Source organism: Bacillus sp. Marseille-Q3570 (assembly GCF_946151055.1).
GTDB lineage: Bacteria > Bacillota > Bacilli > Bacillales > Fictibacillaceae > Pseudalkalibacillus.
Window position 1 is genome coordinate 57,672 of sequence record NZ_CAMGYZ010000002.1, and the last position, 57,671, is coordinate 115,342.

Here is a 57,671-nt window from a genome sequence, read left to right on the forward strand (position 1 = left end):
AGTCAGAAGATCCTTAAGTTTGTAACGGTCTGCGAGTTTCCCATAAATGATCGTACCTATGCCGTAAATCAAGGCATATGATGATGTGACCCAACTTACCTGGGCATTCGTAAGGCCAAACTCTTCGCTTATTTGAGGAAGAACAAAATTGAACATCAATACGCTCATTGCTGAAAGGGCTAGAGTGAACATTACAACCCTCATCAATTTCTCACCAGTATGCTGCTCAACACCAAACTCCATAATCATTCTCCTTTCTTAATAAATCTAAAAGGCAAATATCACCTCCTCCATTCATTTGTCTGTCACTACTGACTGACATTTTAGATTAAAAAAGGTACTAGGGTCTCAATGCCCTAGTAAAAATGGAAACACTCTCTTCAACAAACGATTCGAAAGGGATATCAGTTAGAATGGGATCATTGTTCATCCTGCCCATCGCTGTACCATAATTCATGTACAAAAAAGCGATTGCTTTGCTTTCAAAATCCATTTCAATGACCTTTCCCTTTTTATACATTTCTTCAAAGTATCCTGTTAGGAAATCTTTTAACTGTTGAGGATGACGGTGTGTTCGTTCACGAAATCCTGGGAGTTTATCGCCTACCTTAGCACTTATTTTGATCAATTTTCGATTTTGGTACATGATTCTGTGATAGCTTCGGCAAATCAAAAGCAGGTCCGCATGAAGATCCCAAACGATTTTTTCATGAAACAGGTCTTTCATCTCTTCAGCATAATGATAATGATTGAAAGCGGACTCCAATAAGTTCTGTTTACTTTGAAAATGACGAAACAGTGTTTTTTCACTGAATCCGGCCCTGGCTGCGATTTCTTGTGTAGACACCCCGTTGTAGCCATGTTCTGCCATTAGATCGATTGCTGCCATCATAATCTTTTCAGAAGTATCCATCTTTTTAGTTCGATTCATCTCAATACCCTCACCTAATAATGTCAGTGTTCACTGACATCAATATATTACATCTTACGAATGATGTCAACAATATAACACCCTAACACGTCAGAAATTTGACCGATGGCATTGATGAAGATGCAGGAGAAATACATTTGATTGATTTCAATTCTTCCATATTTCTCAACGAGCCCCCTCCCAAAGCCACCACAACGCACAGATTCTTTAGAGCTGATCCTTTTTTGCCATCCAGAAGTTCTTATAAAAAGATCTATTCCATAAACTCCATCCTACCAATCTGGAAAATATTTATGATTATTCCTTGACAAGAATATTCCAATTAGAGTATATTTAATACATGGAAAAAATATTGAGTGCACTTGCAGAATCTAACCGCTTGAAAATCATCGAACTTTTGCGTGATGAACCTCATACTGTCGGGGAAATCGCCGATCAACTTGGGATCCGTCAGCCTCAAGCTTCCAAACACCTACGTGTACTCAGTGATGCAGGACTCGTTGAGGTGAATCCGATCGCCAACCGTAGAATTTATAAGCTTCGTCAAGAACCGTTCATGGATCTTGATGATTGGCTGGATTCTTTCCGAAACGTGTGGAATGAACGATTCGACCAATTGGATGAGTATTTGCAGGAACTGAAGGAAAAGGAACAAGGTAAGGAATGAGCATGGGAAATTTTTCACGAATGGAGGACCGCTGTTTTTTTGTACTGGAAATGATATTTTAATTAGGAGGCGTTAAAATGTCTGAAAGCAAATTGACAAGCAATCTAGTAACACGTACAGAGGGTCGTAACCTGATCATTGAAAGAGTTTTCGATGCACCAAGGGATCTCGTATTCAAGGCCTTTTCACAAAAGGAACATTTGGAAAATTGGTGGGGACCTAAAGGATGGAACACAACTGTCCATCAATTTGAATTCAAACCAGGCGGGGTATGGCACTATTGCATGCGTTGCGTAGACAAAAACCAGGGAGACTTTTACGGCATGGAATCCTGGGGGTTATCCGAATATAAAGAAATTGTCGAGTCTGAAAAAATCATCTACACCGACGCGTTCTCGGATGCAGAGGGAAATAAAGCGGATGGGATGCCCGAGACCCTCATTACAATGACTTTCCTCGATAATGACGGAAAGACGAAAGTGATTTCCAATTCTGAATTCGCTACGGAAGAAGCCCTCAAGCAAGTCAAAGATATGGGTGTTGTAGAAGGCTTCACATCCCAATACGAACGATTCGACGAATATTTGCAACAACTTCAATAGGTAGTAAAAACAACGGGCTTGAAATTTCAAGTCCGTTGTTTACTTCATCACTCAAAAGATTTTGCAGTTTCGATCAGGTCTTCCTTCGTGATCTCTGTATCTGACTGTTCCTTATAATAAGATAACGTATAGTTCATATTGTCTTCTTTCCAATTCAGGACCATATTTCCGGCCTCGGTTTCGGCAAATTGTCCTTTAAGTTCACCTATGTCAACTGTTTCGTACTCCATATCTGAATGAACATCTATATCTTTCACAATCTCAAGTCCCATGAGGTTTCGATTCCCTTCTCCGGAACTCGTAAAATCGATCATGATGACAGTGTCATCTTGTCCCTCACCGAGTTCGATAGGGGGATTCAAGTCTGCCTGACCATCATCAAATGGAAGTTTTGTAGGTACCCTGGGTTGGAAAGCCCTCTCTTCAAGCCCTTCTTTTAACTTCGTATCATCATAATCATATAAATTTCCACTCGTGCTGCACCCTGCCAGAACCAATAAAACTACGAAAACCATAGACAACCTTTTTTTCAATTTTGCCCCCTCCTTTATTAAATCCAACTTCCCAATATTTGAAAAAGTCCATAAAGAATCGCAATGGCCGGAGCAACTACGCAAACTCCGATGAACAAAGATTTCAAGATATCTACTATCAGCGGCGGTTGTTTTACTTCGGTTGCTTCTGCTTTTAGGCTTTTTAACGACTGATTGATGCTTTTCAATTCCTCGAGGATCTGCTTTTCTGTGTTGTTTTCCATATATGTCCCGCTCCTTATCATGTTATATAGAAGAAAGATTGTGGTAAATGGTCCACACAAGAAGTCCGCCTGCTGTCGCAATAAACAGCACATTGAAGAAAAGCGTCTTCTTTTTACCGCCCAGTAAATCTCTAATCAAAATATGTATACCTTGAGACATCATCAAGGCGATTAAAAACATGCTGCCAATATGATCATTGAAAGGATCTTCATCAAAATTCATTTGAATGGCACCGACGATCAACGGTACATAAATAATGGTAAACACGATATTCAATCTTTTTATCATGTAATCACCTGATTCTTGGTTGTTTGGTTTATGTCGTAAAATACGGTAAATAATACACCACCGTGATGATCCCACTCGTCACGAGATAAATAAGTGTACCGATGATGAAGGGGTTGAAGCTGAGGCTGAATGGTTTGATTTCCCCTGCATTCACACCTGTCGTCCCTTTAATGCTTGCATTCACCTGGTTGTTGGACATTTTTCCATTAAGCATCCCCATCCACACAACAATGAAAACAAGCAGGCCGCATAAAAACATCGACTCCATAAAACTCCAACCTACTAATCTAGAAAACAACCAGGATAATCCCGTATTGAACATGATCGTGGCAATGACCAGGAGAAACTTCATCAAACCACCCTTTCCTGAAAATACTTGATACAATTTATACGGGAATCGCCCCTGAAAAGTTCCATGGAATTTCCAGTTGCGCTAATATTTTCTGCTATCTGAGCTTTGCCGGTTCTTCTGCATATGACTCAATAAATCCACAACTAACATATTTTACTAATAGGTTTTGATTAAGGTAAAATAAAGCACAGATTGTTCCTTAAAGGAGATTTAGATTATGATACTTCGATTCGGGTATGTTTCGACAGCACTTCATCTGTGGGAATCATCCCCTTCAAGGACATTGACTTTTACGAATTGGAAGAAGCTAGATACGAACAAGCGCAAGGAAAAACTTTTTCATGCGACGGCTCAGAATCTCAACAATACGAAACGGGCTATGTATTATAACATCGCTCAGGGCATCCACCTTTACCGGATGTCTTCTTCCCTCGTGCCGCTTGCGACCCATCCAGAGGTGAAGTGGGATTATATGACATCGTTTCGGGAGCAGTTCCAAGAGATCGGTGAGATTGTCAAAAAACACGCAATGCGTGTAAGCTTCCACCCGAATCAGTTCACCCTGTTCACAAGCGATAAAGAACATGTGACCCAAAACGCAATCACGGATATGGACTATCATTATAAAATGCTTGAATTGATGGGATTACATGCCCAGGCAACGATGAACATCCATGTTGGTGGAGCTTATGGGAACAAGGAAAAAGCCATCAGTCGTTTTCATGATAATATTGAAAAATTGGACAGCCATATAAAAAAGCAGGTCACACTTGAAAACGATGATAAAACTTATACAGCTCAAGAAACGCTGGCCGTATGTAAGGAGCATGCATTGCCGATGGTCTTTGATTACCACCATCACTGGGCAAACCCCGGAAATGAATCGGTAGGGGAATTGCTTCCTGAAATCTACTCGACCTGGAAAAACAAGAAGCAACAGCCGAAATTCCACCTTTCCTCACCAAAATCAGATAAGGAATATCGCTCCCATGCAGATTATGTTGACCTGCAATTCGCCCTACCGTTCATCAAAGATCTCATCGCTTTCGGTGAGGATGCCGATATCATGATCGAGGCCAAATCAAAGGATAAAGCAGCATTGCGTCTAGTCGGAGAGTTAGCGGCATTGCGTGGGTTCAAACGGATCGACGGTGCTGTGATCGAGGTTTGACTCGCGTAAAATTTATCCAAGTGCTTCAAGTTAAGCAACATTCAGCCCAAGCTTGAGCAAATTTGTTCCGATCATGAACAATTTCGAGGGCACCTTGTACAAAGGTCAGCTTGTGCAATTTGGTACTTATGTCCCATCCGAAAGATCCTGGCGGCAGCTTTTGCCCCAGGATCTTTTCTACATCTACAGCGATTGCACGAACTCCGTGACGACTTCATTGAAAGTTTCAGGTTCCTCAAGGAATGGACAGTGGCAGCTATCTTCGAATACGACCAGATGGGAATTCACGAGGTGTTTATTCAAGTACTCGCCTGCTTCGACAGGAATAAGTTTCTCCGCTCTTCCGAAACAGAGCAGTGTCGGTACTTTTATGTTTTTGAACTGGTTCCGGTAGTCAACGACAGTCTGATCGAATAAGATCGCGCTTGCTACAGATTCCGGAAGCTTCGTCGTTTCCTCCAGCATCCAATCAAATTCTTTCTGTGGAAGCTCCTCCTTGAACATAAGCGGGATGAATTCGCTAAGGAAACCAACACGATTATTCTGAACTTCCCGCATCAGATGGATGAGTGTAGGGAGGTCGAAGGCACCGCTCGGGAAATCATCCCATTTGAAGTCAGAAGCCAATTCATCCACGATTACCGTACCCTTCACATTGTCTTCGCCGAATTGTTGCAGATAGTCCCAAACCACGAACGCACCCATCGACCAGCCAACCAGGACAACATCCTTCAGTTCCATTTTTTCGAGAAAAGTATGCAGATCACGAGCATAATTTGCAACGGTGTGCCCGTGCTGAACCTTCTCTGACTGCCCATGTCCACGTAAATCAAGTAATATTACCCGATGGTCTTTCCTGAAATGTTCGGTTTGTTTTTTGAAAAAGCGGCTGCTCATCCAAACCCCATGAATGAAAATGACCGGGGCTCCTTCACCCACATCCTCATAGTACAATACCACATGATCTTCAACCTCTAGATACGGCATCCTTTGACCTCCCTCATTTTTAACTTCAATCATTCCATTCTATTATTCTATGTCCGACAAATATGTCTCAAATCAGCCTTCCCTTCAACCATGGGCGCGGTTGATAAGGTCCGATCGGTATTTGGATGAGGCACGACTCGTGCTCAAGCCGGTAGATGTCATCTGCACTTGCGACATCGAACCCAAGTAATGGATGACCGCCTAAACCGAGTGCTGAACTTGCCAACAGGAGACGCTGCATCATCATGCCTGCTTCCATCTGTTGGATTCGGTAGCCCCTAAACCTGAGCCCTTTTTTATGAGGATCAGAAACTCCGACCAGATGAAAACAAAGCGGCACCTGATAGAGGTTCACATTATGCATGGTCATTGCAGACTGAAGATGCACACGCATATCTCCAGGTTGGATGAGTCTCAAGGTATGGGAAGAAGGGTCATACCGATATGCACCATGTGGCACCTCCTCCACATTGTAAAAACACCCATAAATCTTAATCCCGCTTTCGGAGATCTTTGTCGCTTCCTTTAGTAAAACGGCTAACTGCTGCTGTGTGATCTTTTCTAAAGTAAAATCCATTTCTGGAGAGTATCGGTTTAGACAAGCTTCTGAAAAATCAACATCCCTCTGTTCTGGAGTCGGCAGCCAGATCAGCAACCCTTCACCTTCTCCTTTACCTTTTTCATCTTCTCGTACCCAATTGGTTGTTTCCATCGATTCCATCATCGAGGCTTCATTCATTTTGACGAGCATAGAATAGTCCAACACTTTTTCCGAGCGGACAAAATGGTTGCTGTCCAGTTTAGGAAGAGTAGTGATCAATCCGTTCGACTTGCTGTCATTGCCCTCGTTCGACCATACAACTTCCGATTTCGCTAACGGAACGATGGCATACACACTCTCTTCCGGTTCATCCAACCCTAGCAAGTGATTGGCAACACGGTCGAGGAACTGGAAGCAGACATGGTGTGAATATCCAAATCGTTTGCTCACTTCACTCAACTGGCCGATCAATGCGCCGGCATCAAGACCCTGTAATCGGTAAGCGAAATTATTGTATTTGAAAAAGTTCTTCCAGAACATCGTCGAAATAAGCGCAGCCCCGAAACAACCCGACAATTCACAGCGCCCGCCCAGAGCGTAATTAAGATACGCATCAAAATTGCCTTCCCGCAATAAGACGAGACGGTGATGGGCAACGTCGTAATGGTAGATGCCTTCTGCCAGGTCTTCGATTTTCAGATAGAGGTACAGTTCATTCGGATACAGTCCACCGCCTGAAGGGGCAAACCGTCGCGAGCGTGCAAGATTCATTGTATCTTCCGAAAATTGGGCCAGACCGTAAACGTACCAGAGAAAAGCGCTCATGTTTTCCAGTGTCAGAGCCGAATCCAGCTCCTCGAACGAGTGCGGGATGTCCGATGACAATTGTATGATAGGGCGATCTTGATACAGCTTATAGGGAAGCGGGGCATCATCCCAGTCGATTTCCAAATCCGGCGGTTTTATCCGATCGATGTCGTAGTGGAGATTGTAAAGAAATTCATCCAGGTCCACCCTGTTTCCTCCTTTCACCTATGGGAATGGGTGCGGGTGTGGATTGAGTTCTTCCCGTGTCAAAGGGCGTTCTTCATAACCGAGCTCCATTGGGACGTTCAACACCCGGTCCAGCCCATTGATGCGGATGAGTTTATGACCGAATGTCATCGGCATCATTCCAGGGATCAGCACTTTTACGCAATGCAGACCGTTCCTCCTGATTTCGGAAGTCGTCTGATCCACAACGATGACCTCCATATCCAACCTTTTGAACGTGTCGAGGATTCCCTTCAGATCCTCCGTCAAATCAAGGTTCCGGGATGGCGGTGGAAAAGCTTCAGCAAAAGTCTGTGTCGGACGGTTTTCATCCATTAAAAATCCAAGCCGCTCTTCCGCTTCCTTCAATCCATACAACCTGCCGTGGTCATCCATCGTCCTGATCTTGTAAGGATCCTCTAGCAGTTCTCTATATTCACCTTTACCCGATTCGAAGCTTTCCTCAAGGGAAACGACCATGCCTGCCAGTTCGTAGATCGCGCTTTTCGTTGCTTTTACAGGGTCCAAGTGGGCACCAGCCGCACAAAGGAGATTCATGCCTTTATCCTTACGATTTTTGACAAAGGCCCATACAGCAGGAACCCCATGCTCCATCGTCGCGTTGTAAAGATGAAAATCATAGCCACTGATCTCGCGCATCCGTTCAATCATATGGTTAAGTTCCATATCCCGAGCAGAAAAAGGATCAATCCGCGGCAGTCTCAACTGGCCATACCAGGTCATAAGGAATGCATCGCGCTCGATGACCTCCATGATCCCATAGAAAATCGCCTCTTCCAAACTACCGCCTAATGCACAGCCATTCGATGTTTCATATACGAGCCCCTCTCCACATCCGACACTGTAGTAGGCAAGAAGTTCAGGGACAAGGACTGGCCGCTCTTGTAAGAATGAATGGCCCCACACCCAGTTCAATTCACGTGCAGGGTCGAATTTCTTATATGGAAAACCGTCTTCAGCATAGTGATCATCTTCATGGACACCGAATCGAAGTGGATGAACCGCCTTGTCAGCAAGATTCTCATACGTATCCCTGACGACTGTCCTCTTCGCTCTTGGACCCGTTCCGCAGGATCGCTCCAATGCCTCTAAAATTGCAGTCTGTTCACTAAGTACATAAGAATGCGTCCGTCCGGCAGTGCCTTCATTTCCGCTGAAGAGAGGTAGTGTAACGATAACATCGGCAAATGGGGTCACCGTGTCATACATCTTTCCGTTCATCATACCGGACCTGCTCGATAAATAATCTTTCTCCAAAAATGTCTTCAAGTCATCCATTGGCCGGCATCGGTAACTGTCCGCAGAAACTTTCGGGCTGGATTGGAGTGTGATCCTTGCATCAGATTCCGTATCATCCAGCATTCTGCTACATGATGGACAGGCAGACTCAGGTAAAATGAACCGCCAGGCGCCATCCATGGTTTTGAGATTCAAGAGATACAGATGTTCTGCTGATTGTGGAGGTATTCCTTCGAAAAACCTCTTGACTTCCGAAACGATCAGTTGGACCATTTGTGAAATGGCAGTATCAGACAACCAGGCATCCGGTTGTCGTTCTTCTTGCTGCGCGACCTGCTGTTCCTTCAACCCCCACATTTCTTTTTTATCCCGTCCCGCCATCAAGAGACGTGTATCAGCACAGTAAGAGCAACCTTGTTTGTCAGGTTGGACGAACGGACCGATCATCCCCTCACCGAAAGTAAAAAAACCTCTAAGCCACGGAATACGATGCCGGCGGTAAACATCTTCTGCTTGCAGATGATCAGCCGGCACCCACGTATCATGCAAAACGAGTACCAATTCAGTCAATTCTGGAAGGTTTTCTTCAACCATATGCCGGCGGTTGAGTTTATAGCTGCCAACCAGTTTTTCATAGACTTTGTCAGCTAGTCTTCCATATCCGACAATGAGTATCGAAGCACTCACAGTAATGGATCCTCCTTCCTCAGAACGACACCGACAACTACTGTTTGTTCTTTTTTCAATAAAGGATCCATCGCTAAATCGAACACCTCGACATATCGGCGGTTGTTTTCTAGGATCTGCAAGGCAGCCTGGAGACTTTTTACGGTATCAGTGGTCTGGACGTCAATCTCCATCGGCTCTTTCTCTTGAAACATGACATTCTGAGCCTCGATCGCCTGTGTTGAAAGCTTACCGGATTTATTCTGATGTTTTGTGACGAAGTGATGGAGGGCGTTACGAAGGGCATCTGTCATCGTAAGCCCCGGGCTCCCATATGCACGCTCCTTGTCTTTTACCCATACGACCGGTAATCCGCTGATTTCCTTTCCAAGACCGATCTGAGGTTCTCTTCCCATCGTTCTCAGCGCTTGCAGATAGAATCGGCAGTGCTTATCTTGTATCTCTTTCAACTTCACCATGGTTGCGGTCATTTTCCGTTTTTCTGTTTGTATCTGCAGTTCATCAAGCAGACATTTTTGCAGTCCTCGGCTCACTGATTCAATGCTGGATTCACCGGCACCGATGCAGGCTACGTCCTTAACATCCAGCTTTGTGATCAGTTTTTCACTATAGCGCTCCAACCCGACCAGACCTGCCTCTCGCCGTACTTCATGGTGAGTGAGACCACTGCAAATCTCTGCTGATAAAAGTTCTGCAGGTCCTTCAGAAAGCGGGTCGACGGTTTGAATCCAGCATTGTGAAAGAGGGATTTGAGAGAGATCCCCTTCCTCCCACTTATGAAAAACCCCAGAAACCTCAGAAGTCAGGTGGCTGAATGCTAGCAGCAGTTGTGTTGTATCCCTTTTTGCTTCAGAAAGTTTACGGACATCGACTTGCTTGAAGGATTGGAGAACAGACGGTTTCGGCTGAAAGAAATGCCACTTCCCTTCCATCGTAAAAAGATTCAATAGATAAAACTTTTGATGGGCTGTTGAAGTTGTCGCCTCTGTCATTTTCTTGAACAACTCGAACGCACAAACGTTTACGAGCATCGCACCAGCAGTGGATGAATACGGTTGATTCGGTTTTTCCTCTTCAAAGACGGTGGTATGCAAGCTGGTCCAGGCAGCTGTCCAATCCCCGGCTGAACCTGGTTGCACAAGCGGTCCTGCCATGCCGAACCCCTCTACACACACCGCACACATGAACAACGTGTCTACCTTTCTACAGGCCGACTCGATCGTCTGTAATTCTTCCAATTCTCCTTGTTGTGATACATATACGACACAATCGAAAGCGTTGACGATTTCGCGCCATGAGTGATTACGTTCTGCTATGGTGACCATGCTGATTGCAACATCTGGATCCGTTTTCCGCGCCTGGACGGTAAGTTCGGATAACCGTTTGCGATTCGTCGGCATTGAATCGGTGATCAACGTGTGGAATTTAGGAAGTCCCGATTCGAGCAGCGCATTAACCGCTGAAAGAAAAATGCTGCCAGCACCGACCAACAGCACCTTTGACTTCCGGAATTCTTGAAACCGATAGGCACCTGAATTCCCAAAGCTATTGAGAAACTCAATCTGTGAAGCATATTTTTTACATATGTTCTCCGGAAGATCGTGAGGATTTTCTTCACTAAGATCCCGTAAAAATCCATTCTTGTACAAGGTTTCGGAAATTTCATAAACCCTGTCCCGATATGGACCAGGCAGACCTTCAGTCAAATCTTTCAAAGTGAATTCCCCGCTGTACATCGGGATCAGTTTTTCGACCCACTGTTGGATCGCTTTACCGCCCATCCGGAAAGAACCTGCATTGTTACGGAAGTAAACACTATCTTTTCCATCGGGCAGAAAGAACGTATCCCTGTTCACTTTCAACCGCATGGAAGGGCTCAATTTCATCATGTGCTCCTCCTTAACCAAGAGCTTTTTTCTTCCTTTGATTGTATGTAAGTCATTTTGTCTTTTATGCACGTCGTCCGCTTTTTTCGAGGTAGCCTTTTAAAAAAGGCTTTGTGATACTTCCCCCAGGAGGATCGCAAATGTCGCTGCACTGGAACTAAGCCAAAAAATCAACATCGATATTTAACAAAGCCTAATAAAGAACCCCTGATCGAGACTGGGGTCCTTCGGGCACGATATTCGTCAATAAAAACTCGGGGTATCCACTTCTAATCGTCTTGTTCTGCTCCTAAACCACCTGGTGAGCAAAGACCACACCGTGGGCCGCCACATGGCGGGCCACTACAATGACCGCTGCATGGTGGTCCTCCACATTGCCCGCCGCATCTTGGACCTCCACATTGACCACCACATAGCGGTCCTATGCAAAGTGGTATCCCACATTGAGCTCCGCATCGTGGACCCCCACATTGGCCTCCGCATGGCGGTCCTCCACATTGGCCCCCACATCGTGGACCTCCGCATTGCCCGCCACATGTTGGTCCCCCACATTGACCTCCACATCGTGGTCCTCCGCATTGCCCTCCACATTGCCCACCGCACTGTGGACCTCCGCATTGCCCACTACATGGCGGACCTCCGCATTGTTGACCGCCACACTGACCTACGATAACACATAGACGGGATTGTGCTTCGTATTCCATATGCTGTTCGCTCGGTACGAAGTGATTTGCATAATAATCACCCATATCAAGACCCTGGATACCTTGACGAAACCCATTCACCGGCTTCCCCCCTCGATCCATATTCGACTTCTATAATATGACTACGCGAGGTGGACAGTTAACTTTCTCATAAAAGGAAAAAGTTATCAGCAAACACCTCCAGTCCTACCTGTATATGCTTGTCTACAGACGCAGTATAGGATAAGACCAACATGAGTTCTATCATGGATGGTCATGAAAAATGGAAATGACCCAAAACATCACTTTTATCAATGTTCGGGTCAGTCATTATGGTGTACATAGATGATCCTGAAATCTTAACGGACATCAGGGACGGTATTTAAGATAAATTAGACTTTTTCAGAATTTTAACGGACACCAGAGCCGTTATATGTGATCAAAAGCAATGATTCACATGGATTTTGACGAAATAAGAGCCCTGATGTCCGTTATTTTTATAAATGAACGATTTTTTGGAAAATAAGGTCTCCTGTGTCCGTTAACGGGCTTTCCCTAATTATTCAATAGGCATGAAAATTCTCACCTAATGGGCAGTGTTAATTATGTCTCAGCATATCACTATAGGTTTACGTTTATCCACACCGTCCGCCGCATGGACCACCACATCGACCACCGCAAGGACCGAAGCACCGTCCACATGGACCGAAGCATCGACCACACGGCCCGAAACATCGGCCACATGGACCGAAGCATGCACCACACGGACCAAAACAAGCACCACATGGCCCTATGAACACGCATAAACGGGATTCTTCTTCATGATCCATATGTTGTTCACTAGGCACAAACTCATTTACATCGAAATCCCCAATATCAAGCCCCTGGAGATCCTGTCGAAATTCCTTCACTGCATTTCCCCCTATCCTTCAGTAATCAATTTGACTGTAAAATGATTACATGATTGAAAACTAAAACTCTCTTCAACACAGTATGAAGATGGCCTGGGAGTTGTTACAGTCCGCCTTGTCTCTATTTGCGAGATTGCCGGTCCCGGTTTAAGGACAATCGAGAATCCTTCGATGTCCGTCAAAAAAATCTTAAGTTCGTCCTGGAGATGTAAGGTCGCAAGCTCTTGCTACCGGTGTTTATCCGTTTCTCGTGGTGAGTCTCATCAAGACCTTCCTTGTAAGCGGATCGGAATCACCATGAGAAAACGGGTGGTTCAAGCGAAAATGCTGAATAAACAGGTTGCAGCATAAAATAAAGTGGTGGCGATTTTCATAAAATCGCTTCATATTTTATTTGGAATGACTTCTTTGCGGAATCTCTGCACTTTTCATTAATCTGTTCACTTCTCGGAATAATCTGTTCACTTCTCAAGATAATCTGTTCACTCTCGATAAACACAGTAAACCCCCCAGGATGTATCTGCATCCTGGGGGGGTTGCTTACCTGTTTTTTAGTGTTGTACTGCGTTTGCTGCGTTGACGCGCCCGTTTTGGAAGAGGGTTCCTGTGCCTCTAACGTCATCTGCTGTTTCTTCCAGGGCTGTACGGATTTGCTCAGCACTTTTGCCTTGAGCGGCAAGCAATCCAGCGACACCTGCAACAACTGGAGATGCCATCGATGTTCCTGAGTAACTTGCATATCCGCCATTCGGAATCGTCGAGTAGATGTCAACGCCAGGTGCTGCGATATCTACCCATGTTCCGTAGTTGGAGAAGTATGCAATCGTATCATTCTGGTCTGTTGCGGCTACCGCGATCGCATTATCGTAAAATGCCGGATAGCTTGGCAATGGCGAGCTTGAGTTCCCTGCAGCTGCTACGACAACAGATCCTTGCTCCCATGCGTAGTTGACCGCATCTTCTAACGTTTGGGTACCGACTGCTCCCCCAAGACTAAGGTTGATGACTTGGGCACCTTGATCTGCTGCATAACGGATTCCCTGAGCAACATCATCAAGTGAACCGCTCCCATCTGCATCTAGTACACGGACAGGAAGGATGGATGCTTCCGGAGCCAAACCTGCAATTCCTTCGCCATTATTCGTATTGGCTGCTGCTATTCCAGCTACGTGTGTGCCATGTTCATTTTCATCAATCGCGTCATTGTCTTCATCGACGAAATCATAGCCTTCCAGGACTTTTCCGTCCAGGTCCGGGTGATTATAATCGACGCCTGTATCGACGACTGCAATTTTAACGGATGGATCACTAAGCGTGACATCCCATGCTGCTTCTGCTCCAATTTTTTGAGGTGCATATTGTAACGAATGATACGCAGGATCATTCGGCATATAATTTGCGTGAAGTGTCACGTTCGGTTCAGCATACGATACGGCATCAATCGATTCCAATGACTCGACTGCTTCCGAAACATTCCCCTCCACTTCTACGACCAAAAATTCTTCGGTCTTCTCAGTGATTTCCCCCTTTACTTCGGCTAAGACTTCATCTGTAATTGATGATGTGATCGACTCTTCAAAATGGACGATCACTTCCTGTGGTGCCGACTGCTCCGTAATCGGTTTGAAGGTCGGTTCCTTTTCACTTGAACCTGCTGCTGATACTGGTGCTGCCATCCCAATAACCAGCGATAAGGATGCAACGAATGTCCCAACACGCTTTAACATAGAATCACTCCCCATATGTATTGACCTATAAAGTTTCTAGGTGTTAGGAGGGGATTCTACAAGATTCTACAATTCCCTTTAATGTTATCTTGAAATAATGATATTATACTATGTTAAAAGTTAAACACGCTGATACGTGGTCATGAAAACCTAATTTATTCAGCAAGCAATACCCAATCATCGTCCCACAAAATAGACAGGAATTGCTTTTTCTGAATGAAAAAGGAGAATTGGTATTGTTCGGAACACGAAACATTTCTTTTGACTCTATTATTTGATAGGAGTAAGATACACTTATCATTTTACAGACAGGAAAGAGATGAGGGCTATGTCCAAACCGCTAACTTATATTCTATTACTCTTGTTGATGATGGTCTGGGGATTCAACGTCATAGCCATCAAGTTGGTTGTAGATTACTTCGATCCAATCACCATCACCGCTTTCCGTATTTTGACGGCTGGGATTGTCGTCCTGATCGTTTTGACAGCAAAAAATGAATTCCGTAAAATGACACGCCAGCAGCTTGTCTATGTCACAATCGGTGCATTGACAGGGATCACAGGTCATCACTACTTCCTCTCGATGGGATTGACGATGACGACAGCTTCGAATACAGGACTGATCATCGCACTGGTCCCGTTGATGACCTCTCTCCTGGCGATCGTGTTCCTCGGAGATCGGTTGACGCTTTTACGTTTGATCGGCATATTCCTCGGACTTATCGGGGTTTCTTTTATCGTATTGAATGGTTCGGGAGAGCTTTCGGGCATATCTCGCGGAGACTTCTATATATTCCTTTGTGTCATTGCCCAGGCTGTCAGCTTCATTTCTATTAAAAAAGCGACAGAAACAATGAATGCGAGACTGATCACATTCTGGATGCAAATCATCGGATCAGCCTTCTTGTTCCTTATCAGCCTGAAGATGGAACCACAAGGACTGGAAAGCCTTTCGACGGGAAAACCATGGATATGGTCTGTGTTCGCTGCTTCTGCCATCCTTGCGACAGGGCTCGGTCACATGTTCTACAACCGGGCGATCCACGATCTCGGGGCAGGAGAAACGGCGATTTTCATCAATCTGACACCGTTCTTCTCGTTGACCGGGTCTTATCTTTTTTTGAATGAAACGATTGTCGCCGCCCAGTTATTCGGGTTCATTTTTATCGTTTCCGGAGTTATTTTGGGAACAGGAGCATTGGAAAACAGAAGGCATTATAAAGTGCAGCGGATCCAGAAAAAAGAGAGCGACTTTTCATGAATGACGGAATTGTCACATAATTTTAAAAATTATTATGATTATTAAATAGGAATAAGTGGTACACTAGCATTGAAGGAGTTGATAACAATGCGTAAGCGTAAAACCTCATTTAAAGAATTAGTCATAGAAAATAGAAACAACTTGATCAATAATCCACAAGAGATGGAAAAGATCGAGAAAAAGCTTGAGAAGAAGCAATTGAACAAATCATCTTAATTAAAGAAAAGCTAAGGAGCCGACCCATGAAGGATCAGCTCCTTTTTTCTTCGTGTCAAAAGGGACGTTCAGGCTTGGTTCTCTTTACACTGCTCAAGAGCAGCATCCCAATTCGGAAAGTAATACAATGCGTTTTTCATTAGCTCTGGGTTGGATTTCTTGACCTGTTTCTTTCGAAGCGGCTCTCCTTCCTTTTTTGCTAAATCAGAAATTTGCTGGACAACTTCATCAACGCTCATACTTACTTCCATTTTATTCCTCCCTTATTTTGTTACCTCCCATTCTTCCCTATTCTTTTTCAAACATACTTGCATATTTCAAGTGATTCTCGGTGACACGGTCGGTTCTGTCACGATCAATGTGCGGTTGATCGTATCCATGAGTGCCATCGCCCCGATCGGTATGGCAGCTTTATACGTACCGTGACCAGTGGCTAAATTCGTCATTAGAGGTTTCCCAAGCGGGACCAGAAAATCGTTGATCAGATCTTCATATGTCTTGCCGTAGGATTCTGGACATTCGGTGCATTCACCCATGATGATTCCGGCACAATCGTTGAATTTACCGGCAAGCCTCAAATGTTCAAGATACCGGTACATTGTATTGATCGGTTCATGAGTGTCTTCAAGGACCAGGATTTTTCCTTTTGTATCAATCTCTACAGGTGTTCCTAGTGAACCGACGAATGAAGTCAGATTCCCTCCAACAATCCGTCCTGAAACGATCCCCGGCACTTTCATGGTCAGAGACATCTCAGGAGGATTCTTGATTTGCCTCACTGGTAAAAAAGTCGATGTCATTTCGTAAAATTGATTGATGTTGTAAGGCGGTGTATCCGGTGCAAAATCTTCGAGCATAAGGCTGTGGAATGTAAGTAAATCACTGACTTGATAAAGGACATTCAATAAGATCGTAATGTCACTGTAACCAGTTATTATTTTTGGGTTTTGTTTGATGACTTTGTAGTCGAGGTATGGGAGAATTCCTGATACACCAACTCCTCCTCGAGTCGGTAAAATCAATTTGACCTGCGGATTCCGGAACATGTTCATCAAATCGGCGGCACGGTCCTTTGGAGATCCCGCAATAAAGCCCTCATAAGCATAAACATGTTCGCCGACGATCACATTGAACCCCATACCTTTGAGCGTATTGATATGTGTATCGATCACTTCTTTCTCTAACGGGCTCCCCAATGTTACGACTCCGATTGTGTCCCCCTTCCGCAGCATCGGCGGTTTCATAACCATACGTTCACCTCCCAACTGATTCATGCTACCTTTTATCAGTTTATGGCGGGTAACCCGATACATGCGTTTTTATCGTTTTGTAATACATTGAGCCCTAAGACTAAAAGAGCGAATTTTTTCTCTTATATACTAATATCCCGTTTCTGGAAAAAAACAAAAGTAAGAATCATGAATACCGCATAGTACACGCTTAAGATTAACAATGAGATTGGAAGAGTAACGTCGCCTAAAATCTTATCCTGTAGCGCGTAGATCGTTAAATCAAGATGCGGAAAAATTAAATACTTTGCCCATTCGTATTTTTCTGCCAAAAAGACAATCAATCCGCCTAGTGTGGAAGATAGGAACAGGACAAAAATTCCAATGCCAACCGCCAATGCTTGACTCTTAAATAAAGTGGAGAGCATGAAGGCAATGGCAGTAATGACCAACAGACTAGGAAGGAAGTAGGCGATCTTCAGGAAGAACTGTGGGCCCACGGCTGCTTCCTTCTCTCCATCTATAGCCATCTCAAAGATTTTTGCTGTAAATTCCCCGTTACCAAATGTGATTAATCCTACAAGATATCCAGAAACAATAAGTGTAAATACAAGAATAAGTGAATAAATGATTATTGATAAATATTTAGAAAGGAGAATCGCCCACCTCTGATGTGGCCTGATTAACAGCTGTTTAATCGTTCCATCGGTAAATTCAGAAGACACACTTGCACTTGCCACAATTACAGAAAGCAGCGTCACAAGCATCGTTATACCGTATACAACATCATTCATAAAATGCCAATTACTTACTGCATCCGGGTTCACGTCTTGATCCAGATATTTCTGCTTTTGTTGAATTTGTTCATTGATATATTGTTGTTCTCCTTCTGATGTCTCATCTGCATGTTGCTGTAATTGTTCTATCTCTGCCTGTAAACTAGCTCGCCAATTCTCATCTGGTTCACCTGAAGCAATATTGTAAATAATACCCCCAGCAATAACCGCTATGACGATGATTATGAGATAAATCCAGCTCGATTTTTTTTGGAACATTTTCATGAGTTCATTACGAATTAAGGAAATCACTTCACTTCCTCCTTTACGCCTCTGTTTGTTATTTCAAAAAATCGGTCTTCAAGAGTAGCTTCTACTCTGTTAATGCCATAGACAGCTATATCACTTGAGACCAATAGCCTATTGATTGTATTAACGGACGTTTTATTTACATGAACTGAGAACTGGTGGTCTGAAAGTATTTTGATACTTGAATCTGCAAATTGTTCTTTCACTACATCTACCGCTTCTTGAGCGCTGTTTACTTCAAAAATGACTTCTTTCGTATCATCGACTTCCATCGTTTCTTTCATTGAAGAAATATGTATCAGCTTACCTTTTTCGAGTACGGCGAAACGATCACACATCAGCTGCATCTCCGACAAAAGATGGGAGGAAACCAGGACTGACATTCCTTCACGCGCAAGAGAATGTAAGTAATCTCTAAATTCCCTGATTCCTTGAGGATCCAATCCATTCGTAGGCTCATCGAGAATAAGCAGTGACGGGTTATGTAATAATGCTTGAGCCACTCCCAGCCTTTGCCTCATTCCAAGGGAATATGTCTTCACCTTTTGATGCATTACATCTTCCAATTTTACTAATCTGGCAACCTCTTTAATACGTTCGTCTGTTACTTCTTTCAGTGCCATATTTGCATAATGCTTTAAATTTTTGTATCCGCTCATATACTTGTAAAATTCCGGGTTTTCCACAATGGCACCCATTTCACTCATCGTCTCTTTATATTGTTCATCAAGGTTATTCCCATTAATAATAACGGCTCCGTCTGTCCGATTGATCAGGCTAACAATCATACGGATGATAGTCGTCTTCCCTGCCCCATTTGGACCCAAAAGCCCAAAGATTTCCCCCTTATCAATACTAAAACTTACATCATCTACGATCCTCTTCTTCCCAATGACTTTCGTTAACGATCGTACTTCTAATGCGTTTATTGTCATACTTTCCCCCTCTTTCTAAATGATCTCAAAATGTCTTTTCAAAAGCTCACCTATAATACGATAAAGAAGCTAAAATGTTCCTCTTCACTCCAAACTTTATATTAATATTTATGAATAAGGCATTTTGAAAAAGCAACGAGGAAAATGGTGTTCGTTTTCCTTCGTTGCTTTTTTCGTTGAATCAGAATCATCAGGGGTGGCGGAACGGATCTCCGTCACTTTCAATAGATTGTGGGCAATTGCCACAATCCCAAAATCGATATGGACTTTATCAAGCAGAACGACCGATTGCCCTTGATGTGACCAAAAGCGCTCTCTACCTCAACCTTACGTCGAGCACAGATGGTAAGTTTGTCTTCACATGCCTTTGACTTCATTTCTTCATAAACAGGATTCCAATGTACCTGACGATTACCTTTGGCCTTCGTACATTTCGCTTTCAATGGGCAAGCCGTGCAATCTAACTTTTTAGAGGATTGGGCGATTTTTTTTTGCGCTATTTTAGAAAAATTAAAAAGGGGCTGTCCAAAAGTCATTTTTATCTGACTTTTGGACAGCCCCACACCTATAACCTTTTTAGAGTTTTGAAGTGTGACATTTTTGGATTATCTGTTAAAATATGGTTAGATAAGTAGGTGTTTAGGGTGATATCAAATGAGAAACATAGTAATAATACTCATCCTTTTATATGTAGCTGCTAAGGTGCTAGATTATGAACCATTGGAAAAGATTTATGATGACCTATTTTTTATAACTGATCCTATCTCTATAATGATAGGTTTTTTAATTGTGGCTGCATTGTTTTTTTACAGTACAAAAAAGAAATAAAAATCTCATACTGTATCACATCAATATCGCCCACTTTTGTGGAATAATCAGTTACTTTCTGTTCTTTAAGCAAAAAGGACCCTTATGTTTTTGATAAACGTCCCTATAATGGAAAAATGAACGTAATCCAATACTTCAGGATAATTACGCGCGATAACGAAAGATCGTTTTACAATACCTGTGCCAGATTAACAGAAAAGCACTCAGCTCAATAAGAACCAATTAAGATTCGTGTGGTTGCTTACTATTTCTTTTATTTATTAAGACTTTTTTCTTCTTGGAAATCTTGACGATCTAACCTCATGAAATAAACAGGTCCTGGTTCTTCTGGGATATCTGGGACCATTTTGATAATCTGAAACCCAACTTTTTCATAGGCTCGTATAGCTATACTGTTGTTAACCTCTGGATTAATAATACACCTCTCTATACTCTCGTCGGAAAAAACAAACTGACTTAGGAAACGTGTCAGAATTCTTGTGCCAAGTCCTTTATTTCTATACTCCTCTTCTCCGATGAATAAGTCTAGACTGGCTGAATCAGTTAGATCAACGTACTTTTCAAATTCAGGATAATCACTCCAATTGAATGTTTGTATATAACCAATGGGAGTATCATTATAAAGTATCAGGTACGGATCAGTTTGCTCAACCCTATTGATATAATCAGAAAACTCCTTGGTTACCTTTTCAAAAGGTTCTTTTTTGTTGTAAGCCCAAAAACGGTTGACAATACGGTCATTTCTAATCCAGTCATACATATGTGGTAAATCTTCTAATATAAGCCTTCGAAACTTAATCATGTTTGGATCCAATTTAGATCCCCCCCTTTGAACATGTCAATGTGACGGTTAGAAATAACTTCTTATTCCATAATCTAGCCCTAATATGGAAAACGGACACCTCTTTATTCCAGAAGTGCCCCCTATTGAGGAAGAATGACTCCTTTATAAAACCTAACGGACACAGAGAACCTTATTTTTATGAAATACATGTGTTTCCAAACTCTAACGGACACAGGAGACCTTATTTGCTCCTAAATCATCAAAAACAACCTACTTTTTAACGAATAGCGTCTCTGGTGTCCGTTAGCATCCCGAAATTAGTGTTTTTGTCACAAATAAAGGCTCTCCTGTCCGTTAGGCACATCTGCAATCCTTATTCAACAATCCTACCCTTTTCTTGTATAACGATCATCAATGTTTCATCTCTATATTTTAACATATTTATCCATCATCCTTCGTTAATTACAACTGATCCTCCTACTGTATAATAAATATCTCAGGCTTGTGAATTCATTGCCTATTATTCTTGATATAGAAATAAAAAACGCACTGTAATTTTCATTGTGAAAATCCAGTGCGTTCTGTATTGATCTTTGCTTGATTGCACCTCTGAAAAAACTCGTCAACTCAGTTCCCGCTATCAATCTTTACTTAGGGCTTCCGATCTTCATCCGACCAAGCTTCTCCATTTGTTTTTCGTGTGCTTTTTCTTGTGCTTTGATCCGGTCATCTTCAACTTCAGTAGATTGGAATTTTGTATTGGATAAGGGCTTATCAATTTTCAACTTCAGATCAGGTTCATCATGCTTGATTTCGAATGTCGCTCTTGTGGCGATCGGGGCTCCGGGCTGGCTCACATAAGGCACCACACGGTAATCAGCAGTCCACTTCTCGGGGGTGATCGTGCACCGTACATATCCCCGATAATCATTGAAAAATTTGATGTGAGGATTTTCAGCTAAAAACTGAGCTGTGTCCTTCCGCTTCTCTGCTCCGTCTCCTCCAGAGGTGATCGAGGTCCCGACGAACTCAGAGCCGAGTGTTTCTGAATTCGGATCATGATAATCCTTCTTGATGTCACCTGCCCAATTTGCATGGACATCCCCTGTCAAAACAACGAAGTTCCCGATTTTGTTTTCACTGATAAAATCAAGGATACGATCACGGTTCGCAGCATATCCATCCCAGGCATCCATATTGTATTTCGGGGCATCTTTCGTACTGAAGTTCAATTGGTTGAAGAAAATCTGCTGGGCGAGGACATTCCATCGAGCTTGCGAGCGGCCTAGTCCTTCTAGAAGCCAACGTTCCTGGTCCCCACCGATCAACGTCCGGTTTGGATCCGTGGATGCTTCATTCGGCGGTTTGATTCCATCATCATTCGCTTGATCGTCGCGATATTGACGGGTATCGAGCACATTGAATTCCACGAGATCACCGTATGTAAAGCGGCGATACAGATTCATATCTGGCCCCTGAGGGATGGATGATTTCCGCAACGGCATATGCTCGTAATAAGCTTGATAAGCATTCGCACGGCGCTGGATGAATTCTTCCACAGATTGACCTTTCTCAGGAATCTCATCGGCATAGTTGTTTTCGACTTCATGGTCGTCCCATGTTACGATCCAAGGGCATGCTGCATGTGCGGCTCTCAGGTCTTTGTCGCTTTTATATTGTGCGAGTCTGTTACGGTAATCTTCAAGGGTGATGATTTCCGGTCCATGATGGGTCCGTACATTGCCAGTCTTCGAGATATATTCGTTTGGTCCGTACTCATAAATATAGTCACCGAGATGGAAGATCAGATCGAGCTTCTCTTCTGACATATGGCGGAATGCGGTGTAATAGCCGTGCTCGAACTGTTGACAGGAGGCAAAGGCGAACGTCAGCTTTGATAACTGTTGACCCGGCGCTGGCAGGGCTTTGGTCTTTCCGACTGGACTGATTTCGTTCCCTGCTTTGAAACGATAGAAGTAAGGTTTGTTCGGTTCCATATCACCGACTTCAACATGCACCGAGTGCCCTAGTTCAGGAGTTGCCAGCTCAGTACCCTGCTGGATGATTCTTCGGAAATCTCCGTCTTCAGCCAGCTCCCATTGGACAGGCACATTGTAATTCGGCATACCACCGCCATTCAATGGTTCAGGAGCAAGCCTTGTCCATAAAACGACACTGTCGGCCAACGGGTCACCAGAAGCGACGCCGAGTGTAAATGGATAGCTCGTGAACTGCGGAGCTGCTTCAACTCTGAGATTGTTCAACGGTTGTGTCAGCGTCATCCCCAACCCGACAACGGCAATTTTACTCACCTTGTTCAAAAAGTCTTTACGGTTCATCGAACGGTGCAATAACGTTTCAGGATCATGGAGCAAATGGCTGTGCTTCTCATTTCGGTTCATCAGAAAATCTCCCTTCAGCTTATGTTAATCGTACGTACAATTGTGATTATAAGCATCTTTGGTAAATTCCATATGAAATCCTGATAAACTTCTTTTAAATAAACTACGAGAAAACTTCATAGAAACCACTACGTTCGACGCGTGCGAAATGAACCATCATCTAGTAAACGAGATTTCATTGCCCTGTTTTTGTTATCGAATTAGGTATTGGTTCCTGTACACATTCGTTCTAATCGCCTGATTCTAACTCATTACGGCCACTTACAAAAACTTCATTTCTCCTTAACAGATGTGTTCGGAATCAATCGCTTTCCCTTCGAAAGTATAGATCAAAAAAGGCGATCCCCAGAGAAATACCCAATGCAATAGAAAAGATTTTATAATAATCCATGACCCCTGGGTTCAAAAAATAATTCAGAACAATACTTGAGCTGCTTAACAAGGTACAAGAAATGATGAAGGTGTATACACGTGTTCTTATTTGTATCCATTTCAATTTCCTGATTTTGCTTGTGGCTGCAATAGTAAAATAGAAAAGAGAGACAAGTAGAAAAATCACATAGCCAACTATGAATTTAACAGTTAAGGGATGTCCAAAATCCTTATACACGATCACAGTTGTTACGATCGTGCTCAATATGAAAACTGAATAGAATAAAATCGGACTGAAATAAAACGGGTGTCTTTTCATTCTTTCCACCTAATAACCTCTCAAAATAGTAGGCTCTTATTCTCCCGTTGATGGGACTTCCTTAACCACCACAAGCTCATCAATCTCCTCAGCAGAAACCTGGGACAAGGTATTTAAGAATTCGACCTGGAAGCTTCCGGGTCCTTCTTTCCCGACTCGTTCCGCTGCCATTTCTGCAGCGACACCATAGCTTGCGACAGCAGCCACCGAAGCCATTACCAGCTCTTTTTCCACCGCTGAAAAGGCACCAATGACAGAGCTTAATAGACATCCGGTCCCTGTCACACTTGTCAGTAACGCATGCCCGTTACGGACCATATATGTCTCCATCCCATCAGAGACGACATCATCCACTCCCGTAACCACAGCTACAAGCCCGAGCTGTTGTGCGGCTGATTGGGCCAGTTCAATAGAGTCACGGTTTTTCTCTCCGGCGTCTACGCCTTTGATCTCCCACTCCTCCCCGATTACGTTGGCGACTTCTGCAGCATTTCCTCTCAAGACGGAGACCCTGACCTCTTTTAAAAGTTTCCGGGCAGAATCGGTACGGTATGCTGTGGCACCAGCTCCTACCGGGTCAAGGAGGACTGGGACGCCTTGCTCATTCGCTGCCTTACCAGCAATGATCATCGATTCAACGACTGTTTCATCAAGCGTCCCGATATTGAGGACAAGTGCTCCTGCCACCTTTGCCATGTCTGCCACTTCCTCTTTCGCATACGCCATGATTGGTGACGCCCCCAACGCTAGTAAGCCATTTGCTGTAAAATTCGTGACGACCACATTCGTGATATTATGCACCAACGGCTTTTCTTTTCTAACTTTGTCCACTGTATAAGCGATGGTGTTCTTCTTCATCCTCATTCAACTCCTTCTATCCTTCATTATTAGTTCAAGTATAACAAAGTCAATGAAGTGCCTTCATAATAGCGCTAAAATAGACGAACATGATTGATAAGTCGTATAATTAGGAAAAAGAGAATACTCGTATGCTCATGAATGCTTCATGAAGTGATCAAAATGGGGAACAGTGGATTAGGTATGCTCATGAACGCTTCATGAAGTGAGCGAAATGGGAAACTACGGATTAGGTATGCTCATGAACGCTTCATGAAGTGATCAAAATGGGAAACTACGGATTAGGTATGCTCATGAACGCTTCATGAAGTGAGCAAAATGGGAAACAGTGGATTAGGTATGCTCATGAACGCTTCATGAAGTGAGCAAAATGGGAAACAGTGGATTAGGTATGCTCATGAACGCTTCATGAAGTGAGCAAAATGGGAAACAGTGGATTAGGTATGCTCATGAACGCTTCATGAAGTGAGCAAAATGGGAAACTGCGGATATGATAACTGAAATTACCTACCTTATCTACATGCTTTCAACCAACAAAGACTGATAAAACGATGGTGATCCTATGGATAAAGATACAATTCTTAAGTTCAACAGTTCGATTGCTCGTAAAAAACCGAACAATGTCCACCAGAAGAAGCCTTGCCCGTTCTGTGTGACGGAAGGTCTTTCAGATATATTAGACACCCGCGACTCGATCATTCTTGTGAAAAACAAATATCCAGTGATCGAGGATGCCTTCCAAACCGTGTTGATCGAAACGGATGATTGCGAATCTGAACTATCCGAGTATTCCAAGCCGCATCTCTATAAATTGATCCGATTTGGAGTGGAGAAATGGCTGGAGATCGAGGAACAAGGCCGTCACCGATCCGTTGCGTTCTTTAAAAATCACGGCCCATTGTCCGGGGGATCCGTCCGCCATCCCCACATGCAGATCATCGGCTTCAATAACGTCGATTATCGGGATAACCTGAGCGATGATTCTTTTGAGGGGCATGAAATCCACTCCTCCAATGGTGTCCATTTGAATCTCTCGACGCATCCGCGGATCGGTTTTACAGAATTCAATATTGCATTGGATGATATGGAAAAGATCGATCAGGCTGCTGACTATATACAGAAAACGGTCCATTATGTCGTGAATCATTTCAATGGCCGCGGCTGCTCGAGCTATAATCTCTTTTTCTATCATTGGAGCGGGAAGATCTACATCAAAGTCATACCTCGTTATGCGACAACACCGTTGTATGTCGGCTATGGATTTCGTCAGGTTTTCAGCAATCCGCATCAACTGATAGAAGATGTTCAAAACCGTTATTTTTAAGGGGGAAGGTTATGACGAATAGGACTTATTCTGTGACGAAGATCGATCTCCGCAGGTTCCTTTTATCCAAGCAAGCACTTCTGGGGATGGAGCAGCCTCCTGTTCCAGACCCGCTACATATGGTTAGAAAACTCGAGTGTGTCCAGTTGGATCCCGTTTCGGTCGTTGAGCGGAACCAGCACCTGGTGTTAGCCGCACGGATTCCTGGATATGATCCGAAGCAGCTGGACGACCTTTTGGCTGAAGGAACAGTCTTCGAGTATTTTGCGAATGCCGCCTGTGTCATCCCGATCGAGGATTTCCCGATGTTCGAGCCGACCAGAGTACGGATTCAAAGTAAGGTCGCTGAATCATTAGAACAATTAGGGCTCGTGGTCGATGCGGTGATCGAACAATTGAAATCCGAGGGTCCGCTTCCTTCTCGTGCTTTCCAGTCCGAAAAACGTGTGCATGGCTATTGGGATAACAAGACGCCGAAAACGAAAGAAACGTCTCTCGCTCTGAATCTGTTGCTGGATTCCGGTGTGATCCGAGTAGTCAGGCGCAACCGCACAGAACGCTATTTCGACATTACAGAACGAACACTCAGTACCGATGTATTGAAAAAGACGAAAGCAATGGATGAAGCGACTGCTCGTGCATTATTGATCGAAAAATACTTACGTGCCTATCGTGTGTTCGATCCACGTGACGCACGATTCGGATGGCAAAAACTGACCGCTGCAGAACGGCGGGAAGAAATTGAAAACCGCGTTGCTTCTGGTTCGGTCACTCCACTTCAAATCGATGGGGTGAAACGTCAGTATTATATGTTGACTGAAGACTTGGAGGAGCTGGAAAAATTCGTGCATGGTGATAGTTACGGAGACACCGAGAATCCAGGCGGGATTATCTTTCTACCACCGCTAGATAATTTGTTATGGAGCCGCGATCGTATAAAGGATTTATTCGACTTCGACTATAAGTGGGAAATCTATACACCTCGAGCGAAACGTAAATATGGACCGTATGCGATGCCGATTTTATGTGAGGATCGGTTGATCGGTAGGATGGATCCGCAAATCGATCGTAAAAATGAGGTCCTGATCGTTCGCTTGCTTCAGCTCGAACCCTGGGTGGAGAAAACCACAGAACTGCGGAGTTCATTGCGAGAAGCTCTGGAAAAATTCGCTAGGTTCAATGGGGCTAAGGACATCCAAGTCGAAAAAAGCGATGTAAAAATGAAGTTGTAGAGATAGTTTTTGAGTTGTAGTGATAATTTCAAATTTGTAGCGTTCTACTGTAAAGTTGTAGAGATAATCAGCAAGATAATAATCAAAAGGCACATTCAAGAAATTAAACAGTAGGAAAGGGCGGCCGTACATCCAATTAAAGCGATGTTTTCGTCCGCCCTGTGAGTTTTGCAATTAATATGTCCGTTCTTCTTCTACTTCAAGGTTTTTATCGAGAATGGACAGTTTGCTTGGTTTGTTTTCCTTTGCGATTTTTTCTGCGTATTCAATCGCTGCTGATTTCATTTCATAATGATCTGCAGGCGCAGTATCCTCGATTTTTACAAACCAGCCGTTCACATCACGGTCTGGTACTACACTATATTGTTTCATTCCAGCTCCCTCCTGATATTTTTGGTTTACTCATCCGTTCCCGCAGATCCCGTTGTTGAAACCGATTATTTGTTCAATCCAAGGGCGTTTCGGGCCATCTCCATATGACCAACCTCCCCGGTCTGTAAGGCAAACATCGCAACGGAAACCGGATAGGCAGCTTGATGCTCTATAATATGCTCAATCATCCTTGGCCACACACGACCACCCGCGTTTTCATAATGCTTCAAAAGCGTTTCTGTCCCACTTTGTTCAAAAATCATGTAATGCACAATGAAGTCCGTTGCTGGATCCGTCACCTTCACTTCAGTCCAATCCAACAGCCCCGTCACTTGTTGGGCATCATCAATCAGGATGTGTGCTGGATGGAGATCGCCATGGATCAAGGTAGAATGCTCTGGCCAATAAGAATCCTCTTCTATCCACTTTTGCCAACGTACCCACAACTCCTCGGAAACTCCGATTTCCCGTTTCGTCCGCTCCATTTTTTCCAACATTGAGTTCCTTGCTTCACTCGGACTGAGCACTTCGATTCCAGCTTCATCGGCTTGTATTTTATCAACTCTATGAAGATCTGCCATCACTTCAGCTAACGAACGCACATAAACATCCTTGATGGATTCTGGCTCCACATGCCACACATAGTTCATGATTTCGAGATCGATCACTGCTAAAGGCGTTCCTACCACTCTCGGGTATGCGATGAGATCTTTCGAATTCACCTGCCAATCAGGAACAGCCACTCGAAGTTCCTTTTTCAAAAGTCCAAGTGCTCTCCCCTCGTACTCCGCTCGCTTCAAAACATCCGGACGTCTCGGCTTTCTAAGCACCCATGACTGTCCATTTTCATCTTCCGCAAACCCGACTCGAAAGTCCATACCAGATTCATTGATTTTTAATGTCTCCGGTCTCAAGTGTAGTCCATGATTTTCGGCAAGAGTCAAGATTTCATGTTCGTTTTTCTGCATCATTAAAAAATCCCCCGTTCTGCTTAAGTTGCAACCCAGCCTATGCGTACTGGAAACGGGAGAAATCAATTTGAAGACAATAAAGAAAACTTAGGGACAATGCAAAATAGAAGCAGATTTGCCCCTCTTTGGTTAGCATCAAATAGCTATATGAGGTTTCTGTAAAAAGGCAGACCAATCCCGTTCCCCTGCTCACAGGCAGAGCTGATGAACACTATTCAATTAGTGGTTCATACCCTGGAATCTTAGTCTGCAAAATGCCACGAGAAACCCTCCGTTCTGTATAAGTTATATCGAGTATAGCATGGTTTTTATAATTATCAATAAACGAAATGGAACTTTTTAACTTTCCTTGGTTTCCCTTATGCGTTTGAATACAAGACTGGAAAGGAGAAATGAAGCACCAATCATCAAAGGGAAAACGATAAAAAAACCGATCAGATCCGTTTTGTAATTAAAAGGGACAACGCTATTCCAGATCCATCCTACGCCTTTCCAAAGCGCAATGAATATAAAAAGTGAACAGAATAATAAAGCATTTTTTCAATGAGTCTTCTCAAACCCAACCTCCGTAACAAATTTTCATCAACACTTGCCTTTTCTTGTTGAAAACGCTGAAATCAAAGCTATACAAATCCCTAGCGAAATAAAAGCGATTGCGAGTGAATTCGTGAAGATAAAAGTGTTGTTTTTTAAGTCCATCACCAATAGATAAACACCTAGTATAAAAAATATGGCTCCAGTCCATAAATTCAATTTTCCGAACAATGATAATATGTTCACATGAACCTCCTCCAACATTACCTTATCTTTGTGAGACAATGTCTTATACTATTTTGTAAAGATTCATAATGCTTATCACTGTTGATCTTAATGTAGAAAGTTTTCAAGAATGTCTTGATGTTAAAGACTAAGAACCAATACTTTTCACAATCGAGGTGTCTTTTATTGCCTTCTAATTTCATCGGTAATTCTTGTAACCATTCTTCAATTACCTTTACGTCTAATCCGTTATCCAACATTTCAAGGATAGGTGTCAGGATCCTTTCATCCTCATCGTGAACATAAACGCTCTCAGAAACGAGTATCTTATTCAATAATTGTTGTAGAATTTCCACATAGTCTTCTTCACTTATTTCAGGGTTTTTTATTAATTCATCAAAAGTATCAGCAACATGAGCAATACTATGAGCCCAACCTTTATCAGAAACGAAACCTCTCAAATCTTTTTCAAGTGTTATATATTGAATCAACTTCTGTTTTATGTAAACGGTTGTATCTCCGGTTAGAAAATTCTCTGCATTATCTTTATATAATATAAGTGCTATTAGGAGTGTCGAAAAAGATCGCGTAAATACCGTGTCTGTCCCTGTTTCACCGATTCCTTTGAACATTAAGTGGTTTACACTACAATCTAATAGCTCTTTCAAAAGTTCGGTTTCAAGTAGATTTTTCTCAATTATCAACTTGAAAAAAGTTGTGTAGATCAGCTGGTCTCTGAGTTCACCATCCGTTGATCCAATATGATTGATCATGGATCTCACTATCAATCTTTTATTCTCATCATCCCAGTTTTTTTGTCCAGATTTGATTTCCTTCAATATTTTTTTCAGTTCACTTTCATTCATTATGTTTTTATCGGCCAAAATACTCATTCGCATCCCCTTACCTCCAAAGACATCTGCACCTGAATTTTGCAATCTAGTCTAATGTACCAATTATTTCAAATTATGGGTGCTAACTCAATGATTAAATTCAAAAGGCCAGAGATTTTGGTTAAACAGGGGGGCAGACTTTCTCTACTACTGTTCCAATCGCACAGTTTTGGGACAGTTTCTCGCCATTTTCATCTGTTCCTGTCCCTTAACGCCTTGTTTTGGGACAGCTTCTCGCTATTTTCATCTGTTCCTGTCCCTTAACGCCTTGTTTTGGGACAGCTTCTCGTCATTTTCATCTGTTCCTGTCCCTTAACACCTTGTTTTGGGACAGTTTCTCGCCATTTTCATCTGCTCCTGTCCCTTAACACCTTGTTTTGGGACAGCTTCTCGCCATTTTCATCTGTTCCTGTCCCTTAACACCTTGTTTAGGGACAGCTTCTCGCCATTTTCATCTGCTCCTGTCCCTTAACGCCTTGTTTAGGGACAGCTTCTCGCCATTTTCATCTGTTCCTGTCCCTTAACACCTTGTTTAGGGACAGCGCATCACCGTTTACTCTTCCTCCTGTCCCGATAATCCCACAAGGCTAGTCCAACCAATACCTTAAGCGCACTTATAGTATTAGACAAAAATAGAGCTTACCCTATTGCGGATAAGCTCCATCATAACTTGAAGTTCATTATTTAATGATTAGACCTGGTCAGCCTAAAAGAATTGTCTTGGATTGATGGCATTCGATTTGCTTGAATTCCATTGTCCTTTGTGAATTTCAAAGTGTAAATGCTGGCCAGTCGATCGACCTGTATTCCCCATAATTCCAATCCGCTGTCCTTTTTGAACAGATGAACCAGTGCCAACATTACGCTCTCTTAAGTGAGCATAGACCGTTGTATAGGTTTGTCCATTGAGATAGTGGGCAATAAAGATTACATTTCCATAACTGCTGGAATAATAAGATTTAATAACTGTTCCAGACGCAGATGCTACGACAGGTATCGTTCCACCTCGTGCGATATCAATCCCTGCATGCATACTTCCCCATCGCGGTCCAAAACCTGATGTAAAATAGCCGGCTGATGGTTTCATGAATAATCCACCACTGACTGATGGCGTTGGAGCTGGTGTGCTGCTATTACTAGATTGGCTGGATGATTTCTTATTGTTTTTATTTGCTGCTGCGCGTTTTGCGGCCTCTTCAGCTGCCTTCTTTTCTGCGGCACGTTTTGCAGCCAGGCGTCGTGCTTCTTCTTCCTGGCGACGTTTTTCAGCTTCGAACGCTGATTGCTGCTTTTGAAGCAAGTCGGCCTCATCTTCCAAATTACCGAGTTCCTCATGCATATGCTCTTCTTCTTTTTCCAATTCACTTAACAGGGCATTCTTACGATCTACTTTCTGTTTCAAGCTTGCCTTCAAACTTTCGAGTTCTTTCATCTGCTTTTTCAAGGTTTCAAGCTTTTGTTCAACCTTCTGCTTTGTTTCTTCAAGTAACTTCTTATCTGCCTTATGTGCTTCAAGGATCTCTTTGTCTTGTTCTGCAATTTCATTCAATGCGAAAACACGATCAAGAAAGTCCCCAAAACTTCTTGAGCCTAATAATACTTCTATGTATTGTACAGAACCACCATTTTCATACATCGCGGTTACACGATCCTTGAGCATTTTATCGCGCTCTGCAATTCTTTTTTCCAATTCCTTGATTTCTTCTTTAAGCTTTTCTATTTCTTCTTTAGTATTGGAAATTTCTTTTTCCTTGGATTCGATTTTCCCCTGAGTATCCGCCATCTGTTGATCGAGCTTTTTAATTTCAGCATCAAGCAGATCTTGATTATGCTTTATCTTTTCAATCTCTTCTTTCACTTTATCCTGGGTCGATTTATTTTCCTCGCGCTTCTCTTTCACACTATTAATCTTATCTTTCAAAGACTCTGCGTGAACAACGTCTACCCCTGCATGATTGGCTCCAGCAAACAACAAACTAGCAGATGCTAAAACTGCTATCACTTTTCTTTTCAATTTTTTTACCCCCGTATGTAGTTTACCAACTCATCTATGTAAGTAAAAACTTAGATTTTTCGACATATATTGAGAATTTATGCACCATTTAACTATACTAGAAATTAAATTGTAAAAACATAGTCTATTAGTCTTAAGAATAAAAAATACCATAATCCATTTTTCCTATAAATAAAACTGTAAATACTGGCAGAATAGGAATTGAATTAGCTATTAATAAATATAACTTATTTTAACACAAATTACTAATTATCTATCTTTTCTGACAAATTAATGCATAAAAAATAGCAGAATGATCCCCTTATGGAAATCACCTGCTATTTTCCTATCGTATGAATCAACCTGTGTTACGCAATCCAGCTGCGATTCCACTGATGGTGAGCAGCACTTCTGTGAGCGTTTCTTCGTTCTCTGAATCTTTTTCTCGCAGTTCCTTGATGAGTTCGACTTGCAGGAAGTTCAGCGGGTCTACGTATGGATTACGCAGCTTGACTGATTCTTGGATCGTCGGCTGCTGGTCCAATAGTTCACGATCACCCGTGATTTGTAACAGCACCTGTTTCGTTTTCTCATATTCCTCAACGATATCGTTGAAAATCCGTTCACCAAGTACCTGGTCACCGACGAGTGCTATATATTCTTTTGCCGTATGCACATCCGCTTTTGTCAATGCCATCTGCAAGTTATCGATCGTGGACTTGAAGAAAGGCCAGTTCTCATACATTTGCTGCAATTGCTTCAAGTGGTCCTCACTTCTTGAAGCATAGTCTGTCAATCCTGTACCGGAGGCGTACCATGCTGGAATCAACTGGCGATTTTGCGTCCAGGCGAACACCCACGGGATCGCTCGTAAGTTTTCGAACTTCGTGCTGTCTTTCCGCTTCATCGGACGGGAACCGATGTTCAATTCCCCGAGCTCTTGAAGTGGTGTTGCTTCATTGAAATACGTCAGGAAGTCTTTATCTGCAAACACGAGAGATTGATATTTTTCAAGAGAGACATTCGCGATTTCTTCCATCGCTTGATCCCACTGTTCACTGTCGCGGTTGTCAACCGGTTCTGTTTCCTTCGACACATGGGCTGCCCCTTCGACTAAAGTGGAAACACCTTGTTCAAGGCTTCTGTACGCAATATCACTCAATAGGTAGCGAGAAGATAGGACTTCGCCTTGCTCTGTAATCTTCACACCATCACCTAATGTTTCAGCTGGCTGTGAAAGAATGCTTCGGTTCAACGGTCCACCACCGCGGCCAAGGGAACCTCCACGTCCATGGAAAAATTTCAAACGGACGTTGTATGCTTTAGCCATATCGTGGATTTCCTGCTGTGCTTTATAAAGCTTCCAGTTCGCTGTCAGCGTTCCACCGTCCTTACTTCCATCGGAGTACCCCAACATGATTTCTTGATGGTTTTTACGGTTGTCGAGGTGTTTCTTGTAGACATCCATTTCAAACAATGTTTTCAAGATTTCCGGGCCAGCTACAAGATCATCAACTGTTTCAAGTAACGGTGCCACATTCAGGTTGCTTTCTACAGTTCCATCAGCATGGAGTCGGTATATACCCGCTTCTTTTGCTAGTACCAATACTTCCAAAAGATCGCTTGCAGATTCTGTCATACTGATGAGATACACTTCGATCGAGTTTTTTCCAAACTCCTTATGTGCATTACGAATCAATTGAAAGACTTCCAGCATCTTCTGTGTTTCTTCGCTATAGTCGTCATTCAACAGCGTAATCGGACGAGGGTCTTTCAACACCTCTTCCAAAAGCTGTACCTTTTCAGGTTCTGAGAGATTCTTATAATCGCTGTGGAGTCCAACTTTTTGGAACAGCTCTGTTATTGCGGATTCATGCTCACCGCTGTGATTCCGGATATCCAGGGTGGCAAGGTGGAAGCCGAATAGCTTCACCTGGCGCACCAATTTACGCAGCATTTTCAGTTCGCGTTTTGATGGCTGATGGTTTTTCACACTGGCCTGGATCAATTGAAGGTCAGCAAGTAATTCATCTGCAGACTGATACCCCGTTTCAGCACTACCTACTTGACGCAGACGTTCCAGAATGACAGCGAATTTACGGCGATACAATTCTTCTTTCACCGGCCATCTCTTCTCTTTTGGTACGAGTGCTTCCCCACTTTCCACAGCTGCTTTGAGTTCTTCACTCACTTTTACCCGATTCATCGAATGACTGAATCGTTTCATCAATTCGACAAGGACTTCCTCATACTTTTTCAATACGAGATTTCTCTGTCTGTTCAACGTTTCCCACGTGATTTCCGGTGTCACGTTCGGATTGCCGTCACGGTCTCCGCCGATCCATGATCCGAATCGAAGAAAGTTCGGCACATTCCATTTTGCTTCGGGATAGCTTTCCTCCAGACGGTCCTCCAACTCCTGGTGGATATCAGGAAGAACATCGAATAGAGTCTGATCAAAATAGTAGAGTCCATTACGTACTTCATCCATGACAGTCGGCTTGCGATGTCTCAGTTCATCGGTTTGCCATAAGACGGTAACCTCATTGAACAGACTTTCCATGATCCGTTCACGTTCGTTCGCTGTCAGTTGAGGATGATCGAGCTGTTTCAAGATCGTAGCAATACGTTTCTGAATTTCGAGCACTGTACGCTTCGTCGCTTCCGTAGGGTGTGCGGTGATGATCAATTCCAATGACAGTTCATCAAGCACGTCCTGGATGACTTTCTCTTCGATGTTGTGATCTTTCAACGACAAAACAGCACTTTCGATCGAGTATGGCTGTACACCTTGATCTTCAAAAAGTTGATATTCGCGGCGACGACGAATACGATGATTTTGTTCTGCAATATTCACGAGGTGAAAATAAATGGAGAATGCGCGGATCACTTGTGCACGCATTGGGGGTTGCAGTGATTTTATTTCACTTTTCAACTTCTCATACGTCGCATTTTCACGATTGTTTCTAAGCTCTTTCGTCAGGTTCCGGATGGTCTCAACCTTGTTCAATAGTTCTTCCCCACCGTGGTGGACCAGAATTTCACCGAGCATATTGCCGAGCAGGTTCACATCACGTCGTAAAGGTGTCGTAGGGTCGTTTTTGGATTCATGTTTGAGTTCTTGAGTAGTCACACTTTCACCTTCCTATATTTTCTATTTCGAATAATCATGCTAACCTCGTTCATTTTTTAATCATGTTATCAGAATTTTTCAGATAGTCAAATTGTTTGGATCGCACATAATCCTTGTAAGCGCTTGCTTTCAGAGAGTTTTCCACAACCCTGGACCGGTCCTTTTATAGAAGCGATAAGCTTTATCCGGAGTTAAACTTGCCTTTTAAAACTTTTTTGCCAGAGTATAGAAGAAAATGCCCCAATAGGCGTAAAATCCTTTGAGGCATTTCCGTATCAGATCAATAAAAGACATCGAATCTTTCCCATACTTTTTCCAAGGCATCGAACCGTTCTTCAAACCCTTGCTGTTTCGCTTTCGCTGTATAGATGATCAGGGCGTTGATCACGCTCATCGGCGCAACGAACGAATCGATGAACGAAGGCATTTGGCTCGATCCAGTCAATGATACATCCGCATGTGGGATAAGCGGTGATAACAGATTGTCCGTCAAGGCGAAGGTCATAGCGCCTTTTTGTTTGGCGTATGAAAAGAATTCCACCGTGCTTTTCGTATATCTCGAATAGCTGATTCCGACTACCAGATCGTTCTCATCCAATTCGTATAACCGGTCTGAATCCTTTTCGATCGAATGGAGTATCTCTACATTATCGAGGATCATGTTCAAATAATAGTGCATGAATGTACCTAAGGCTTCTGCACTTCGGTTCGCCACGATATAAACTTTCCGTGCTTTCAACAAGTACTCCACAGCTTGTCGGAAGCTTTTCAGATTCAAATTTTTCATCGTCATCTGAATGTTATCCAAGTCACCCTTGAGAATGTCAGTGATTTCTTCATCCTTCTCTCCATAAACCTCCTGGGACATTTTCAAGCGTTCTGTCGTCGTCAGTTGCTGCTGGACAGAGGATTGAATATGCTGTTGGAATTCAGGATATCCTGAGAAACCAAGAAAAGTCGCGAACCGCACTACTGTAGCATCACTGACATCAGCCACTTTCGCCAATTTCCCCACATTCAAAAATGGAATCTGATTCGGATTTTTCAGGATGTATTGGGCGATCTTCAATTGGGATTTGCTCATTGATGGCATTTTTTCAGAGATGACCTTGTACACATTAATATCCATGACGAACCTCTTTCAACTAAAATTCTTTATCTTCAGCTTAACGTATTCTGCTTCAGATTACACAGGACGGTTGATGCTTTTGCAAAGCAGTCTTTATCGCGATTTCATGCGCATCGATCGTCCTTCCTATGTCTTCCTCCGTGTGCGCTACTGACATGGAGTAACGGTTGAGCGGTTTCGTGTATACCCCGTGTTCAAGCAATTCATAGTCCAATTCTTTTCGCAAAGCAGTATCAGCCTTATTCATATCGCGATAGTTCCTGATGCTGCCTTCAGAAAGGATGATGTTGAAAATACTCCCCAGTCCAACCGTCTGCATCGGGATGCCGTATTGTCCATACAACTTTTCAAGCTCAGTTCTCAGCAATTTCGTATTTGCAGAAAGGTCTTCAAGGATACCTTCCTGCTCCAACACATCGATTGTCGCAAGACCTGATGCCAGTACAGTGGGGTGCCCGTTATAGGTGCCGCTATGGAACAGCGCATCTTGTTTGTCCGCATTTTCCGCCCCAGCCGTCAGGATGTCCCTCCCGCCATCCGGCGCACTGATTTCCATGAACTCTTTCTTACCGCCGATTGCGCCGACAGGGAATCCACCTCCCAGAACTTTACCGAGCGCCGTGAGATCAGGCTTTATCCCGTAGATTTCCTGCGCACCGCCAAGTGCCAATCTGAATCCCGTTTTCACTTCATCAAAAATAAGCAGGATGCCGAGTTCTTCGGTCAGCTTCCGAAGACCTTCTATGAAGTCCTGGTCAGCCGGAATGAAACCACCCTGCACGGGTTCCATGATAACTGAAGAAATTTCATGTGCTCTAGCTCGTAAAATCTTTTCTGTCGCGTTCAGGTCGTTGAATGGAAGAATGATTGTATTTTCTAAATAGTAGTCTGGAATTCCGCGTGATTCAGGCACTGTATTCGGTTGTTCGCGATTTCCTGCACGCTGTTCTTCAGGGTTCACGCTTAATAAAACCTGATCGTAGCCACCGTGATAGTGACCTTCAAATTTGGCTAGCTTCGGTTTTCCGGTGTAAGCCATCGCTATCCTGATCGCAAGCAACGTCGCTTCCAACCCGGAGTTCGTAAAGCGGGCCATTTCGATTCCTGGATAAAGTGAAATCAATTTTTCAGCCATGGTCGTCTCTAGCCTATGAGGCGTACCGAAGATGGTAGTACCAGCATCCTTCATTTGATTCATTGCCGCTTCGATTACCGTCGGATGACCGTGCCCTAGAATCAATGCACCGTAACAGAGCAGATAATCGATGTATTCGTTCCCATCAACATCATACAGTTTACTGCCCTTCCCCTTATCCATGAAAATCGGATGTGGTGCGATATGCTTGATATTCGCCGTGACACCTCCCGGAATTACCTTTTTCGCTTTCTCGAATGACTCTGCAGATTGCTTCGTATTCGATCGTATTTGTGTCAACAGTAGGACCTCCATATAAGTCATATTGATTTCAAAATACATATTAACATGAAATAATTATTTCATAAAGCATAAACCTCTATTATTTATATGGTTCTATTGTAAAAATATTCATGAATTCTCTATTAAAAATTTTTACAAGAAATGTAATAGAGTGTATTCCGTCCAGCATAGAATAAGAGGCTTTGAAATTCTTTAAAGAAATGGACGGAGAGAGATGAAGATAGGTTTGAAGAAAGTCATTGTCGGTCTGTTAGTGGTTTGTTTCATGTTTTTCTTTATGCAACAACCTGCGTCAGCATCACCTGGATCGTTCATCATCATCAATAAGTCTAATAACCAGCTCGCTTACTTTGAAAACAATAAACTGACGAAAGTGTTCAAGGTGGCTACGGGTAAACAGCCGTCTTATACACCTGAGGGCCAATTCAAGATCGTCAACAAAATCGTCAACCGCCCCTATTATACGGGAAAAATACCTGGGGGAGATCCGCGGAATCCGCTCGGAAACAGGTGGCTTGGCTTGAATGCCCGAGGTACATGGGGAACCACTTATGCAATCCATGGGAACAATAACGCTCGATCGATTGGTCAGTATGTAAGTGCTGGTTGTATTCGATTGTATAATGATGAGGTGCAATGGCTTTTCAGTAAAGTCCCAGTGAACACACCAGTCATCATCACGACGTCAGGAAAATCGTTTACTGCCCTTGCTTCAGCAAATGGTTTCAATGTTGAGAGCATTGCCGTCGTCCCCGTTTCCACGAGCATTTTGAAAAAAGGAAGCCGCGGTGCTGAAGTGAAGAACTTGCAGCAAAGACTCACAGAATTAGGGTACAGCACCAAAGGAATCGATGGGATATTCGGTAAGAACACCGATACCGCCGTTCGTAAGTTTCAGAAAGCGAAAAAGCTGAAAGTTGATGGCATTGTAGGGCCAGCCACAAAGAAAGCACTCGGAAAGATGTAAATGTATCCGATACATCCAAGTTTTGTGTAATTCCAGAAATTCCACCGATAATCCTAATAAATCAGCGCTTTATCCCTGGTTCATCCTACAACAAAAAGTGGCCGATCCGTTAAAGATCGACCACTTTTCTTATTATCATTTAATTAGCATCTGCTAGATCATAATTGAAGAATTCTGCGTTTTCTGGCGTTGTGTGCATGATTTTGTGCCAGTATGGCTTATAAAGTGCATCCAGTGTATCGGCTGACTTTTCACAACGTGCTCCGATGACGATTTTTCCGTTGATATCATCAATGTCTGTCTTCGAAACAACATCGAACTTGATCGATGTATTGCTTAATTTTTCTTGAAGTTGTTCTTGAATCCATCTGTTCGTCCCGACTGGAACTGTACTATTGATCACCAGCATGAAATCGTCATTTACATATTCAGAGATTTCAGCTAAAATCTCTTCAACCTCTGACATATCTACGTGGTCATCCGCTAGAATCGGTATATCGACATCCAGGAAAATGATTGAGGAGTCTTCATATGCTGTTTTGTTGTCAGTGGTCAATTCGATATTCAGGTTTCGGGAAAGAAGCGACGCCTTTGCACCTGCTTGTTCTTGTAGACATGTAACCGTGTGTCCGAGTCGAACCAATTCAAGTCCTGAGCGCATTGCCACATTACCTGTTCCTGTAACTAAAATGTTTGCCATTTGAACCCACTCCTCTTTTAAAATGTGTAAAAACACTTCCGTAGTCTATGTTAATCGGCTGGTCAGTAATCTTGTAAAAGGAATGAATACGCTTATCCTTTCCTCTTATTTCAAATACTAACAGCCGATTGTAAACTGCATATTAATCCCAATTAAATATATTGTTTACATTATTTTTATTTCTTTTCGGAAAATAAAATAATGGTGTATTCTTTTTAGGTTTAGAAAATTTGGTGTTGGATGAACAATTTTCGTTGAAAGTATATGGGATCGATTGTCTATAAGGCGGCGGGGGCAGATCAGCATCCAGGTCTTCTAAGAACGGGGTATCCACAGGTTCACCGCTTGAATCCTTTTGATGACTCAATTGCGAAACGACAACTTGTCCAATACGTCTTCCAAGTTTCAATCCTTGTTCAAGGTCCACAGGAAAGTGAATACCTCCGTATAGCCTTGATATCGAGTCTTCTTCAGCAAGATTACGAAGCCGTTTAGCTTCACCTGGGAAAAAGTAGCTCAAAATGACTTCTGCACACCCCGAAATTGCAGAATGACCAGATACATAAGTAGGAAAACGAGGTGTACATAGAATAGGTTTCAGTGTCTGATCATATTGTATCGGCCGGGCAACATCACACAGATATTTGAAATACCAGGTCACAACGAAAGCATCGTTTATTCCTGCTTGTACAGCTGCTAAGACCCTTGCAGCGTAAGGTGGCGTCAATCCGTATGTGTCAATCAATCTATCGATGATCGGTGTCCATTGTTTTGTTGCAACCCCTGCGCCCCAATATTCGGCTATCTGGATTTGTTCGGGAGTTATATTCGCTAATGTTCGTTGTACAACTTTCAATTCTTCATCCCAATCAATATGGCTCGGATGTCGCAGGTCAAAATGAATGACCCCATCAGGTCCTACAAAGTGGTCTCCTTTTCGTTTTATAAAATAAGTTGGCCATGAACCGGCTAAAGGATCAACCGGGTCAGAAGGTGGTTTTCTTTCTCCTCCATAAGGCACCTCTGACCATCTCAAATAATCGTCTCTTTTCATTTCCTCACCTTTTTTTTATTTTTGACTATCTCTAATAGTCTATGGTAAGAAAACGATTTAGCTTGTACATCCGTTTAATTTACGGGCAACTATTGTGTTTTCCATCAAATTTTTTTATATACGATATCATTTATTCCAAGTTATGCTTATTCTCAGAAAGCTATGCCGATCATGTTTTTTCATTTGACGTTTTTGAAGTCCAATAGTCAAGTGACTCAAGGAATTGCTTTACACTCTTATAGATGGAATCCGGATTAGAGTCGAATTGTGAGGTTTGATAATCCGGAAGCCATTGGACAGCGGCTGTATGAACATTTGCTGCAAGACCCGCTTCAATATCTGCATTACTGTCCCCGATGAACATCGCTTCCTTTTCGTTGATTCCTAACTGCGATAATGCTTTCTGCAGTCCTTCTGGATGTGGTTTCGGATTGGTGACGTCATCTCCTGTGATGATTACATCGAACATTCCATCCATTTGAAGCTCTTGAAGGGAGATATCTAGGCTTCGTCTTGCTTTCCCTGTGAAAATCCCCAATTTCATCCCTTTATCTTTAACAAATGTAAGTAATTCAATGATTTCTTCATTCGTATCGACTAGTCGTCTATGACTATCTGAATATTTTTCATAGAACAGTTCAATGGCTTGATCCTTTTCGGTGTGGGAGAGGTTCTCTCTTATGATCCCGGTTTCCGACGGTCCGAACATCTCTTTTATTTCATCATCCGTCAGGTCTCTTTCGTCAAATCGATTGAAAACGGCCTGGAATGCATGAAAACAGACAGGTAACGTGTTTGCTAACGTTCCATCAAAGTCGAAAATCAATGCTTTCATTTTATAGCACACCTTTCATTTCAATTAATCACTTTCGTACGCTCGGTCCACCTTGGTCTTTTCGCATTTTCAAGGAACATCGGGTCTTTCGCATATTCGCGGATCACGTCACGGATTTCTTCTGCACGATATTTTGCATTCCGATTGTTTGCGAGTGACTCATAACCAGAGCCGCGTTGTATGTAATCAGAACTCGCGACCGTATACCACTTATCATCTTGAATAGGTTCTTCGCCAATAAACATCGCGATTATTTCTTTCCCATCATGGACAACTGTGGCACCTGAAACATGCAATCGACCGACGAATTTCCCTCTGAATCCTGGACCTTTTCCATCTGAAAGACAAACCTGAGCATCTAGTGATTGTTCGATGGCCGATTTAATATCCATGCCCTTGATTTCAAATGAAGTTGGGTTTAAGGGAGAAGGACAGATTTCAATCAATTTCTTGTTGGAAATGTAGTCAAAAAACCCGGCATTGACGATTCCGCTATTGATCAGTCCAAGCTCACATCCGAGCATATCTTTCAATCCGTCAGCTATCAAGTTCGTGATCCGATTTTCCTCAATGACATCATGCCATAACGGATGTTCAAGATTATATAGGGGACGGCTGAGGGCTTCGATCGCTCTTTCTTTATTCTTATGTAAAATCGAGATCACTCCAGCATCACTCTTCGAACTTTCAGTTGATATGGTCGCTGATCGCACTAGTTCAATCTTATCTCTATTAACTTTCAATTCTATTAACCCGATATGATTGCCATAACATCCGGCACTGTTGATGATCGTTCCATTGACGATTTTCGCTTCTGAAAAAAGCTGGTGGTCATGCGAAGAAATGATGACATCAATGCCGTCGATGGATCTTGCTAAATCTTCATCAGCAATTGTTCCAACATGGTTCAGAACAACGCACAAATCGTATGTACCTTGATGTCTTTCGATTTCTCTAGCAATCCCCTCTTTGTAAGGAGTAAAATGGACACCAAGCCCCTCACTGAACTCCCCCATATCTGGTGAAGACCCGGTTATAAGGATTCGAAGACCGTTCTTGATGAGAATTTTGCTAGGAACGACACCGTTAAATGGAGTTCCATCTTTTTTAAAAAGGTTGTTACTGATGAACGGAAAGGAACTGTTCTGAGCCATGAATTCCAGTGTTTCTGCGCCATCAAACATTTCATTGTTCCCAATCGTCAAGGCATCATATCCCAGGTACTCAAGCAGTTCTATCGCAGCGAGCCCTCTCGTCCCTCTGAGTTCAATGCTTCTGAAATCAGCGAAATCGCCAGCATCTAAGAGAAGTGTCTCTTCATCTATATGTTCCTTGATTAACGTGGATGCTTTTGCAAATTGATCAAAATAGCTATGAAGATCATTCGTATGTATGATTTTTAATTTTTTCATTTTGCCTCCTATGTATGGAAGTTCTTCCTCAGTTTAACAAATTTCTATAACTTTCTACATATTCCTTTTTTAGAAGACAAAAAAGACACGGGGTTGTGCCGTACCATGAAATTTAAATTAGTCCATTCAGAAGACTATAGAGAAGAATTCAAAAAGATTCAGGTCTGAAGAATGACTTCGATTATACTAACCCTTTAATAAGGTTGATTCTTATTCTGAACTTTTGTACTGATTTTCCAGATTGACGTTTATTACCTGCTTGTCCTGGTTACATAGTCATTGAATTCAAAAATCAAAGGAGTGGATTAAACATGGCTGATCGTTACAAAACTGGAGAAAAAGCCCCCGAAAATGGGACCTATGAATTCGATGGTTTGACTGACGGCAGAAAGAATAGTAACCCTACTGAGGATGAAAGACAGATTTCATTGGAAAGTGGAGAAACGTTCCCTCCATTACGCTCTAGCAAAGAGTCGGTTTATTGGAAAAAAGTGAAGTGAAGACATACCCAAAAGGAGGCTGGGACAAATAAAACTTTGTTCAATAAAAAATCCACACAATCTGTCCGTGTACTCTTTAGTGGAATAAATAAAGGTTCCGCTGTATACATCCTTCGCTTTCCTCGGGCATGGACAAATATAAAAAAATGAGGGCTGAAATCCAATCGGATTCGTTCAGTCCTCTTCTTTTACTACTTGTAGTTTCCCGGTTTCTAAACAGAATACGTTTTTAGCAGTCATTAGATGAAGAACGATCCCAGAAACCGCGCCTTCATTCTTTTTATCTTCAGCATAATATGTGATGTTCCTTCCCTCCATGATGGTCACCATATTTTCGCCTACAGCTTTCAATTGGTTCTTCTCGTAGACTGCAGCCGTATTTTCATCAATTCCAATACCAATACCTTTGGTTGAACCCACCTCATAAATCAGTCTTCTGAACCGTTCCCTTTGAGAAAAATGCTGATCAATGATCAAGTTGGAAATGAAGCCAAACCCATTCATCATATTTATATCTTTAATTTCGTGATTTTCTTCTTCTGCTTCCACAATCATCTTGCTTCCCCATATTGAAGCACCAGCGCTTGTTCCTCCTAATACTAAACCATGGTTCCATTTTTCCTTAAGTGCAGTTAAAAAATTGCTGTCACATAGAACATCACATAATTTTTGTTGGTCTCCACCTGAAAAAAACAATCCATCAAGGTCATTCAATCGTTCAATGAACTTCTTTTCGTCAGTGTTTTTTTGGATATCAAAATGAATGACATCTTTAACCTTCAAGTCATGGAATGCTTTCTTATAGTCTTTAAAAACGTCCTTTGGAACACTGCTGGCTGTTGTTATGATTCCAATATTCCGATAATCGCACATTTCTGCGAATACATTAAGAATTTCTTTACTCCCTTGTTTATCCTCATGTCCCCCAACTAGCATGATTTTACCTGGCATATTATCCACCCCAGCATAGGCATTTATATACTACTTGACATCATAACCCTTTCTCGGGATTTTTTCGTTCTTCTCATTATCAATATCTCCATCAATCGTTCCTTCTACCATGGTATCACTCGTTTGTTCATGCGTTATTGCAAGACCAGAGCTTAAATCTGAGTTTTTTTCATAATCAGATGGTTGGTAATTCTTCTCTGCAATTTTACTGCTATCTTTAAAATCCTTTTTTCTTGAGTCCAATCTAAGACACTCCTTGATATTTGTTTACAACATTCAAAGTGTCCCCAATCCAGTATAAGGTATGCTCCTTTTTCTAATGGTGTAATATTACAGATTTTTCATGAATGATTACCCGTGAACAATTCATAATAAAAGAGTGTTCTCTTTCTTTCCAAATCAATAAAGAAAAGGGTATTCCCCCTCTGAAGATAAAAAGTAAACTCTTGAGTTGTCTTTGTCTTGAGTAATCAACTCAACTACTCAGATGCTCGTGCTTAAGTTTCCAATGTCCGTCAGCTTCTTTCATGAATACATTTGTTGCCCGTCCAGAGCCAGAGGCGGACTCCCCTTTATAGAATCCTTCCCACCTGAATGTATAGAGGCATACAGCAGATTGTTGGTTGACAGTGATCCATTGGACATCTGTAGCACGATAGACCTCATCTCGGATTGTCCCCCAGGCATTCTCGAAATACGCTTTGATTTCGTTTCGAGTCGTGCAAGATTTATCTGTAAACCAATAGATTGCATTCTCGGCCAATACTTTTTCCACTTGATTGAAGTCGTGTGTGTTGGTTGCAGCTATGTATGCTTCTAAAGCTTGTTTGTAACCCATAAATTTCTCCCTTCAGTCAGACCAGTTCATGCTATACTTTAGAGTACTTCATTCAAAATACCTCATGAGGTCCATGACCCACTTTCTTTCCGTTTTTCGCTTGTACAGGTTTCTAGTTAATATTCTTTAATGAGAACGTTCCTTCCCCATCTATTCAATTCCTACAGCTTCACTTCTTCGTTCTAGCAATATAACATCACGCCATTTACCAGCCATTTTACCGAGACGTTCCCTTCGACCGACTTCACGGAACCCTGCTTTCTTATGTAAGGTTATACTTGCCATGTTTTCAGGAAAAATTCCAGCCTGTAATGTCCAGATGCCATGATTTTCACTGCACTTCACGAGTGTATCGAGCAATTGATGACCGATCCCTTTACCTTTATTCTTCTGGCACACATACACACTGACTTCAGCTACTCCGCTATAGACGCATCTGCCGGAAACGGGACTGAGGGCAGCCCATCCTAGGACGTCTTTACCTGAGCGGGCTACAAATCTGCATTCTCTCCTATGTGTATGCTCCCACTTTTCATAGGGAGGTACTTCGGTTTCAAAAGTTGCATGACCGGTATCAATACCTTCTTTATAGATTTTACGAACTTGATCCCAATCATCTGGTTTCATATTGTCTATCACGATTGTGAAATCCATAATGCCAACTCCTATACAGCAATCTACGTCATTCATTCTTTAATAATGTCATTGATTCGGTATGATCGTTCCAATGAACTGTTCCTTCAAGAGTCTTTATTTTATCGAGTGGTATATTTGCTTCAAATCTTAGAAGCCCTTCTTTATCCAGTTCTCCATCCTTTAGATGAAATCCGAAACTCCCGCCATCCACATCGAAATCGATCAAATTAACGTTTTTCATATTTGACCCTGTATAACACAAAGTGAACTCGGATTGATTGCCGTCATTTGTTTCAAAAGTTATTCCAGCTTTCCAGTTGTTGCTCTTTCCTGAGTATGCCTGGGAATCGATAGCGCAAGAACGATTAATGATCGAAACATTGTAAATGAAGATTCCTATGATCGCACATAACAATAGAAAGACGAATCCCTTTTTCAAAGTTACCTCCCTGAATTGAGCGTGTCTTTTCCATTTCTCTTCAACATCTATTTTTTCCTGCAAAAAAGACGTCTTCTTAAATAAGAAGACGCCTAACTTATCGATCCATGACAGAAGTTGTTTTTTTCAGAATGAATTGTGGATTGGATGCTAGAATAACACCGGTCAAGATGAATAAACCACCAATGACCTGTGCAACCACCAATCTTTCGTCTGCAAAAGCTACGGCTAAGATCGTCGTAAAAAACACGATCAGGTGCAGGTAATTCGAAGCTTTCGCCGGTCCAACTTTCATAACCCCCTCGTTCCAGCAGATGAAAGAGACGATGCTTGGGAAAACCCCTAGATAAACAGTTGCCAGGATCGCTTCGAAAGGCAGTTCGGCCAGTGAGATGGTCCGGTACGAACTCTCCCACAGAGCGAATGGGATCAAGCTGACGACCGCTATGAAAATCGTTACGATGAACGTCGTTTTCTTCGGTAGATCCACGCCAAACTTTTTCATCAGTACCGAGTAGATAGAAAAAAGGACGACAGCAGCGAATACCAACAGATCCCCCGGATTGACCTTTAATGCCAGGAGTGTTCCTAAATGTCCGTCTGTTATGACGGTGAAAACTCCCACAAAGGAAAGAATCACTCCAATATATTGGATTTTAAAGAGTTTTTCCTTCAAAAAGATCACCGAAAGCAATACCATCAACAGTGGCGCAAGTGAATTGACCAATGACGCATTGATTGAAGTTGTATATTGGACAGCAATATATAGAAGCGTATTAAACCCGGCGACCCCCGTCAAAGCCATGGCTAAAAGCACTTTCCAGTTCTTGCGGATAATTGTTCGATTCTGTTTCAAATCCTTGATGATGAACGGAAAAAATACAAGGAAGGCAATCGACCATCGGATAAAAGACAACTGGAGCGGCGGAATTTCATTCACCAGCAAACGACTGATGACAAAGTTCGTCCCCCAGAAGAAGGTCGCGATGACCAGCAACAAATATGGAAGTTCTTGGAGTTTAGATAGGATGGACCGCATGTCATCGTCTCCCGTTCGAGATTAGTTGTTGCTAGTTTACTTGATTGACTTGCTTGTGACAACTGATTGGATTTTTCTGCATATGAAACCAACAGCTAACGGACACAGGAGACCTTATTTGACCCAAACAACACGTTTTTATAAAGCTAACGGACACCAGCGCTCTTATTTCGTAAAAATCTTAATCATTCAGCTCTTTTGTTCACAGATAACGGCTCTGGTGTCCGTTAAAATTCTGAAACACCGTGTTTTGTCGCAAATAACGGCTCTGGTGTCCGTTACGATTTCAAGAAAGTCCTTGAAACCAAAAAGAGCTGTCCCCAAAAAGTGTCTGGCACCTTTCATTTCGGACAGCTCCAAATGTTATCGATTCAGTTTTTTAAAGTAGATGATTTCCGGATCGCCCTCATCCAGATTGTCGATATAACCGCTCTTTCTATACCCCAATGTGGAAAAGACTTCAGCCATTGGCAGATTGGATTCATTCGTGGATGAAAACACCTTTTCGGTCGATGTCGTCTGTTCAAAGTTTTCAATCAACCTGCTTGCAACGCCTTTTCGTCTTTCGGATGGGTGAACAATTACCAGAGAGATGAAGCTGCACTCGAAAAATGATGTATCGTAGATCAAGAACCCTGCTATCCCACGGTCCGATTTGGCGATGAAACATCCACCTTCCCTGATGGCTTTTTCAAGTGAGGCACTTCGCTCCGAATGCCCAATCACCTCTCTATCGATTTCTAAGACCCCTTCTAAATCCTCAATCTCAGCGGCTTTGATCATTTACTGCGATCCCTTCGAACGATGGGGCATCCCCTGGAAGATCTTTGACTTTTTTCAGATAGTCAGAGACTCTCTTGTCATCTTCATATGGATATGCATAATTGAAATGCTCAGCTACGAGGATCGCTTTCCTCCTGAATAAATCACACATGACGAAGAGCGAACGCCAAATTTGTTCATAATCGGGACCCGTAAAAGTGGCGACGAATTTCGCCCAGTCCTTTTCACTAAGGAATTTGTGAAAGTATTTGCCTAGTTTACCTGCACTTTTGCTGAAATCCGTCCGTATGCCGATTTCCCACTCGATCATCCGCATCAAGACATTCCGATTGATCTGTTCGTACATGAACATCACATACGATAATTCTTCGCGCCATAAGCCCTTGCTGATATTCATGCAGATCCACCAGAATTCATTGCAAGTATCTGCAAATTCTTTTTCAGAAGGTTTTTTAATATGGTAATCTCTATCATCAGAAGGAGGTAACTTCCCGACAATATCATCTTTATCCAAAAGTTTGATGCTGAGGCTGTCCCAGTTGACTAACTCCTCCATCTTATTGACAGGAATCAACGTCAGGTCGATGCGGTTCCCGTCCATGAACTGCATAAGATAGGCGAATTTCCCGTCATTCTCAGCCGGAGGCATCACCTTATCTTCTGGCATCTGCATCATGATCCGCTCTCCAAAATAATCCACCCAGCTGTGATCCTTCGTAAAAGACTGGACATCATTTACGAGATAGACGATATCATAATCCTGGAAGATATCTTTCCTGACATTCGGGTTTGCACGCGATCCATTCAACACGACAGCTCTTATTCTTTCGTCGTTCTCTGCTTTTTCCAAAATCAAATCCATCATTTCTTTTTCCGTTCTCATATCGAACCTCCAGTAAGTTTAAATTTTATTAAATATGTTCTATCCTTAGTAAAGGTGGAGGCCGAGCATAAGATTCATGTGTTATACGTTATAACTTTACAAATTTCTTTTTCATGTCATATCCTCCAATCAATTTCAATTCAATAATCCAGTCCTATATCCTTTGTTCGATATCTTTGTTAAATATCCTTTCAAAGTCCTTCAGCATCCATTCTGTTTTACTTTTTATAAAAAAGAACCGTCGCTTCAGCTGCGGAAAGGATTTCTGTTTTCAATTCCTCCGGTTCGATCACCTTCATCTGAGCAGCAAACCCTAGTATGTAGCTTATCGCCTCCTCTTTTGTATCAAAAGAAAGTCTGATAGGTGTCCAGCCTTCCACGGTTTCACTTCCAGTCTCGATCTTTTGGACAAAGCGTCCGGTGAATGTCATCCTTGGCAATATTGAAGGTGCTGCCTCCACCCATACGGAATAGGTCGGCAATTTCTGGATGAATGATTTCGTTGATGATTTCCAGTATGAAGCAAGATCAAAATCCACCGGTCTCTCGAATGGTTCATCTGTAAGTTCGGCGTATTCAATCCGTGAAGCGCGGTAATTCCGAAATTCCCCATCCTCCTTGCAAGCGATCAAATACCACCGGCTCCCTTTGGCGACCAGCCCTAATGGCTCAACCACACGTTCCGTCGCTTTCCCTTCGGCTGTTTGATAATTGATCTTTATTTTGCAATCACTCCATATCGCATCTTTCAAGACATCGAATGTCACGATTTTTTCCTTTTTATCTCGCCATGTGCTCGTGTCCACATGAATGCGATTCCATACATCTTTTGCTTTTCCATGATATTCGGATGGCAACGATGCGATCAATTTATTCCTAGCTTCTTCAGAGGTACGAGCCAACCCTAGATCCTCGAGCAATTGTGTGGAAGGTGAAAGAAATAATGTACGGATTTCAGATTCTTTAAGGCCAGTCAACGTGGTCCGATAGTTTTCCAGCAAGGACCATCCCCCGTGCCTTCCACGTTCAGCTATGACCGGGATCCCTGTACCGCTCAACGCTTCCAAATCCCGATAGATCGTCCGCTCGGATACTTCCAGTTTTTCTGACAGTTCTGCAGCTGTCATTCGTCCATGCGTTTGTAATAACAGTACAATAGAAACCAATCGATCGCCTCTCATCGCCTTCACCTTTTTCCTGAATTTGATACTTTCATTTAAAGAAATATGACAAAGGATGTCAAGATTTCCACAGTAAAATAAAAGCATCTCCTCTGAAAGGATGGATTGTTATGAAACCATTGGATGGAAAAGTCGCTCTAGTAACAGGTGGAAGCAGAGGTGCCGGCCGTGGAATTGCGATCGAACTCGGGAAAGCCGGTGCCACAGTCTATGTAACCGGACGGAGCACAAAAGGAAACTCTACGAATGATTGGCCGGGTACGATTGATGAGACTGTGGACCAAATCGAAGCATCGGGTGGGAAAGGAATCGCTGTACACTGCGATCATACCAAGGATTCAGAAACAGAAGCGGTCATCACCCAAATCCGTGAAGAACAAGGAAAAATGGACATACTCGTCAATAACGTTTGGGGGGCACATGATTCAGGTATAGAGGCAGGACGTTTCTATGAATTGCCACTGGAACATTGGGATACGATGTTTACAGCAGGTGTCCGGGCACAACTTGCAACCAACCATTATGCTGTTCCGTTGTTGCGGGAAAATAAAAAAGGAGTGATTTTTCACACTACTTTTTGGGATGATGGCAAGTATACAGGACACTTCTATTACGATCTCGCAAAGAACGCCCTGGTCCGGATGGCGTATGGGCTTTCGATCGACTTGAAACCAGATAATATCGCCGTCCTGGCTGTCTCACCTGGTTTCATGAGGACAGAACTTGTCTTGAAATTCCATGGATCAGATGAAGAGCACTGGCACGAAGCAGAGGATTTACAACGGACTGAAACGCCTCATTATATTGGCCGAGGTATTAAAGCACTTGCAAGTGACCCCGATATCATGGCTAAAACAGGTCAGGTCATCCGAGCAGGTGATTTAGCAAAAGAATATCAGTTTACAGATCTTGATGGACGTTATATCCCGCCATTCAGCCTATGAAAGCATGATAAGACCCACCCTGGAATGATCGGTGGGTCCTTCTTTTTCAAAACAAACGCCTATCATCATTCACATCTCATTCCTCATAAAAGAAATCTTCATATCGTTCATATAGTTTCCCAGGCTCATCCTCCATTGAACACAATACGAAATGAGCCCCTGCCAATTCGACAAAACACAATACAATCACTATGATCAAACCGCTCAACATGCATAACACATCCTTTATATGGTTTAATTGATTTGACTATAATATGTGAAACGCGTTTCATAGCAAGTGTTTTTCATAAAAAGCTTTATATGAATCCACTTCCTTTCCGCGGGAGACATGCGTGCTCTCAACTGGCTCCCTTTTCCTGCTGGGGTGTCGTAAATTTCGTTTAAGTAAGTAATCATCTGACCAACGTAACTAAGTAGGATATAAAGAGGTGAAGTTCAGTGGCGAATATCCGTGATGTGGCAAAAGCTGCTGGTGTTTCAGTAACGACCGTTTCGAGGGTTTTGAATAAGCATCCTTATGTAAGTGAGAAAAAACGGAATCTTGTGATGAAGGCGATTGAAGAGTTGAATTATCACATCAACATCAATGCGGTACACCTGACGAAAGGTGTCACAAAACTCGTCGGGGTGGTCCTTCCATTCATCAACCATCCTTACTTCAGCTCGATTTTAGATGGAATTGCAAAAGAGGCATTGAAAAAAGATTATAAATTGATTCTCTTTCAGACAGATTATGATCTGGACAGAGAAGTTGAAGCATTGGAAATGTTGCGGATGAAGCAAATTGATGGTCTCATCATATGCTCAAGAGAGTGTAATTGGAGCATTATCGAGTCTTATGAGGCTTACGGACCTATCGTCGTATGTGAGGACGGGCATGATCATAACGTGAAATCCGCCTATATCAATCATTACCAGGCTTTTAAAAAGGGACTGGATATACTTGTTAGTCATGGGCATCGAAAAATCGGTTATTGTATCGGCAGACGGACAGGGACGAACAGCAAACAGAGGGAAACCGCCTACTTCGACACGTTAAAAAAGATCGGGGAACCTGTGCGTGACGAATGGATATTCGACCATTCTTATACGATTGAAGATGGAGAAAAAGTTGTCCATAACCTTTTGCGTCTTGCGGACAAGCCGACTGCTATGCTAGTGACAAGTGATCAGGTGGCTGCTGGAATTCTAATGCAATGTACCAAAGAAGACATACAGACACCTGATCAATTATCAGTTATCGGTTTCGATAACCATCCAATTTCTGAATATCTGCAACTCACGACAATCGATCTTCCTCTGGAAAAAATGGGGCAAAAGCTGCTCGATGCTGTCTTGAATGCAGATGGGCCCCAGCATAAGGAAATGCCCTTTGAATTGATTAACAGGAACACTGTTGCTGATTTGAACAGTCGTTAACGGACATGAGTGACCTTATTTTCCATCAAATATACTGTTTTACAAAAAAAGCGGACACCAGCGGCCTTATTTAAGAAAATCCTTTCACAATCAAAGGATTTTGAGACAGATAACGCTTCTGGTGTCCGTTAATATTTCAAATCATCGCTTTTTGTTACAAATAACGGCAGTGATGTCCGTTAAAATGCAGAGTTAACCACATATCAAATCGTCTCGTATTATCGAGGAAGTTTCAACAGGGCATTATAAGCATTGATCCGTCCATATTCATACAGGGTACCTACCCCAACAATTGGAACAGTGGTTGATTCAATGGTTTGTCTTACGACTCCTGTGTTTGGATTAAGGGAAAGCAATAAAGCGGCCAACCCACTAACTAATGGGGTTGCTTGGGATGTGCCTGATAGGTACCCGTAGTTTTGTGGACCGATGACATTCGGATAGGTCGGCATGGTCGATAATAGTTGAACGCCAGGGGCAGCGAGATCCACCCATGAAGATCCGAAGTTCGAAAAGGAAGCTTTCTCGTCTTCCTGGTTAACAGCCGCAACACTGATACATTGGGCAAATGCAGCGGGGTAGTTATGTTGATTGACCCCATCATTACCTGCTGCCGCAACTGACAGCACCCCATTCCGTTGTGCATATTTGACGGCATCATGGAGAGTTGAACTGAAGAATGTTGTACCTAGACTCATGTTAATGACTTTAGCCCCGTTATCTACAGCATGAACGATACCTTGCACGACACCACTCAAAGAGCCTGTCCCACCGTCATCAAGTACTTTGATGTTCATCAATGTTGGATTGATCGCAAGTCCTGCAACCCCTCTTCCATTTTTCGTGACAGCTGCTGCTATGCCAGCCACATGCGTTCCATGTCCATTGAAATCCTGTGCTGTTGATGCACCTGAAAAATTAGCGTTCAAAATGATTTTATCTTGGAGATCAGGATGGGTCATATCAAGACCTGTATCGAGGATGGCGATCGGGACTTTTGTAGAACCTCGTGTTATGTTCCATGCCCTCGTAGCAACTACTTTCAGAAGGCCCCATTGCTGTGGGAGAAGCGGATCATTCGGAACAAGTTCAGCCTTCACGAGTGCATCCCTTTCGGCAAATTCAACTTCACTGCAGCGCAAATAACAATGAAGACAATCCTCTATTTGTTCTGGTGGAACTTCTACGATTTCAACGTTCAGTTCTTTTATGATCCGGGTTACTTTCGCTCTTGCTTGTTGATGAATGTGAAGACATCTATCAGGCGGGGTTTTATCGCGGAAACGGATGAGGATCCTATGGGGAGAAAAGTCCATCTAGTTTGAAATCACACCTTTCTATTAGTTCATTACTAGTTTACGCAACTTGATAGATTAAGGTCACGGCAAGGTCCAGGTCAGTGTGAAAATAGGCTTGATCATATAAAAAAGAACTGCCCCTCTAATCAGGAGCAGTGCAGATCTTCATCATTCTCTGTTTGTTATCTGATTTTGCAAGAACTCTTTGATTCCTTCCATCAGTCCGTTTGCTAACGGCAGAGTTGGATCAGAATAGGTCGCCAGGTTTTCATCCCTGTTCTCTGGTGCTTCTTTTAACACGTGGTTCATCTTATCGATCAACAATAGTTCGGCATCCGGCTTTGCAGCAGCAAGATTTTCAGCGTCTGCCACGGAGACCTGGATATCATTCTTTCCGTTGATGATGAGTGTCGGAATGCTGATTTGCCGGATTTCTTCTGTCGGATTATAGTCCATCCATGACATGAGGAAGGGCTGCACACTTGGTTTGAAGATACTCATCAACCGAGGATCTACCTCTTCCACTCTTTTCCCTCGTCTCAGTTCTTCAAGGATGCTTTCACTTTCATCATTTAGTTCATCAGGTAATGTTTCCAGCTGTTCTGCCAAAACTTCATCAATCGTCCGGCCGGCACCAGCTATCGAAATGAACACATCGGCTGCCGAACCTTCTGCAGCCATCATCCCGACAAGTGATCCCTGACTATGTCCAATAATGATGATATCTGTAAAGCGTTCATCTTGTTCAAGCAATTCGATCCATTTTTCAGCATCCTTTACGAAACGGTCAAACCGTATATCTTCTTCTTTTATGACCTTCTCTTGGTTTTTACCTGCTCCACGTTTGTCGTAACGGAGACTTGCGATTCCATTCTCCGCAAAACCTTCTGCTAAAAGTTTCAAGCTGTCGTTTCTTCCAGCTTGGGAATTTCCGTTCCGGTCAGTCGGGCCAGATCCAGGGATGATGAGTGCGATCGGTGATGGCTCCTCTGTTTCTGGAGTGAGTAATGATCCATATAGTCTCCCAGCTGATGTTTCGATTGTCAGGAAATCTTCCTCCTCTTCTGGTTCGCCAGCGGCTGCATCTCCTTTTTCAAGTTCAAATGGGAAGCTTTGGTCGGATTGTGTGAATGTTCCATTTATCTTATTTTTGTCGATTGTCCCATAAAATTTTATTTCCTGTCCTTGCAGCGGCATTTTAAAATTGACTTTATCGTCATTCAGCTTGATTTCCGATAAACTGAAATCCGCTACATTTTGGACAGGGATGCTGATCGTACCCGCCAACTCATCCTTTTGCTTAAATTTTACGATGATATTCAACGGTCGCCCCGGTACATCGATCGTTCCATTCCACGTTCCGGTCAATTGTTCTGCCATTTCGGGTTTATCTTTTTTATCATTGCACCCGCTAAGAAGACATATCGTCAAAACCAGAGCGAGCAATACAAAACATTTTTTCATTTGAACCGCTCCCTATCAATCTGCTTATCTCATTTACGTTCACAACATTTGAAAGGTTTCAATTCCAAAAAGTAATTTTCTACCAAATCCCTTTTGCTTCGTCTATATGTATAAGGAGATTTTAATGTTTAATTTGTAGGTGATTGGATTGGTAAAATCGATAACTAACAGTGTTGTGCGTTTTCTTTTTGTGGTGATAGGTATCGTCATGATTTCTGCCTTTCTCGGGATGACCATGTATAAAATCGATATCAGTTTCATGAGTTATTTCCAGAACCTTAAGAAACTAGTAATCTTACTTGTGAATCCAAGTGAAATCATCGTTTATAAGGATATTTACAGCATAAAGTACCCAAGTCCTTATCCAAGTCCTATTGAAAAGAACTATCCCCTTTTTCCTATGTTTTGGGAATACTATCTTTATTCGATCAAAATCTTCATGGCCGCTTTAGTGACTGCGATGTTTGCTGGAATATTCCTGACCTATTTCACTGCCTTCCTGCCTAAACGGGTGGTCCAAGTCTTGTCAAGGATCCTTTCGTTCTTAGAAGCCCTGCCTGATATATTCGTCATTTTCGTCGTGCAGTTCTTCATCATCTGGTTTTATAAAAAAACCGAAATCCTGTTATTCCCGATTGCAGGTGCATTCGAAAAGGTCTATTTCGTCCCGATTATTGTGCTTTCGCTTCTTCCAACTCTATTTTTCTATAAAGTATCGTTGTTCATGACAATGGAAGAATACGAGAAACACTATGCGGAATTTGCTATCAGCAAAGGTGTTCGTCCGAATCTATTGTTCTTAAAACATATCTTCCGTAACGCTGTGATCGGGATTACGAGCCACTCGAAAGCAATCATCTGGTTGATGCTCTCGAATCTGATCATTTTAGAAAGGATCTTCAACATATACGGCTTGACGAGATATATCTTGAATTATAAGCAGATCGAGATCATCGCGTTCAGCCTGATCATGTTCTACATACCGATTTTCCTGATCCTATTGATTTCTAAGCTTGTGATACAACGGAGCACAGGAAAAGAGGTGATGATTTGATGATGGTCAGGTTATTACGAAATCCAATGTTTCTGATAGGAGCACTTTTCATCATCGGTTTATTTGTATCAAGTCTCGTGTATCATGTCTTGAAGGATGATTCGATCCCTGTCATCGGTCTTCTGCATGATGATGATGGAGAGCTGGTTCCCCATCCATATTCACCGACAGACCACCCACCATTCGGGACCGAACATTTTGGGCGGGATCTTCTGACAATCATGGTGATCGGGGCGAAATATACACTAGGCATTGCATTCGTGACCGCTTTTTTAAGAGTGTTCATCTCCTCTGTAATCGGGGTGTTCGTAGGAATGTTTGTCTCTAAAACGAAGAAGCTGTTTGCATGGTTGGTCGATGCAGGGAATTATTTTCCTGCCACCCTTCTCGCATTCTTCTTACTTATTTGGGTTTTATTTTATGAAAAGTTATATGTAGGGGAATATTCTTTAAGTTTTGCTGAACAAGGGCTTATTATTGTGTTGGTGCTTACCGCGATCGCCATTCCTACGAATTCATTACTTGTCCTTAATGAAACGGATCGTTTTTTGAAAAAGGAATTCATGGAAGGCGTGACCGTCCTCGGTGCGGGCAAAAGACATATCCTTAAGAAACATCTGATCCCTTTCTTGATTCCGCAGCTGATCATGATCTATATGAGAGAACTGATCCAGGTCCTGTTGATCATGGCGCACCTGGGGATATTGAGGATTTTCGTTGGAGGTATGGATGTAAAAGAAGATATGTTCAGAACGCCCAGGGAATACTCCCTCTCGAATGAATGGTCGGGATTGCTCGGTCTATGGTGGGAATTCATTTGGACTGGTTATCCTTGGATTACCTTCATCCCTGTCCTGGCCTTTACTTTGACCATTTTAGCAGGGAAGATGACGTTGACAGGCTTTGAACGAGAGTTGAGCCGAAGTGCATCACATCGAAAAAGAACCCGAACAAATACTAAACGTCCTGCCCGGACTGTTAATGTGACAGATTTCACACAGCTTTCTTCTAAATCATGATAGAATGTCATAACCAATACGAAAAAGTAGATAAGGAGCATGCCATGAAAGGGTTATTGATCAAGTCCCCCTGGATCGATTACATTTTTGAGGGAAAGAAAACATGGGAGATCAGAGGGTCGAACACAAAAATAAGAGGGACGATCGCCTTGATTAAAAGCGGTTCAGGAAAGATCTTCGGTACAGTCGAACTTAATGACTGCCTGAAACTCAGCTTAGAAGAGTACCAACAAGGAGAA

The 57,671-nt window shown here is 42.7% G+C and carries 59 protein-coding genes (2 of these 59 cut by a window edge); 14 read left to right on the forward strand and 45 right to left on the reverse strand.

Annotated elements, in window-relative coordinates; genetic code table 11:
• Window positions 1–243 carry the beginning of an MFS transporter gene (locus N8M93_RS03540; protein ID WP_261129745.1) on the reverse strand. The gene continues 1,158 nt to the left of window position 1, outside the view, so the window shows 243 of its 1,401 coding nt (coding positions 1–243); it begins with the start codon at window positions 241–243; its stop codon lies beyond the left edge, outside the window.
• Window positions 244–340: 97 nt separating this feature from the next.
• Window positions 341–931 (reverse strand): TetR/AcrR family transcriptional regulator, encoded by a 591-nt coding sequence (locus N8M93_RS03545; protein ID WP_261129746.1) that lies wholly within the window; start codon window positions 929–931, stop codon window positions 341–343.
• Window positions 932–1,271: 340 nt separating this feature from the next.
• Between N8M93_RS03545 and N8M93_RS03550 the strand changes: the two genes are divergently transcribed.
• Both N8M93_RS03550 and N8M93_RS03555 read left to right on the forward strand, forming a co-directional pair.
• A complete protein-coding gene (locus N8M93_RS03550) occupies window positions 1,272–1,598 on the forward strand; it encodes a helix-turn-helix transcriptional regulator (RefSeq protein ID WP_261129747.1) in 327 nt (108 codons plus the stop codon).
• Window positions 1,599–1,675: 77 nt separating this feature from the next.
• Complete coding sequence (locus N8M93_RS03555; protein WP_396125359.1) at window positions 1,676–2,200, forward strand: SRPBCC domain-containing protein; 525 nt, start codon at window positions 1,676–1,678, stop codon at window positions 2,198–2,200.
• A 47-nt stretch (window positions 2,201–2,247) separates the two neighbouring features.
• Here the strand turns inward: N8M93_RS03555 and N8M93_RS03560 are convergent, their stop codons facing one another.
• From N8M93_RS03560 to N8M93_RS03575, 4 genes are read right to left on the reverse strand one after another with little or no spacing between them, the layout of a single operon-like run.
• The gene (locus N8M93_RS03560) at window positions 2,248–2,733 is read right to left on the reverse strand and encodes a DUF4367 domain-containing protein (RefSeq protein ID WP_261129748.1); all 486 of its coding nucleotides are present in this window, start codon (window positions 2,731–2,733) and stop codon (window positions 2,248–2,250) included.
• A gap of 17 nt (window positions 2,734–2,750) precedes the next feature.
• Window positions 2,751–2,957 (reverse strand): hypothetical protein, encoded by a 207-nt coding sequence (locus N8M93_RS03565; RefSeq protein WP_261129749.1) that lies wholly within the window; start codon window positions 2,955–2,957, stop codon window positions 2,751–2,753.
• Window positions 2,958–2,979: 22 nt separating this feature from the next.
• Window positions 2,980–3,246 carry a hypothetical protein gene (locus N8M93_RS03570; RefSeq protein WP_261129751.1) on the reverse strand — a complete coding sequence of 89 codons (267 nt, stop codon included), beginning with the start codon at window positions 3,244–3,246 and terminating at the stop codon, window positions 2,980–2,982.
• 28 nt (window positions 3,247–3,274) lie between these two features.
• The gene (locus N8M93_RS03575; protein ID WP_261129752.1) at window positions 3,275–3,598 is read right to left on the reverse strand and encodes a hypothetical protein; all 324 of its coding nucleotides are present in this window, start codon (window positions 3,596–3,598) and stop codon (window positions 3,275–3,277) included.
• Between the two features lie 217 nt (window positions 3,599–3,815).
• On the opposite strand from N8M93_RS03575, the gene uvsE reads away from it, so the two are divergent.
• Window positions 3,816–4,769: a UV DNA damage repair endonuclease UvsE gene (uvsE, locus tag N8M93_RS03580; RefSeq protein ID WP_261129753.1), complete on the forward strand. Its 954-nt coding sequence runs from the start codon at window positions 3,816–3,818 to the stop codon at window positions 4,767–4,769.
• Window positions 4,770–4,952: 183 nt separating this feature from the next.
• On the opposite strand, the gene N8M93_RS03585 is transcribed toward uvsE, so the two are convergent.
• The 7 genes from N8M93_RS03585 to N8M93_RS03615 all read right to left on the reverse strand — a co-directional run bounded on the left by N8M93_RS03585 (window position 4,953) and on the right by N8M93_RS03615 (window position 14,483).
• Window positions 4,953–5,756, reverse strand: coding sequence for an alpha/beta fold hydrolase (locus N8M93_RS03585; RefSeq protein WP_261129754.1), 804 nt, complete (start codon window positions 5,754–5,756; stop codon window positions 4,953–4,955).
• Between the two features lie 67 nt (window positions 5,757–5,823).
• A complete protein-coding gene (locus N8M93_RS03590) occupies window positions 5,824–7,311 on the reverse strand; it encodes a SagB family peptide dehydrogenase (protein WP_261129755.1) in 1,488 nt (495 codons plus the stop codon).
• An 18-nt stretch (window positions 7,312–7,329) separates the two neighbouring features.
• A complete protein-coding gene (locus N8M93_RS03595; RefSeq protein WP_261129756.1) occupies window positions 7,330–9,276 on the reverse strand; it encodes a TOMM precursor leader peptide-binding protein in 1,947 nt (648 codons plus the stop codon).
• Window positions 9,273–11,165: a putative thiazole-containing bacteriocin maturation protein gene (locus N8M93_RS03600; protein ID WP_261129757.1), complete on the reverse strand. Its 1,893-nt coding sequence runs from the start codon at window positions 11,163–11,165 to the stop codon at window positions 9,273–9,275. The genes N8M93_RS03595 and N8M93_RS03600 overlap by 4 nt, the downstream gene beginning before the upstream one ends.
• A 266-nt stretch (window positions 11,166–11,431) precedes the next feature.
• On the reverse strand, window positions 11,432–11,947 hold the full coding sequence (locus tag N8M93_RS03605) for a hypothetical protein (protein WP_261130292.1): 516 nt from the start codon (window positions 11,945–11,947) through the stop codon (window positions 11,432–11,434).
• 533 nt (window positions 11,948–12,480) lie between these two features.
• A complete protein-coding gene (locus N8M93_RS03610) occupies window positions 12,481–12,756 on the reverse strand; it encodes a heterocycloanthracin/sonorensin family bacteriocin (protein ID WP_261129758.1) in 276 nt (91 codons plus the stop codon).
• A 551-nt stretch (window positions 12,757–13,307) separates the two neighbouring features.
• Window positions 13,308–14,483 carry a S8 family peptidase gene (locus N8M93_RS03615; RefSeq protein ID WP_261129759.1) on the reverse strand — a complete coding sequence of 392 codons (1,176 nt, stop codon included), beginning with the start codon at window positions 14,481–14,483 and terminating at the stop codon, window positions 13,308–13,310.
• Between the two features lie 328 nt (window positions 14,484–14,811).
• On the opposite strand from N8M93_RS03615, the gene N8M93_RS03620 reads away from it, so the two are divergent.
• Together N8M93_RS03620 and N8M93_RS03625 are read left to right on the forward strand one after the other, a co-directional pair.
• Window positions 14,812–15,744 (forward strand): DMT family transporter, encoded by a 933-nt coding sequence (locus N8M93_RS03620; RefSeq protein WP_261129761.1) that lies wholly within the window; start codon window positions 14,812–14,814, stop codon window positions 15,742–15,744.
• 87 nt (window positions 15,745–15,831) lie between these two features.
• Window positions 15,832–15,960 carry an FbpB family small basic protein gene (locus N8M93_RS03625; RefSeq protein WP_261129763.1) on the forward strand — a complete coding sequence of 43 codons (129 nt, stop codon included), beginning with the start codon at window positions 15,832–15,834 and terminating at the stop codon, window positions 15,958–15,960.
• 68 nt (window positions 15,961–16,028) lie between these two features.
• Here N8M93_RS03625 and N8M93_RS03630 read toward each other — a convergent pair whose 3' ends face one another.
• The 9 genes from N8M93_RS03630 to thiM form a co-directional block, all read right to left on the reverse strand.
• Entirely contained in the window at window positions 16,029–16,211 is a 183-nt protein-coding gene (locus tag N8M93_RS03630) for a hypothetical protein (RefSeq protein WP_261129765.1), read from the reverse strand.
• 66 nt (window positions 16,212–16,277) lie between these two features.
• Window positions 16,278–17,210 (reverse strand): LD-carboxypeptidase, encoded by a 933-nt coding sequence (locus tag N8M93_RS03635; protein WP_261129767.1) that lies wholly within the window; start codon window positions 17,208–17,210, stop codon window positions 16,278–16,280.
• 122 nt (window positions 17,211–17,332) lie between these two features.
• Entirely contained in the window at window positions 17,333–18,277 is a 945-nt protein-coding gene (locus tag N8M93_RS03640; protein ID WP_261129768.1) for an ABC transporter permease, read from the reverse strand.
• Entirely contained in the window at window positions 18,274–19,209 is a 936-nt protein-coding gene (locus tag N8M93_RS03645) for an ABC transporter ATP-binding protein (RefSeq protein WP_261129769.1), read from the reverse strand. Before N8M93_RS03645 ends, N8M93_RS03640 begins: the two co-directional genes overlap by 4 nt.
• A 221-nt stretch (window positions 19,210–19,430) precedes the next feature.
• Window positions 19,431–19,745 carry a transposase gene (locus tag N8M93_RS22840; RefSeq protein ID WP_396125360.1) on the reverse strand — a complete coding sequence of 105 codons (315 nt, stop codon included), beginning with the start codon at window positions 19,743–19,745 and terminating at the stop codon, window positions 19,431–19,433.
• A 545-nt stretch (window positions 19,746–20,290) separates the two neighbouring features.
• Window positions 20,291–20,851, reverse strand: coding sequence for an acetyltransferase (locus tag N8M93_RS03650; RefSeq protein WP_261129770.1), 561 nt, complete (start codon window positions 20,849–20,851; stop codon window positions 20,291–20,293).
• Window positions 20,852–21,468: 617 nt separating this feature from the next.
• The gene (locus N8M93_RS03655) at window positions 21,469–23,223 is read right to left on the reverse strand and encodes an alkaline phosphatase (protein ID WP_261129771.1); all 1,755 of its coding nucleotides are present in this window, start codon (window positions 23,221–23,223) and stop codon (window positions 21,469–21,471) included.
• Between the two features lie 301 nt (window positions 23,224–23,524).
• Window positions 23,525–23,914 carry a hypothetical protein gene (locus N8M93_RS03660; protein ID WP_261129772.1) on the reverse strand — a complete coding sequence of 130 codons (390 nt, stop codon included), beginning with the start codon at window positions 23,912–23,914 and terminating at the stop codon, window positions 23,525–23,527.
• Window positions 23,915–23,950: 36 nt separating this feature from the next.
• Window positions 23,951–24,772 carry a hydroxyethylthiazole kinase gene (gene thiM / locus N8M93_RS03665; RefSeq protein ID WP_261129773.1) on the reverse strand — a complete coding sequence of 274 codons (822 nt, stop codon included), beginning with the start codon at window positions 24,770–24,772 and terminating at the stop codon, window positions 23,951–23,953.
• A gap of 562 nt (window positions 24,773–25,334) precedes the next feature.
• Here thiM and N8M93_RS03670 point away from each other — a divergent pair.
• Window positions 25,335–26,096, forward strand: a complete 762-nt coding sequence (locus tag N8M93_RS03670) for a DUF4931 domain-containing protein (RefSeq protein ID WP_261129774.1) — start codon at window positions 25,335–25,337, stop codon at window positions 26,094–26,096.
• 11 nt (window positions 26,097–26,107) lie between these two features.
• Window positions 26,108–27,328, forward strand: coding sequence for a winged helix-turn-helix domain-containing protein (locus N8M93_RS03675; RefSeq protein ID WP_261129775.1), 1,221 nt, complete (start codon window positions 26,108–26,110; stop codon window positions 27,326–27,328).
• Window positions 27,329–27,502: 174 nt separating this feature from the next.
• On the opposite strand, the gene N8M93_RS03680 is transcribed toward N8M93_RS03675, so the two are convergent.
• The 7 genes from N8M93_RS03680 to N8M93_RS03710 form a co-directional block, all read right to left on the reverse strand.
• Window positions 27,503–27,700, reverse strand: a complete 198-nt coding sequence (locus N8M93_RS03680) for a DUF2188 domain-containing protein (RefSeq protein ID WP_221567909.1) — start codon at window positions 27,698–27,700, stop codon at window positions 27,503–27,505.
• A gap of 65 nt (window positions 27,701–27,765) precedes the next feature.
• Entirely contained in the window at window positions 27,766–28,671 is a 906-nt protein-coding gene (locus N8M93_RS03685) for a macrolide 2'-phosphotransferase (RefSeq protein ID WP_261129776.1), read from the reverse strand.
• Between the two features lie 797 nt (window positions 28,672–29,468).
• Window positions 29,469–30,329 carry a DUF2785 domain-containing protein gene (locus N8M93_RS03690; protein WP_261129777.1) on the reverse strand — a complete coding sequence of 287 codons (861 nt, stop codon included), beginning with the start codon at window positions 30,327–30,329 and terminating at the stop codon, window positions 29,469–29,471.
• 700 nt (window positions 30,330–31,029) lie between these two features.
• Complete coding sequence (locus tag N8M93_RS22775) at window positions 31,030–32,337, reverse strand: peptidoglycan DD-metalloendopeptidase family protein (protein ID WP_314728255.1); 1,308 nt, start codon at window positions 32,335–32,337, stop codon at window positions 31,030–31,032.
• A 337-nt stretch (window positions 32,338–32,674) separates the two neighbouring features.
• A complete protein-coding gene (gene ppc / locus N8M93_RS03700) occupies window positions 32,675–35,449 on the reverse strand; it encodes a phosphoenolpyruvate carboxylase (RefSeq protein ID WP_261129778.1) in 2,775 nt (924 codons plus the stop codon).
• A 280-nt stretch (window positions 35,450–35,729) separates the two neighbouring features.
• Window positions 35,730–36,578: a MurR/RpiR family transcriptional regulator gene (locus N8M93_RS03705; protein ID WP_261129779.1), complete on the reverse strand. Its 849-nt coding sequence runs from the start codon at window positions 36,576–36,578 to the stop codon at window positions 35,730–35,732.
• Window positions 36,579–36,630: 52 nt separating this feature from the next.
• Complete coding sequence (locus tag N8M93_RS03710) at window positions 36,631–38,028, reverse strand: aspartate aminotransferase family protein (RefSeq protein WP_261129780.1); 1,398 nt, start codon at window positions 38,026–38,028, stop codon at window positions 36,631–36,633.
• A 202-nt stretch (window positions 38,029–38,230) separates the two neighbouring features.
• Here N8M93_RS03710 and N8M93_RS03715 point away from each other — a divergent pair, with 202 nt between their 5' ends.
• On the forward strand, window positions 38,231–38,983 hold the full coding sequence (locus tag N8M93_RS03715) for a L,D-transpeptidase family protein (protein ID WP_261129781.1): 753 nt from the start codon (window positions 38,231–38,233) through the stop codon (window positions 38,981–38,983).
• A gap of 139 nt (window positions 38,984–39,122) precedes the next feature.
• Here N8M93_RS03715 and N8M93_RS03720 read toward each other — a convergent pair whose 3' ends face one another.
• The 4 genes from N8M93_RS03720 to N8M93_RS03735 all read right to left on the reverse strand — a co-directional run bounded on the left by N8M93_RS03720 (window position 39,123) and on the right by N8M93_RS03735 (window position 42,984).
• Complete coding sequence (locus N8M93_RS03720) at window positions 39,123–39,683, reverse strand: NAD(P)-binding domain-containing protein (RefSeq protein WP_261129782.1); 561 nt, start codon at window positions 39,681–39,683, stop codon at window positions 39,123–39,125.
• A 142-nt stretch (window positions 39,684–39,825) separates the two neighbouring features.
• Window positions 39,826–40,737 (reverse strand): vanadium-dependent haloperoxidase, encoded by a 912-nt coding sequence (locus N8M93_RS03725; protein WP_261129783.1) that lies wholly within the window; start codon window positions 40,735–40,737, stop codon window positions 39,826–39,828.
• A gap of 169 nt (window positions 40,738–40,906) precedes the next feature.
• Entirely contained in the window at window positions 40,907–41,572 is a 666-nt protein-coding gene (locus tag N8M93_RS03730) for an HAD family hydrolase (protein WP_261129784.1), read from the reverse strand.
• Between the two features lie 20 nt (window positions 41,573–41,592).
• Window positions 41,593–42,984, reverse strand: a complete 1,392-nt coding sequence (locus N8M93_RS03735) for a bifunctional UDP-sugar hydrolase/5'-nucleotidase (protein ID WP_261129786.1) — start codon at window positions 42,982–42,984, stop codon at window positions 41,593–41,595.
• Between the two features lie 311 nt (window positions 42,985–43,295).
• On the opposite strand from N8M93_RS03735, the gene N8M93_RS03740 reads away from it, so the two are divergent.
• A complete protein-coding gene (locus tag N8M93_RS03740; RefSeq protein WP_261129787.1) occupies window positions 43,296–43,484 on the forward strand; it encodes a YjzC family protein in 189 nt (62 codons plus the stop codon).
• 174 nt (window positions 43,485–43,658) lie between these two features.
• Here the strand turns inward: N8M93_RS03740 and N8M93_RS03745 are convergent, their stop codons facing one another.
• The 9 genes from N8M93_RS03745 to N8M93_RS03785 all read right to left on the reverse strand — a co-directional run bounded on the left by N8M93_RS03745 (window position 43,659) and on the right by N8M93_RS03785 (window position 50,234).
• Window positions 43,659–44,435, reverse strand: coding sequence for a cyanophycinase (locus N8M93_RS03745; protein WP_261129790.1), 777 nt, complete (start codon window positions 44,433–44,435; stop codon window positions 43,659–43,661).
• Between the two features lie 30 nt (window positions 44,436–44,465).
• Window positions 44,466–44,678 (reverse strand): YozQ family protein, encoded by a 213-nt coding sequence (locus N8M93_RS03750; RefSeq protein ID WP_261129791.1) that lies wholly within the window; start codon window positions 44,676–44,678, stop codon window positions 44,466–44,468.
• A 232-nt stretch (window positions 44,679–44,910) separates the two neighbouring features.
• On the reverse strand, window positions 44,911–45,273 hold the full coding sequence (locus N8M93_RS03755) for a nuclear transport factor 2 family protein (RefSeq protein WP_261129793.1): 363 nt from the start codon (window positions 45,271–45,273) through the stop codon (window positions 44,911–44,913).
• A gap of 150 nt (window positions 45,274–45,423) precedes the next feature.
• On the reverse strand, window positions 45,424–45,927 hold the full coding sequence (locus N8M93_RS03760; RefSeq protein WP_261129795.1) for a GNAT family N-acetyltransferase: 504 nt from the start codon (window positions 45,925–45,927) through the stop codon (window positions 45,424–45,426).
• A gap of 28 nt (window positions 45,928–45,955) precedes the next feature.
• The gene (locus N8M93_RS03765) at window positions 45,956–46,348 is read right to left on the reverse strand and encodes a hypothetical protein (protein WP_261129796.1); all 393 of its coding nucleotides are present in this window, start codon (window positions 46,346–46,348) and stop codon (window positions 45,956–45,958) included.
• A gap of 97 nt (window positions 46,349–46,445) precedes the next feature.
• On the reverse strand, window positions 46,446–47,387 hold the full coding sequence (locus N8M93_RS03770; protein ID WP_261129798.1) for a DMT family transporter: 942 nt from the start codon (window positions 47,385–47,387) through the stop codon (window positions 46,446–46,448).
• Window positions 47,388–47,750: 363 nt separating this feature from the next.
• Entirely contained in the window at window positions 47,751–48,170 is a 420-nt protein-coding gene (locus N8M93_RS03775) for a GNAT family N-acetyltransferase (RefSeq protein WP_261129801.1), read from the reverse strand.
• Window positions 48,154–49,053, reverse strand: coding sequence for an aminoglycoside 6-adenylyltransferase (locus N8M93_RS03780; protein ID WP_261129802.1), 900 nt, complete (start codon window positions 49,051–49,053; stop codon window positions 48,154–48,156). The genes N8M93_RS03775 and N8M93_RS03780 overlap by 17 nt, the downstream gene beginning before the upstream one ends.
• 218 nt (window positions 49,054–49,271) lie before the next feature.
• Complete coding sequence (locus N8M93_RS03785; protein WP_261129804.1) at window positions 49,272–50,234, reverse strand: YafY family protein; 963 nt, start codon at window positions 50,232–50,234, stop codon at window positions 49,272–49,274.
• Between the two features lie 110 nt (window positions 50,235–50,344).
• Here N8M93_RS03785 and N8M93_RS03790 point away from each other — a divergent pair, with 110 nt between their 5' ends.
• Window positions 50,345–51,178, forward strand: coding sequence for an SDR family oxidoreductase (locus N8M93_RS03790; RefSeq protein ID WP_261129805.1), 834 nt, complete (start codon window positions 50,345–50,347; stop codon window positions 51,176–51,178).
• Window positions 51,179–51,254: 76 nt separating this feature from the next.
• Here N8M93_RS03790 and N8M93_RS03795 read toward each other — a convergent pair whose 3' ends face one another.
• Window positions 51,255–51,389 carry a hypothetical protein gene (locus N8M93_RS03795; RefSeq protein WP_261129806.1) on the reverse strand — a complete coding sequence of 45 codons (135 nt, stop codon included), beginning with the start codon at window positions 51,387–51,389 and terminating at the stop codon, window positions 51,255–51,257.
• Between the two features lie 227 nt (window positions 51,390–51,616).
• On the opposite strand from N8M93_RS03795, the gene N8M93_RS03800 reads away from it, so the two are divergent.
• Complete coding sequence (locus N8M93_RS03800; RefSeq protein ID WP_261129808.1) at window positions 51,617–52,597, forward strand: LacI family DNA-binding transcriptional regulator; 981 nt, start codon at window positions 51,617–51,619, stop codon at window positions 52,595–52,597.
• A gap of 218 nt (window positions 52,598–52,815) precedes the next feature.
• Here the strand turns inward: N8M93_RS03800 and N8M93_RS03805 are convergent, their stop codons facing one another.
• Window positions 52,816–53,913, reverse strand: a complete 1,098-nt coding sequence (locus N8M93_RS03805) for a S8 family peptidase (RefSeq protein ID WP_261129810.1) — start codon at window positions 53,911–53,913, stop codon at window positions 52,816–52,818.
• 150 nt (window positions 53,914–54,063) lie between these two features.
• Entirely contained in the window at window positions 54,064–55,359 is a 1,296-nt protein-coding gene (locus N8M93_RS03810) for an alpha/beta hydrolase (protein ID WP_261129811.1), read from the reverse strand.
• 148 nt (window positions 55,360–55,507) lie between these two features.
• Between N8M93_RS03810 and N8M93_RS03815 the strand changes: the two genes are divergently transcribed.
• The 3 genes in view from N8M93_RS03815 to N8M93_RS03825 are tightly spaced (at most 44 nt apart) and all read left to right on the forward strand, a layout consistent with a single transcriptional unit that may run on beyond the window.
• A complete protein-coding gene (locus tag N8M93_RS03815; RefSeq protein WP_261129812.1) occupies window positions 55,508–56,413 on the forward strand; it encodes an ABC transporter permease subunit in 906 nt (301 codons plus the stop codon).
• Window positions 56,413–57,432, forward strand: coding sequence for an ABC transporter permease (locus tag N8M93_RS03820; RefSeq protein WP_261129813.1), 1,020 nt, complete (start codon window positions 56,413–56,415; stop codon window positions 57,430–57,432). Before N8M93_RS03815 ends, N8M93_RS03820 begins: the two co-directional genes overlap by 1 nt.
• Before the next feature lie 44 nt (window positions 57,433–57,476).
• Window positions 57,477–57,671, forward strand: partial view of an ASCH domain-containing protein gene (locus N8M93_RS03825; protein ID WP_261129814.1) — the 5' portion only. The gene runs 186 nt beyond the window's last position; the window shows 195 of its 381 coding nt (coding positions 1–195); its start codon is at window positions 57,477–57,479; its stop codon lies beyond the right edge, outside the window.

Excerpts from the sequence above, each read along its gene's own strand:
- N8M93_RS03775 (WP_261129801.1), bottom strand. The coding sequence starts at position 48,170 with ATGATCAAAGCCGCTGAGATTGAGGATTTAGAAGGGGTCTTAGAAATC.
- N8M93_RS03805 (WP_261129810.1), bottom strand. The coding sequence starts at position 53,913 with ATGGACTTTTCTCCCCATAGGATCCTCATCCGTTTCCGCGATAAAACC.
- N8M93_RS22840 (WP_396125360.1), bottom strand. The coding sequence starts at position 19,745 with ATGACTTTTGGACAGCCCCTTTTTAATTTTTCTAAAATAGCGCAAAAA.
- N8M93_RS03725 (WP_261129783.1), bottom strand. The coding sequence starts at position 40,737 with ATGAAAAGAGACGATTATTTGAGATGGTCAGAGGTGCCTTATGGAGGA.
- uvsE (WP_261129753.1), top strand. The coding sequence starts at position 3,816 with ATGATACTTCGATTCGGGTATGTTTCGACAGCACTTCATCTGTGGGAA.
- N8M93_RS03615 (WP_261129759.1), bottom strand. The coding sequence starts at position 14,483 with ATGTTAAAGCGTGTTGGGACATTCGTTGCATCCTTATCGCTGGTTATT.
- N8M93_RS03680 (WP_221567909.1), bottom strand. The coding sequence starts at position 27,700 with ATGAAACAATATAGTGTAGTACCAGACCGTGATGTGAACGGCTGGTTT.
- N8M93_RS03555 (WP_396125359.1), top strand. The coding sequence starts at position 1,676 with ATGTCTGAAAGCAAATTGACAAGCAATCTAGTAACACGTACAGAGGGT.
- N8M93_RS03690 (WP_261129777.1), bottom strand. The coding sequence starts at position 30,329 with ATGCGAATGAGTATTTTGGCCGATAAAAACATAATGAATGAAAGTGAA.
- N8M93_RS03780 (WP_261129802.1), bottom strand. The coding sequence starts at position 49,053 with ATGAGAACGGAAAAAGAAATGATGGATTTGATTTTGGAAAAAGCAGAG.
- N8M93_RS03705 (WP_261129779.1), bottom strand. The coding sequence starts at position 36,578 with ATGGATATTAATGTGTACAAGGTCATCTCTGAAAAAATGCCATCAATG.
- N8M93_RS03685 (WP_261129776.1), bottom strand. The coding sequence starts at position 28,671 with ATGATGCAGAAAAACGAACATGAAATCTTGACTCTTGCCGAAAATCAT.
- N8M93_RS03655 (WP_261129771.1), bottom strand. The coding sequence starts at position 23,223 with ATGAACCGAAATGAGAAGCACAGCCATTTGCTCCATGATCCTGAAACG.
- N8M93_RS03790 (WP_261129805.1), top strand. The coding sequence starts at position 50,345 with ATGAAACCATTGGATGGAAAAGTCGCTCTAGTAACAGGTGGAAGCAGA.
- N8M93_RS03675 (WP_261129775.1), top strand. The coding sequence starts at position 26,108 with ATGACGAATAGGACTTATTCTGTGACGAAGATCGATCTCCGCAGGTTC.
- N8M93_RS03545 (WP_261129746.1), bottom strand. The coding sequence starts at position 931 with ATGAATCGAACTAAAAAGATGGATACTTCTGAAAAGATTATGATGGCA.
- N8M93_RS03810 (WP_261129811.1), bottom strand. The coding sequence starts at position 55,359 with ATGAAAAAATGTTTTGTATTGCTCGCTCTGGTTTTGACGATATGTCTT.
- N8M93_RS03670 (WP_261129774.1), top strand. The coding sequence starts at position 25,335 with ATGGATAAAGATACAATTCTTAAGTTCAACAGTTCGATTGCTCGTAAA.
- N8M93_RS03635 (WP_261129767.1), bottom strand. The coding sequence starts at position 17,210 with ATGGTTATGAAACCGCCGATGCTGCGGAAGGGGGACACAATCGGAGTC.
- N8M93_RS03630 (WP_261129765.1), bottom strand. The coding sequence starts at position 16,211 with ATGGAAGTAAGTATGAGCGTTGATGAAGTTGTCCAGCAAATTTCTGAT.
- N8M93_RS03785 (WP_261129804.1), bottom strand. The coding sequence starts at position 50,234 with ATGAGAGGCGATCGATTGGTTTCTATTGTACTGTTATTACAAACGCAT.
- N8M93_RS03660 (WP_261129772.1), bottom strand. The coding sequence starts at position 23,914 with ATGAAAAGACACCCGTTTTATTTCAGTCCGATTTTATTCTATTCAGTT.
- N8M93_RS03730 (WP_261129784.1), bottom strand. The coding sequence starts at position 41,572 with ATGAAAGCATTGATTTTCGACTTTGATGGAACGTTAGCAAACACGTTA.
- N8M93_RS03820 (WP_261129813.1), top strand. The coding sequence starts at position 56,413 with ATGATGGTCAGGTTATTACGAAATCCAATGTTTCTGATAGGAGCACTT.
- N8M93_RS03770 (WP_261129798.1), bottom strand. The coding sequence starts at position 47,387 with ATGCGGTCCATCCTATCTAAACTCCAAGAACTTCCATATTTGTTGCTG.
- N8M93_RS03585 (WP_261129754.1), bottom strand. The coding sequence starts at position 5,756 with ATGCCGTATCTAGAGGTTGAAGATCATGTGGTATTGTACTATGAGGAT.
- N8M93_RS03760 (WP_261129795.1), bottom strand. The coding sequence starts at position 45,927 with ATGGATTTCACAATCGTGATAGACAATATGAAACCAGATGATTGGGAT.
- N8M93_RS03795 (WP_261129806.1), bottom strand. The coding sequence starts at position 51,389 with ATGTTGAGCGGTTTGATCATAGTGATTGTATTGTGTTTTGTCGAATTG.
- N8M93_RS03550 (WP_261129747.1), top strand. The coding sequence starts at position 1,272 with ATGGAAAAAATATTGAGTGCACTTGCAGAATCTAACCGCTTGAAAATC.
- N8M93_RS03720 (WP_261129782.1), bottom strand. The coding sequence starts at position 39,683 with ATGGCAAACATTTTAGTTACAGGAACAGGTAATGTGGCAATGCGCTCA.
- N8M93_RS03570 (WP_261129751.1), bottom strand. The coding sequence starts at position 3,246 with ATGATAAAAAGATTGAATATCGTGTTTACCATTATTTATGTACCGTTG.
- thiM (WP_261129773.1), bottom strand. The coding sequence starts at position 24,772 with ATGAAGAAGAACACCATCGCTTATACAGTGGACAAAGTTAGAAAAGAA.
- N8M93_RS03715 (WP_261129781.1), top strand. The coding sequence starts at position 38,231 with ATGAAGATAGGTTTGAAGAAAGTCATTGTCGGTCTGTTAGTGGTTTGT.
- N8M93_RS03575 (WP_261129752.1), bottom strand. The coding sequence starts at position 3,598 with ATGAAGTTTCTCCTGGTCATTGCCACGATCATGTTCAATACGGGATTA.
- N8M93_RS03735 (WP_261129786.1), bottom strand. The coding sequence starts at position 42,984 with ATGAAAAAATTAAAAATCATACATACGAATGATCTTCATAGCTATTTT.
- N8M93_RS03620 (WP_261129761.1), top strand. The coding sequence starts at position 14,812 with ATGTCCAAACCGCTAACTTATATTCTATTACTCTTGTTGATGATGGTC.
- N8M93_RS03755 (WP_261129793.1), bottom strand. The coding sequence starts at position 45,273 with ATGGGTTACAAACAAGCTTTAGAAGCATACATAGCTGCAACCAACACA.
- N8M93_RS03710 (WP_261129780.1), bottom strand. The coding sequence starts at position 38,028 with ATGGAGGTCCTACTGTTGACACAAATACGATCGAATACGAAGCAATCT.
- N8M93_RS03740 (WP_261129787.1), top strand. The coding sequence starts at position 43,296 with ATGGCTGATCGTTACAAAACTGGAGAAAAAGCCCCCGAAAATGGGACC.
- N8M93_RS03745 (WP_261129790.1), bottom strand. The coding sequence starts at position 44,435 with ATGCCAGGTAAAATCATGCTAGTTGGGGGACATGAGGATAAACAAGGG.
- N8M93_RS03565 (WP_261129749.1), bottom strand. The coding sequence starts at position 2,957 with ATGGAAAACAACACAGAAAAGCAGATCCTCGAGGAATTGAAAAGCATC.
- N8M93_RS03625 (WP_261129763.1), top strand. The coding sequence starts at position 15,832 with ATGCGTAAGCGTAAAACCTCATTTAAAGAATTAGTCATAGAAAATAGA.
- N8M93_RS03600 (WP_261129757.1), bottom strand. The coding sequence starts at position 11,165 with ATGATGAAATTGAGCCCTTCCATGCGGTTGAAAGTGAACAGGGATACG.
- N8M93_RS03645 (WP_261129769.1), bottom strand. The coding sequence starts at position 19,209 with ATGACAATAAACGCATTAGAAGTACGATCGTTAACGAAAGTCATTGGG.